Raw genomic sequence first — 57,671 nt, 5'->3', positions numbered from 1 at the left:
ATACGACAGGTAAATATAAAGTAACATTATCAGTTTCTAATTCAATAGGTAATGATACTAAAGAAATAGTAGATTATATTGAAGTTGGTCAGAAATCAACTTCGAATTTATCTGAAAGTTTCACAGGTACTTTTCCTCCAAGGGGATGGAGTATTACCAATCCTGATGATGGTCTAACTTGGGAAAAACGTAAGGACTTAGGAAATGGAGATTCAACTTGTATGATAATGAATAATGCCGACAATTCCGTTCTTGGGGCTATGGATTATATAAGGTTGCCGTTTTTTGATTTTTCATCAGGGACAAATAGTCAAATGTATTTTGATATTGCCTATACTAAATTTGATGATGCGAGTCCAGATGTACTTAAGATACAAGTATCGACAGATTGTGAAGCTACGTGGCAGGATGTATATTCTAAAACGCATACACAACTCCAAACTACAGAAGTGCCTACCGAATTAGCAAACGATTGGAAACCTACAAAGGCTGAAAATTGGAGAAAAGAGGTGGTAGATCTTAGCCAGTATGTAGGGCAATCGAATGTAGCTATCCGTTTTGCTAATAAATCAGGATACGGGACTAGAATTTGGGTAGATAATGTAAATGTAGTTGTCAATAACAGTTCAACTCCAGTTTCGGATTTTACATCTAATGTGAGAAAAACAAATTGTAATAGTTTGACAGTGCCATTTTTAGATACTTCTTTAGGGAACCCTACATCTTGGGCATGGACATTTACAGGAGGAACACCAGCAACATCTACAGTAAAGAACCCAGTAGTTACTTATAATTCGCCAGGTGTTTATCCGGTAACTTTAGTGGCTTCAAATACGAATGGAACAGGAACTCCCGTAACCAAAAACGGTTTTATTACCGTAGCGAATCCGGAAACAACTTCATTTACAGAAGGATTTGAAGGTACTTTTCCTCCTGCAGGCTGGGAAATTACTAACACGGATTATAGCTTGACTTGGGAAAAACGTGCAGATGTGGGACATAATTCTGCTTCTTGTATGATTATGAATGACGCTGATAATAAAGCAGGGAAGATAGATGAAATTACTATGAGTCCTATGAATTTATCTAACGGGATAACAGATTTCTCTTTTGATATTGCGTATGCTAAATTTGATAGCAAAAGTCCGGATGTTTTGGAGGTGTTAATTTCTAAAGATTGTGGAGTTACTTGGGATAAACTATACTCTAAAACTCACACTCAGTTAGAAACAGCGACAAGTAATGATCCAAACAATTGGATTCCTACTTTAGATTCTCAATGGAGAACGGAGAGAATCTTATTAGGAAACTATAAAGGACTACCAAATGTATTAATTAAGTTTAAGAGCATTTCAGGGTTTGGTTCTAGAATTTGGATTGATAATGTTAAATTCACTTTTGATAGTAAAGAAAAACCTTATGCTGATTTCAATGCGAGCACTACAAGTACTAAATGTACTAGCACGAATATTGTATTTTCTGATTTCTCAACTGGAGAACCAACTTCTTGGAATTGGGCTTTTGAAGGAGCAACACCTGCAACTTCTACAGAAAAGAATCCGGTAGTAACATATAATACACCAGGATCTTTTAAAGTTAGCTTAACAGCAACGAATGTTAATGGTACAGGTATTGCAACAGAAAAAGCGGGATATATTACAGTTGTTAAGCCGGATGGAGTGTCTTTTACACAAGATTTTGAGGGTACTTTTCCTCCAGCTGGATGGGAAATTAGCAATCCAAAAGATAATTTAACTTGGGAGAAAAACACAAAAGTGGGTCATAATTCATCTTCATGTATGGTTATGAATGAAGCGGATAATGAAGCTACTGATGTAGATGAAATAATGTTACAACCGGTAGATTTATCCAAAGGTGTTACAGACTTTTCTTTCGACTTGGCCTATGCAAAATTCGATGATGTAAGTCCAGATATGTTAGAAGTTTTAATGTCTAAGGATTGCGGAGTTACATGGGAAAGTGTATATGAGAAAACGCACACAGTATTAGCAACTGCTGTTGCTGTTAACGATCCAGATACATGGATTAATGAAATAAATTTATGGACTCCAACAACTGATTCAGATTGGAGAACAGAAAGAATTTTGTTAACAAAATATAAAGGAGAGCCTAATGTGCTAATTAAGTTTAGAGCGACTTCTGGATATGGTTCTAGAATTTGGATTGATAATGTGAAATTTAATTTTGACAGTAAAGAAAAACCTGTTACGGATTTTGTTGTAAAAGGGAAAAGTTCTTGTAGTGATTTACCAATTGAATTTAATGATGTTTCTACAGGAGAGCCTACCTCTTGGTCTTGGACATTTCCTGGAGGAACGCCAGCTACATCAACGAGTCAAAATCCGAAGGTAACCTATAAAAATCCAGGTAGTTATGGTGTTACTTTGGTGGCTACAAGTGCTTTAGGTACGGGTAATAAAGCGATTAAAAAAGATTTTATTATTGTTAAACCGAAGAATGAGCTTCCTTTTACGGAAAATTTTGCAAGCGATTTTCCTATTCAAGATTGGGAGGTACTTAATGTAGATAGTGACCCAATTACTTGGGAAAAAAGTATTAAAACAGGAAGAGGTGATTCAAATTGTTTGGTAATAAACAATGCTGATGCTGAAGCAGGTAAGATTGATGAATTGATTTTAAAATCAATGGATTTTTCATCTATTGAAACACCGTATTTACATTTTGACTTAGGATATACAAAATATTTGAGTGTTAATGATCCAACACCTGCACCAGATAAAATTGATATTTGGGTTTCTTCAGATTGTGGCGCTAATTGGACAAATGTGTATTCTAAAGATCATGATGAATTACAGACCGTTTCTCCTCCTATACAAGATAATCCAGCTACAACTGGACAAAATGAGACTAATGATTGGGTACCAACTCATGATTCAGATTGGAGAAATGAGCTAGTAGATTTAAGCGTTGTTAAAAATCAACCGAACGTTCTTATCAAGATCATAAATACTTCAGGATATGGAACTAGAATTTGGTTTGATAATTTTAATATAAATGATTCTCCAGAAGCTGACCCTATTGGAGCTACAATTTCTCAAACTCCGGTAACTTGTAATAGTGGTGCTGATGGTAATGATGGAATGGCCAGTGTAATTGCGGCTGGAGGTACAGGTGCCCTAACTTATTTATGGTCACCTTCTGGTGGGACAGCGGCTACGGCTACAGGACTTACCAAAGGAGAGTATACCTGTACAATAAAAGATGCTAGCATGAGAACACTTGTAAAAACAATCAAAGTAGGAGCGGCAGTTGATACTTTTCTTACGATGACATCAGGTATTATAACGGTTAATCAGCCTGGAGCAACTTATCAATGGTTTAAATGCTCTGGAACTAGTACGAGTATTGATGGTGCAGTAAATCAATCTTTTGAGCCTGTAGAAAATGGAGACTATAAAGTTGAAGTTAGTTACGATGGGTGTACAGCTACATCAAGTTGTATTACTTTTACATCATTAAGTGTTTCAGACTTTGAGGCAAGAAAAGAATTTGTTGTTTATCCTAACCCAAGTTCTGGTATTGTGAATTTTAAATCTGATTTTGATGGGGAATTCCGTCTTCTTAATCAATTAGGTCAAACCATTAAAACTTTTAAAGTGAAATCGGATAGTGATAATGCAGTAAATTTAGAGCAACTTAACGATGGAGTTTATTTCATTCATGGTAAGAGAGGAACTAAAGTGGTAACTAGAAAATTGATTATTAAGAAGTAATTATTATACCATATTTTTATGAGATAAATATTTAGTAAAGACTTGCAAAGTTATATTGACTTTGCAAGTATCAATAAAATAATTTTGAAGACAAGTCTAATTTTGAAGACTGTTTTTCTTAATTTGTTTTAATAGTTTTATTGCCAATTTTGTCTGCCTGATTAAAGACGTTTTTTGTTACTTAAAAGTAAAAAAAGACATTTTTTCAGGCAGAAAATTGTTTTTATATAAGCCAAGTAATTTTTTTAAACATTTGAAGAGTGTTTAATTTTAACGAGTAAGTTTAATTTTAATAAATAATAATGAAGAAGACGTTTTTAATCATTTACCTTTTTACGCAAGCAATTTTTGCTCAAAATTCTATCAATATTGATAGGCTGGATTGGTTGCCAAATTCGCATTTATTTTGGGTAAATGAGCAGGATAATATCATAGTCTATGATGCTAATGAACTTACAGGTAAGAAAGTAGTTTTAAGTAAAGAACAATTAAGAGAAGCTGGGTTTCAAGGAAAGATTGAAAAATTAGTATGGAATAAAACTCAGGATAAAGTATTGATTTTTACAAACTCTAAAAAAGTTTGGCGCGCCAATACAAAAGGTGATTATTGGTTTTTTGATCTTGCTACGGGAAAAGGAAAACAAATGGGGAAAAATTTTGATCCTTCATCGCTAATGTTTGCTAAGTTTTCAAATGATAGTAAAAATATAGCTTATGTATACAAGCATAATATCTACTTGGAAAATATCAGTACAGGGGATATCAAACAACTTACGCAGGATGGAACCGCTAAAATAATAAACGGAACGTTTGACTGGGTATATGAGGAAGAGCTTAATGCAAGAGATGGTTTTAGATGGAGCCCAGATGGTAATAGTATTGCTTTTTGGCGCGTAGATGCCAGAGAGACAAAGTTTCAATTGATGATGAATAATACAGATTCGTTATATTCATATAATGTTCCTGTAGAATACCCAAAGGCAGGAGAGAAACCTTCAGCAGTAAAATTGGGGATTATAAATATCGCTTCTGATAAAACCAATTGGTTGGATATTCCCGGAGAAGCAGATAATAACTACTTACCTAGAATGGAATGGACAGGTAATAATGAATTAATGGTGATACAATTGAATCGTCGTCAAAATGAGGTGAATGTGTACAAGTGCGATGCAATTTCAGGGAAGGCAAACTCAATATATCAAGAAAAAAACACTTCTTGGATTGATATTTATGATACTTCCTCTGGAGTCTATGATGGTTTTCCATGCACTATAGTAGACAATGGAAAAGCATTCTTATGGAGTTCTGACGCAGATGGATGGATGCATGTTTATAAAATAGCTATGAATGGTAAGAGTAAGGAGTTAATCACAAAAGAAAAATTCGACACCTATTTTTTAGCTTACAATCAGGCAACAAAGACTATTTATACAGCTGCCAGCCCAACCGATGCAACACAAAGGTATTTGTATGAGACTAATTTAGATACCAAAGTCACAAAGCGTAGTACACCAGATCAATTTGATGGTACCAATGTTTATAGATTTTCTCCAGATGCCGCTTTTGCAAGACATGGTAATTCTAATATAAATCATAATTGGAATTCAAGATTAATTTCTTTGCAAAAGAATAAGAAAGTTTATCCAAATGAAGCTGATTCGTTTACAGTTCCTAAAAGAGATTATACTTTAGAAAAAATAAAAGTCAAAACGATAGATGGAATTGACATGGATGGTATAATGGCAAAACCACTGGATTTTGACCCTTCAAAAAAGTATCCATTGTTCTTTTTTGTTTATGGTGAGCCAATGTCAGCAGTTGCCAATGATGTACCATACTTTAATTATTTTATTTCAAAATTAATCCCAAAAGGATATATCGGAATAGCATTGGATAACAGAGGAACACCAGTATTTAAAGGAACAGAATGGCGTAAATGTATTTATAAAAACATTGGAATTATAAATACACGTGACCAAGCTATGGCAGCCAAAGAAATATTGAAATGGCCTTTTATTGATAGAGACCGAGTTGCAGTGCATGGCTGGAGCGGAGGAGGAGCAGTGACTTTAAACTTAATGTTCCAATACCCAGAAGTTTATAAAACAGGAATTGCAATTGCAGCTGTAACAGATCAGCATTTTTATGACAACATATATACAGAACGTTATATGGGATTGCCTACAGAAAATGAAGCGGCGTATATTCAGGCATCACCTATCACTTATGCTAAAAAGCTAAAAGGAAATTTACTATATATTCACGGTACGGGAGATGATAATGTACATTATAAAAACGCTGAAGTTTTGATGAATGAATTGATAAAATATGACAAAATGTTTGATTTAATGTTATATCCTAATCGTACACATAGTATTAATGAGGGAGAAGGAACAAGTTTACATTTAGCACATACATTCGAAAAATTTATAGATGAACATTGTCCAGCCGGAGCAAAATAATTTAATATAAATCAATTTTTCATATAGTATTAAAAGCCAATTAAACGAAGTAGTTTAATTGGCTTTTTTTTGAGGATAGTGCTTCTTAGGTTTAGTCATAAGCTTTTATTGCTTTTCTAGCATATTGAAAAGAATAATTGTTGTAAGCAAATTTAAAATCAATCATTTGCAACTACCTGTTATAGGTTTTATTAATTTATTCGTATAAAAGGATTTTAGATAGTGTTACAGATTAGGAGCTTTTATAAAATAGGGAATGAATTAAATGAGAAAAAATATAAATTGAAAATTGTAGAAACTATAGAAGCTGCCCTAAAAGGCAGCTTTTTTATTTTAACATTGTGTGTCGTCCAGAAATGAGTTGGCACAAAAGTTGATTTATAAAAAACAGTTGTTTTGTCGTCTTTATCTAATTTAATTGATTAAGATGAGAAGTGGATACCTTGATTATAAGCATAGTATTAATGTAAGAGAAAAAATAAGTTTGTATTTAGTTCATAATATTCGAAAAATTTATAAATGAACATTGCTCTACCGTAGCAAAATGATTATATATTATCATTTTCTTCATATAGTGTTGAAAACCAATTAAGCGACTTTTTTTTAATTGGTTTTTTAGGAATTGTCTTAATGTTTTTTTTGGAAAATAATTAGTGTATTTTATTCTCAATCACAAAATCAAAGATAAGTTTTGTTAAAAAATGAAATTGTATCAAAAAATAATAATATAGTATCATTTAATAATAATATAACATTAACGTAATACTTAGGTTAAGGTTAGATTTGAAAAGTTGATTTAGAAATTGTATCTGAGAAAGTAATATAAATCCTGAATTATAAAATCTCAACTATTTAGTTACTAAATAATTACCAAGAATTACCAAGAAATACCAAAATTAACCAAAAACAATTATTCATGAAAAAACAATTACTTTTGCTAGTATTGTGCTGCCTTTGGAGTCTCCAAGGAATTAGAGCGCAAGACTTAATTGAGCCTTCACACAGTTGTCGGACAAGAGAGGTCAATGAATTGCTATTAAAGAATAACCCAAATTCTTTAAAAGAGAATAAAGCGTTTAATCTTTTCAGTAAGGAATATGCCAAAAAACTGAGAACCCAAAAAACTGCTGTAAATACTACTTATATTATACCTGTTGTTTTTCACGTTTATGGGACATCGTTTAATGGTAAAACGGTTACTTTAGAGAAAATACAAGCAGCGTTAATGCATCTTAATGAGGATTTTAAAGGTTTGAATGATGACTTCAATACTGTAGAACCTTTTTTTCAAGCAAGAAGAGGAACTTTAGATATTGAGTTCAGACTGGCTCAAATCGATCCTAATGGAAAATGTACCACTGGAGTAATTTTTGAAAAGAAAAAAGATGGGTATGGTAATCCAGGTGGTTATGATAGTCAAATTCAAGCAGATGCATGGGACAATTACAAGTATATGAATATATATATTCAAAACGAATTATATGCAGATGGGGTAACTAATAATTCAGGAGTTTGTTGGTATCCAGATTCAGGAATGTCTGATAATAATTTGGCAAGATGTGTATATAATGGAGCTTATTTAGGAGAAAATACCAATAAGGAATTTGCATCAGTACTTACACATGAGTTTGGACATTTTTTGAACTTGATTCACACTTTTGATGGTGGTTGTACAGGGACAGATGAGGTAGATGATACTCCAATTGAAGATGGAAAACATTCTTTAGGCTGTACACCAGGAACTAATTGTAACGGTGACAAGGTAAATATAGAAAACTATATGGGATACAATGCTGCACAAGGATGCAGTAAAATGTTTACACAAGGGCAAGTGGCAAGAATGGTTGCTGCTTTGCAACACCCAGCCAGAAGAACACTATGGGCTGCACAAAATTTAATTGACACTGGTGTTAATTCAGCAGGAAGTAATGTAACCGCAGATGTTACAAGTTTTAAAGAAGACGTTGCTAATAACGGAACCATATCAGGTAGCTCTGTAATTACTTTAAATGGAGCGACCTTTACTAACTCATCAGGAACATTAACTCCAGGGGTTGATTTTAGTGCTAATTTACCAGCAGGTTTAAGTGCTACCATTGTAGTTAACAGTAGTACTCAAGCTACAGTTACTATAAACGGAGCAGCAACAAACCATGGTGTAAGTAATAATACCAGTGGAGGAATTACCTTATTAGCTCCAGCAATAAATGGAGGAGTGAGCGGTATGCTTTGTGATGGTTTGAGCTGGAATTTTAAATTCAGAGACCCTTATGGAATTTTCTTCGTTGATATTGCTGACCCAGCGGTTACTCCAACTTCTACTTGGAAATATTTTACAATTGAAAAAGGAGATGATGCAAAATATGGTGTATGGCAATATGCAGCCAATCATTTAAAGGTAGAAACTTACGGAAAAAGATTAGTTACCAATGCAGGAACAAATAATATTACTCCTCTTGGTTATAATACAGCAATTAATGCAAGCAGTAACTTTACTGCGCCAGGTGCATATCCAAATCAATTAGATATCAGAACTCCGTCTTATACTACTTGGGATGGCAAAACAGATTATTTTGGTTTTGAATATACAATTGATGGAGAAAAATGTTACGGTTGGTTCAAAGCGGTTGTCGCTGCGAATGGTTCAGGATATAGTATTGTAGAATATGCTTATAATACACAACCGGGTGCTACAATCTATACAGGAATGACAGATAAAGTTGCCTTAAGCGTTTCTCCAACAACACTTCCAGAAGTATCAGCTAATGATGGAAGCATTACTCAGGTATCTTCTTTTAAATTAACAACGAATAATGGGACTTATACGAAGAGTTCAGGAGAATTAACTCTTGGAGTAGATTATAACATAACAGGAGTTCCAGCAGGATTGACTGCTAAATTAAATGTAATCAGTAATTCAGAGGTACAATTGGCATTTACAGGAAATGCAACAGCTCATTCAAAAGGGAATAGTACTTCAGTAGTTGTTACATTTTTAGATCCAGCAGTTACAGGAGGAATAGCAGGATTATCTAGTTCTGGAGCTACAATAAAAGTAAACTTCAAAGATCCTTATGCAATTGTGCATGTAAAAGATTTGACAAATTTAGACCATGTTACGGTAGATGCTACAACCACATGGGGTTTTTTCCGAATTACAGCTGATGCAGACCAACAAGATTATGGTATTTTTGTGGATAAAGGAGATCTTAAATTTGAAACATATACTAAATCTATAGTTTGTGAGGGTAGTTCTCTAAATATCACTTTGATTGGTGCAAACCAACTTATTGATGGCAGCAGTAATTTTGTTGTAGGAGGTAGTTATCCTAATTTGCATAATCTAAGAGATGCAAATTATAAATCCTGGGATGGAAAAACTGGATATATTGGTTTTAAATTTACAATAGGAGGTGAACCTTGTTATGGATGGTTTAAAGTGAAAGTAAATGCCAAAGGAACAAGTTACACTTTATTAGAATATGCTTATAATACCGAGCCTAATGCAGGAATAAATACAGAAGATATTCCGGTAGATCTTTCAGTTCATTTGGCTAATACACCAGATGTGATCAATGAAGATCTTTTAAGCAATGACGGAAGTTTTAGTACAAAAATTGATGTTCAGCTAACTACAAACGGAGGGACTTTTACAAAAAGTTCTGGTAATTTAGTTCAAGGAACAGATTTTACAGTAACAGGATTACCAGCAGGTTTAGTAGTAAATATTGCTATAATAAACAATACAACTGCTGAGCTAAGTTATACAGGTAAAGCAACAGCTAATGAGATGGCTAATACAACCACTGCAACGATTACTTTTTTGGATCCTGCAATTACTGGTGGAGCTACTACACTAGATGCAAACTATTTTACCACTAAGTTTGTTTTCAGAAATGCTTACAAAATTGTTTATGTTGATTTTCCAACTCCTTTAACAGTATCTACTACAGGTTCTACATGGAACCCATTCAATATTACAGCTGATGCAGATCATACAAGTTATGGATTGTATGTTGCTGGTAGTGATTTAAAATTAGAAAACTATGATAAGGATTTAGTTTGCGAACCAGGAATTAATAATATTTCACACCTTGGATATAATGTTACAATTGATGCATCAAGCAATTGGATTGGAACAAGAGTTCCTACTTTAAGAAGTAGTTCTTATACTGTATGGGATGGTAAGACAGGTTATATAGGGTTTAAATACACAAAAGACGGATACTCTCATTATGGTTATTTTGAAGCAATTGTAAGTGCAGATGGTCAAAGTTATTCAATAACAAAATATGCTTATAATACAGCACCGGAAGCTTCTATTACAACACCAGCTTTATTTGCCCATGTTTCTAATACACCAACTAGCATTTCAGAAGATGTGTCAAGTAATGATGGAACTTTCAGTACTAAAGTACAATTGACTGTTAATAGTGGAACTTTTACAAAAAGCTCAGGGAACTTAGTTGAAGGAACAGATTTTACAGTAACAGGATTGCCTACAGGTTTAACTGCTAGTATCAATATATTAAGCAGCACAACTGCTGAAGTAACATATTCAGGTAAAGCAACAGCTAACGAAGCTGCTAATGCAAGTACAGCTACAGTTACTTTCTTAGATCCAGCTATTACAGGCGGAGTAGTTAGACTAGATGTTGATCATTTTACTACTGATTTTACTTTTATAGATGCATACAAAATTGTTTATGTTGATTTACCAACTCCTTTAACAGTATCTACTACTGGTACTACATGGAATTTCTTCAGAATTACTGCAGATGCTGATAATACTGATTACGGATTGTTTGTTTCTGGTAGTGATTTGAAATTAGAAAACTATAATAAGGAATTAGTTTGTGAATCTGGAATTAATAACATTTCATATCTAGGTTATAATGTTACAATTGATGGAACAAATAATTGGGATGGAACAAGAGTCCCTAATTTGAGAAGCAGTTCTTATACAGTTTGGGATGGTAAAACTGGTTTTATAGGTTTTAAATATATTAAAAACGGAGTTCCTCATTATGGTTATTTTGAGGCGACAGTAAGTGCAGATGGTCAAAGTTATACAATTGCCAGATACGCTTACAACACAGCTCCTAACGCTCCTATAAAAACTCCTGTTCAATTAGCTTCAGTTAAGATGACGAATACGCCAGCTGTAATTGCTGAAGACGAGCCAACTAATGATGGTAGATTTATTACAACTATTGCTGTGCAATTGACAACAAACGGAGGAACTTTTACAAAAAGCTCAGGTAATTTAATTGAAGGAACAGATTTTACAGTAACAGGTTTGCCAGCTGGATTAACAGCTAATATCAGCATAGTAAATAATACTACAGCTCAAGTAACTTATGTAGGTAAAGCAACAGCAAATGAAGCAGCCAATGCAACTACTGCTACAATAACCTTTTTAGATGCAGCTATCACAGGAGGAGTTGCCGTTTTAGAGAATAAATCGTTTACTACAGGATTTACTTTTATAGATAAAAAGTTAGTTCATATGACGAATACACCAGCTGTAATTGCTGAGGACGAGCCAACTAACGATGGTAGATTTATCACGACTATTGCTGTACAGTTAACAACAAATGGTGGAACTTTTACAAAAAGTTCAGGAAATTTAGTTGAAGGAACAGATTTTACAGTAACAGGTTTACCAGCAGGTTTAACGGCTAGTATCAGTATGCTAAATAACACTACAGCTCAAGTGACTTATGTAGGTAAAGCAACAGCAAATGAAGCTGCCGATGCAACTACTGCAACAATAACCTTTTTGGATGCAGCAATCACAGGGGGAGTCTCAATTTTAGAGAATAAATCGTTTACTACAGGATTTACTTTTATTAATAGAAGTACTGCAGGATTAGTTCATATGACTAATACACCAGCAGCAATTACTGAAGATAAGCCAACTAATAATGGTACTTTTAGTACTACTATTGCAGTACAATTGACGACAAATGGTGGAACTTTTACAAAAAGTTCAGGAAATTTAGTTGAAGGAACAGATTTTACAGTAACAGGTTTACCAGCAGAATTAACAGCTAGCATTAGCATAGTAAATAATACTACTGCACAAGTAAGTTATGTTGGTAAAGCAACAGCAAATGAAGTGGCAAATGCAACTACAGCAACAGTTACCTTTCTGGATGCTGCGATTACTGGTGGAGTTGCTGTTTTAGAGAATAAATCGTTTACTACTGATTTTAATTTTATAAATGTTTATAATGTAGTTTATGTAGATTTGCCAAACCCGGTTATAGTATCGGCTTCAAATCCTTCGGGCTCATTTAGAATTACTGCGGATGTAGATGGAAATGATACAGAGTTTACTTTGTTTTATGGTGCAGATGGTTTGAAATTCTTAACTAATAAAGGATTAGTTAGTGAGATAGGAGCAAGTACAATTAGTTACATTGGAACTAGTCAAACGGTTGGAGTAGCCAATAACTGGGATCCATCAGGAAATGCAATTATTAGTAATTCTGCTTATAGCAATTGGAACGGAAAAACTGGATTCATTGGATTTAGATTCGCTAAAAATGGCGCTATATATTATGGTTATTTTGAGGCAGCAGTAAGTTCTGATGGAAAAAGTTTTGCAGTAATACGATATGCGTATAATGAAGAACCAGAAGTTCCAATTACAACACCAAGTACTGTTGAAGCTTTTACTTTCCCTACTTTGGGCACACCAGATTTTGGAACAACAGTAACTTATGCGAGTTATCCAAATCCGTTCAATGAAGTAATAAATATTAGCTCTAGCTCATTTTCAGGAAAAAAAGTAGAGGTTTTAATTTATAACAATTTAGGGCAAAATATGTTTTCTAAATCATATGATATGGATAGTGACACTATATCTATTGATGGTAGTACTTTAGCAACAGGTTTCTACTTCTTAAAAGTGACTGTAGATTCTAAAGTTCAAGCTGTTAAGAAGATAGTTAAAAATTAAAGTTTAAATAGTTAATTATTTCCCTGGGAGGCTGTCAGAAATGACAGCCTCTTTTTTGTTTTTGTTCTATAATTGTGCTCATAAACAATGATTGATAAAGAAATATTTTTGTGGAAGAAATTATTTTTCCAGCCTTTTTTTTAATTATAATAAGAAATAGTGTTAAAAATGAATAAAAAAAATAAGAAAAAAGTGTAAGTTGACAATATAGTATCATTTAGTAAGAACATAATATTAATGTTATATTTAGGTTAAGGCTATTTTTGAGAACTGAATTTAGAAATTGAGAATATATAAATAATGTTACACCGAAACATGAAATCTCATTTTTTAGTTTCTGAAAAATACCTAAAAACAAATAGAATTAATCATGAAGAAATTTTTACATTCACTAGCGCTGTGTTTTCTTTTGAGTATCCAAGGGATTCATGCACAAGAGTTAAATGATGCTTTTCACAGTTGTAATACTAAAGAAGCTAATGACTTGCTATTAAAGAATAATCCGAATTCTCTAAAAGAGCATAATGCTTTTAATCTTTTTAGTAAGGAATATGCAAAAAAACTAAAAACAAAAAAGGTAGCAGCTAATACCCATTATATTATACCTGTTGTTTTTCATGTGTATGGGACATCATTTAATGGTAAAACAGTTACTTTAGAAAAGATAAAAGATGCTTTATTACGTCTTAATGAAGATTTTAAGGGTTTAAATGATGATTTCAATACAGTTGAACCTTTTTTTCAAGCAAGAAGAGGAACTTTAGATATTGAGTTTAGACTGGCTCAAATTGACCCTAATGGGAAGTGTACTACTGGAGTTGTTTTTGAAAAGAAAAAAGACGGATACGGTAACCCGTCTGGTTACAATGATCAAATTCAAGCTGATGCATGGGATAATTATAAGTATATGAACGTATATATTCAGAATGAGTTATACGCAGATGGGAGAATGAATGAATCTGGGGTTTGTTGGTATCCTGATTCTGGGATGTCTGATAACGGTTTGGCAAGATGTGTTTATAATGGAGCTTATTTAGGAGCAAACACTGATAAGGAATTTGCATCTGTACTTACACATGAATTTGGACATTTTTTGAATTTAATTCACACTTTTGATGGTGGTTGTACAGGGACAGATGAGGTAGATGATACTCCTATTGAAGACGGATTAAATAAGTTGGGTTGTACTCCAGGGACTAACTGTAGTGGTGACAAGGTAAATATAGAAAACTATATGGGATACAATGCTGCAGCTGGATGTAGCAAAATGTTTACACAAGGACAAGTGGCAAGAATGGAAGCTGCTTTACAACATCCAGCAAGAAGAACACTATGGGCTGCACAAAATTTAATTGATACTGGTGTTACAAGCGCAGGAAGTAGTTTAACCGCAGACGTAACAAGTTTTAAAGAAGATGTTACTAATAATGGCGCTTTTTCTAGCTCTTCTAAAATTACCCTAAATGGTACCACCTTTACTAAATCTACAGGAACATTAACTTCAGGTGTAGATTTTACTGCCAATTTACCTGCTGGTTTAACCGCTATCATTACAATTAATACAACGACACAAGCTACACTTACTATTAGTGGTACAGCAACGAATCATAGTGTAAGTAATAATACTTCTGGGGGAATTACTTTTTTGAATCCAGCAATTACTGGTGGTGTGAGTAGTATGCTTTGTGATGATTTAAGTTGGAGTTTTAAGTTTAGAAATCCTTATGGAATTTATTTTGTTGATATTAATGATCCAACTGTTTCTACAGGATCTATTGGTTGGACGCCATTTTCTATAGAAAAAGGAGATTTTCCAAAGTTTGGTGCGTGGATTTATGATGGTAAGTATTTGAAAGTAGAAACTTATGGAAAAAAATTGGTTACCGATGTCGGCACAAAAAATATTACTCCGCTTGGTTTTAACACTGCAATTAATGCAAGTAGTAATTTTACAGCACCGGGTTCAACCCCAGGTCAATTAGATATTAGAACTCCTACTTACACTGTGTGGGATGGTAAAACTAATTATATTGGTTTTGAATATTCGATTGATGGAGAAACATGTTATGGATGGTTCAAAGCTGTAGTTTCAGCAGATGGTTCAGAATATAGTATTTTAGAATACGCATATAACACACAACCTGGAGGTACAATTTATACTGGAACGACAGATAAGATTGGTTTAAATGCTTCTACTAATACCTTTTTAGAAGCACTTAGTAATGATGGAAGTATTACTCAGGTTTGCTCTTTTAAACTAACTACCAATAATGGGACTTTCGTTAAGAATTCAGGTGAATTAACGCCAAATACTGATTATACCATTACAGGAGTTCCAGCAGGTCTTACTGCAAAATTAAATGTTATTAGCAATAACGAAGTGCAGTTGGCTTTTATAGGTAATGCAACAAACCATTTAAAAGCAAATAATACTTCGGTAACGGTTACATTTTTAGATCCCGCTATTACTGGAGGGGTTGGAGTATTATCTAGTACTGGTGCCACGATTGCTATTAAATTCAGAGATCCTTACATCACAAAACATGAAATTGTAAATGAAAAGGTAGATCCCACACATACTTGGACTAAATTCAGTATTACGGCAAATACTGACGATCCTTGGTATGGTATTTTTATAGACAAAGGAAATTTGAAATTTGAAACCTATACTAAGTCTCTCGTTTGTGAGGGCAGTTCTTTAAATATTACTTTTATTGATGAGAATCAGACTATAGGCGGAAATAGTAATTTTGTCGCAGGGAAAGCATATCCTAATTTACATAATCTAAGAGATGTAAATTATAAATCTTGGGATGGAAGAACTGGATATATTGGTTTTAAATTCATTATGGATGGTGAGCCTTGTTATGGATGGTTTAAAGTAAAAGTGAATGCTAAAGGAACCGAATACACTTTATTGGAATATTTTTATAATACAAAACCTTATGAAAGTGTAACTACTGACCCACTTCCTGTAAATCCTTTAGTACATTTGTACAATAAACAGGATGTAATTGTAGAAGATGTTTTAATCAACGACGGAAGCTTTAGTACAAAAATTGATATTTCGTTACTTAGAAATGGAGGAGCATTTACAAAAAGTTCAGGAAATTTAGTAGAAGGAACAGATTTTACAGTAGCAGGTTTGCCTGCTGGTTTAACAGCTAGTATTAAAATAACAAGTAGTTCAACAGCTGAGCTAAGTTATACAGGAAAGGCTACAGCTAATGAACAGATTAATGGAACTACGGCAACAGTTACGTTCTTAAATCCAGCAATTTCTGGAGGAGTAGCCGTACTGGACTCTAATTATTTTACAACTAAGTTTGTATTTTATAATGCCTACAAAATTATTGAAGTTGATTTGCCAACCCCTTTAACGGCTTCTGCGGCTAAAACATGGACTAAATTCAGCATTACGGCTGATGCTGATAATTCTGAGTATGGTGTTTTTGTACAGAATGGAAATTTGAAATTAGAAACATATACAAAATCTATTGTTTGTGAAGGTAATTCTTTAAACATTACATTGATTGGGCCAAATCAACGTATTGATGGCAGCAATAATTTTGTAGTAGGAGGTAACTATCTTAATTTGCATAATCTAAGAGATACAAATTATAAAGCTTGGGATGGAAAAACAGGGTATATAGGTTTTAGATATGCCAAAGACGGATTTTATCATTATGGATATTTTGTAGCTACAGTAAGTGCAGACGGACTAAGTTATTCTATAACAAAATATGCATACAATACGGCTCCTACTGCTCCTATCACAACTCCTCAGTCCGGGGCAGTTAAGATGACCAATACACCAGCTGCAATTACGGAAGATAAACTAACTAATGATGGGATTTTTAGTACTACTATTGCTGTACAATTGACAACAAGTGGTGGGACTTTTACAAAAAGCTCAGGAAATTTAGTTGAAGGAACAGATTTTACAGTAGCAGGTTTACCAGCAGGTTTAACGGCTAGTATAAGTATCGTAAATAATACTACAGCTGAGGTGCGATATATAGGTAAAGCAACAGCACATGAAGTGGCTAATGCATCTACAGCAACAATTACCTTTTTAAACCCTGCTATTACTGGAGGTGTAGCAGTTCTAGAGAGCAAATCGTTTACTACTGGATTTACTTTTATAAATGCATATAATGTAGTTAAAGTAGATTTACCAAATCCTATTATAGTATCTGCCACTAATGCTTCGGGTTCATTTAAAATTACAGCAGATGTAGATGCAAATGATAATGAGTTTGCTTTGTTTTATGCTGCGGATGGTTTGAAATTTTTAACCAACAAAGGATTAGTAAGTGAATTAGGAACAAGTAAAATAAGTTATGTGGGAACAAGCCGTGAGATTGGTGGAACTAATAACTGGAATCCATCAGGAACGGCAGTAATTAGTAATCCTGGTTATAACAGTTGGAATGGAAAAGCTGGATTCATTGGGTTTAGATTTGCTAAAAATGGCTTGACATATTATGGTTATTTTGAAGCAGCAGTAAGTGCAGATGGTCAAAGTTTTGCAGTAATACGATATGCTTATAATACAGAAGCAGAAGTTCCAATTACAACACCTAGTACTGTTGATGCATTTAATTTCCCTTTGCCTACTTTGAATACAATTGATTTTGGAACAAAAGTAACTTATACGAATTATCCAAATCCGTTTAATGAAGTAATAAATATTAGTTCTGGTTTATTCTTAGGAAAAAAAGTAGACATTTTGATTTATAACAATTTAGGACAAACTGTGTTTGCTAAATCATATGATAAGGCTGATGATACCATATCTATTGATGGTAGTAATTTTGTAACTGGTTTTTATTTCTTGAAAGTGACCGTAGATTCAAAAGATGAGGTTGTTAAAAAGATAATTAAAAATTAAAGTTCAAATAGTTAATTATTTATCAGAGGCTGTCCGAAATGACAGCCTCTTTTGTTTGTTTTTCATCTTGAATAAAAATAAAAGATCTACCATAGAAAGCCTTATAATAAAAAATGGGATGCCATAATTGGTATCCCATTTTCATTTGGTTTGGTATTCTTTTAGGTATTGGTTGAAAACTTTGTATTCAGCTTAACTTGTTAATTCAGTTAGTGAAATAGAGTCGACTATTAAGTGAACTGATTATTTCTGAATTTTTACTTCATTCAAAATAATGTCTAAAAACTGAACCATTTCATCTGCATTTTGTTTGTTGAAAGGGATTGGAGGTTTTATTTTTAGCACATTATGTAATGGACCATCAGTACTTAATAAATAGCCGTACTCTTTCATTTTTTCGACAACAATATCAATTTCAGGAATAGCAGGCTCCATCGTAATTCTGTCTTTTACCATTTCGGCACCAATGAATAAACCATGTCCTCTAACATCACTGATGATAGGGTATTTTTGCATTAGCTCTCTTAATCCGTTCATTAAGTGATTACCAACTTCTTTAGCGTGTTCTTGCATTCCTTCTTCCTGTATTACATCTAAAACTGCTAAGCCAGTAGCCATAGAAACCGGATTGCCTCCAAAGGTGTTGAAATATTCCATTCCATTATTAAAAGCATCGGCAATTTCATTGGTTACAACTACAGCAGCTAATGGATGCCCGTTACCAATTGGTTTTCCTAATACAACTATGTCTGGAACTGCATCTTGAAGTTCAAATCCCCAAAAAGCATCGCCAACTCTACCAAAGCCAACTTGTACTTCATCGGCAATACAAACACCACCGGCTTTTTTGACATGGCTGTAAACTGTTTTTAAATAATTTTTTGGTAACGGAATTTGTCCTCCAACTCCCAACAATGTTTCGCAGATAAAAACAGCAGGGGCTTTATCTTCTTTTTTTAATTCATCAATAATACGTTGCACATCAGCTGCATATTTCTCGCCCGAATTTTCATCCCCATATTTATAAGGGCCTCTGTACATATCTGGATTGATAGCTTTGTGAATCCAAGGCATTTTTCCAAAACCGCCTTTACTGTCAAATTTATACGGACTCATTTCCATGGCCACAGTCGAGGTTCCGTGGTAGGCATGGTCTAAAACAATGATGTCTTTTTGTTTTGTATAATGACGACTCATTCGTATGGCTAAATCATTGGCTTCACTTCCGGAATTTACAAAATAGCAAACACTTAATGAAGGAGGCAAAGTAGCAGTAAGCTTTTCGGCATATTCTATCAGGGTATCGCTTAAATATCTTGTATTGGTGTTAAGAGTTGCGATTTGCTTTTGCATTTTGCGAACTACTACAGGATGACAATGACCAACATGCGAAGGATTGTTTACACAGTCTACATAAGTTCTTCCTTTATCATCGTATAAATATTGAAGTGCTCCTTTTGTGATTTTTAAATTTTCTTTATAACCAATGCTTAGGTTCCTTCCGATGTTTTTTTGACGTTTCCCTAGTAAATCCGAATAATTGTCTTTATTGATTACTCCTTCAAAACCACACTCTTTTCTAAATACATCTTGAGCTTTGATAGGATTGATTTTAATGAGTTGGTGTAATAAATCCCAAGCTGGTTTTTCTGTAACAAAGTGGTGTTCATTATTACTGTCTAAAGAAGCATTATAAGCGGATTGAGTTACACTAATACAAAGTCTTGCGGCTATTAAATAATACAATACATCCAACTCCTGTTCAGTAAGGGCATATGAATTATGATATCCCTTAACGATTAATGACGCAGCTGTTAGAGGATCTTCATGGTTAAGCATAGCATAGGTACAAGCTATGGCAAGGTTATTAATCAGAGCGGTATAAACCATATCGCCAAAATCAATCAAACCAGTCACATTTTCTCCTCCTACTAATATATTATAATCATTGGCATCGTTATGAACATATGCGTGACGTAGTGTGTGTATTTGTGGGAGTACTTCGGTATCAAACTGCAAAAGGAAATATCCAGCTATTCTTCTTCTTTCAGGGTCTTTTATATATTTTAATTTATCAATGGCGTCGCTCGTATTGCTGATATCCCAAGTATAACGACGGTGCATTGCCGTATGTGAAAAATCTTGAAGAGATTTATCCATAGTTCCTAAAAAGTTCCCTAACTGCTGGTATAAACCAATTGATTTGTCCTTTTTTTCAAACCAGAAAGTACCATCAAGAAAACTAAGAATACGTAGATAATACGTTTTTCCATCTTCTAAAATTGCAGTCAATTCATCTCCTTGGGTATTAATGCAAAACTGTTGAAAGTTTTCTGCTAGAGGGCTATTTGATAAATGCTTAATGATTTTAACCTGTGCATCTAAGAAAGGATAAGGCTGATTCTCATCGGATACCTTTAGTATGAATTTTTTATTATTTGTATCAGTTAAAAGAAAATTTAATTCATCATATCCATTTAACATTTTAACTGTAGCAGATAATCCGTAGTGTTCTTTTGCTAGTTGATGAATGTGTGTTTCAGTAAATTTCATTATTTCTTTTGTATTAAAAGATTTAGTATTGACCTTATTTAATCTTTAATTTTATTTGGATTTTTATTTCCAAACTACGGCTTGAGCAGGCTGCAAAGGATTTTGTCCTACCAAAATTTGACTTCCCTGAGGAATTGGCAAGTTTATAGACTCATTGGTATAATTAACCGCCACATAAAACCCATCTCTCCACTCTATAGTTACTCCTTTTGGTAAATCCTCAATAGCAACCTTGGCTTTTTCATAGATTGAGCGAACAATTTGTCGCTCTAATTTCCCGTCTTTGCTTTCTACTCCAATGTAAGTAATGGTTCCTTTGCCTAATCTCCTTGTGGTCACTGCGGCTTTATCTTTGTAAAATTGATCGGAGTAAGTGGCCAAAACTTCGGTTCCCTGTTTCGGATTTAAGATGTCAGCCCAAGTATTCCACTCATAATCATTGTTACCAGCTTTTATGGTTCCGTTTACATCGGCTGCCAACATATCAAAAAACTCAACATCGGCTCCTATTAACGGAACAATCGGAGCGCTCCAATTGGCTTCAAAAAAATGACCATTTTTATCTTTTTGTCCAGTACGGCACGTTAAGATTAGGTTTCCCCCATTCTCAACATATTTAGTCCATTTGTCTACCAGTTTTTGATCAATAAGCTGATAGGCTGGTGCTAAAATAAAAGGATAGGCAGAGAAATCATCTTCTTCTGTAATGAAATCCATTGGAGCTCCAGTAGATTTTACTGCAGTTGTATAGGTGTTACGATGTCTCCAAGTGCTCCATGCTTCAGTTTGTTTCTGATTCTCTAAATCCCAAAGATTTTCGTGACTCCACAAAAAACCTGTCTTTCTTTGTGCAATTTCTTTTGGCATTACCGCTTTTGGATTGTACTCTTTTCGAAGTAATTTCATGTCTTGAATAGATTGTACAAATTCTTTTCCTCCTCTGGAAAGTGTTAATCCATCGGTTCCAACAATTCCGTCATGATACATCTCACTACTTCCCAGCGGATGTCTGTATCGATAAGTACAGGCAAATGAGCAACCGCCTCCAAAGGCATTTGTTAGCCACATATGTACTGTTCCGGGTAATAACTGAGGGTTAATTGATGCCCAGTTTACTTGTCCGGGTTGCATTTCCATAACTCCAGTTACACCATTTATGGATCTATAATAGTCATTGGCTTCGGATATTTTAGTGGGAGATCCCATTCTAAAGCTGTTTCCGCCTAGAGGGTTTTTACCACTAACTGGATACATGGTATAAGTAACAAAATCCATCTTGTCTGTTCTTCTAGGATCGGCTCCATAAACGACATTGGTATAATTGGTGGTAATCCATTGTTTAGGATCAATGTACTTTCTTAATATTTCTGCCTGAATGTTTAAATATTCTGCTTGAGAATCAGCAGTAAATCGTTTAAAGTCTAAGACAGCATGTGGGCTTAATTTATCTTCGGTATAAATCTCGGCATTTGGAATTGTAATTTGTTCAAAGTTATTGTATCGGATACTCCAGAAATTGGCAACCCATTCTTTATTCAGGTTCTCGATAGTTCCATATTTGGCTTTAAGCCAATTTCTGAATCCTTTTTGCGCTGATGGACTAAAATCATCAGGAGCTCCTGGTTCGTTGTCGACCTGCCAACCCATAATATTTTTGTTTTTTCCGTATCTTTTTGCCAGTTCGGTGACAATTTTCGACACAAATTCCCGGTACTTCTCGTTAGAAACTGATTGATTTGCTCTATTGCCATGTTCTCTCCTACGCCCTGTAACATCTACCAAGTATATTTCTGGATATTTTTCACCCATCCATGCTGGAGGAGTTGGAGTAGGAGTACAAAGAATTACTTTTAGACCCGCTTTCTCGGCAAGAGCCAATGATTCGTCAAGCCATTTGAAATCATATTTTCCCTCTTCAGGTTCCATAAAACTCCAAGCAAACTCTGCAAAATGGGTAAATTCAAATCCTAATTTTTTGATGTTATTTAAATCTCGCTCCCATTGTTCCTTAGGCCATTGTTCGGGATAATAATACACACCGATTTGCATTAAATCAGGTTTTGAAAAAAAGCGTTGTGCTTTTTTTTCTTGTGCAAATACAAGGGATAAATTACAGGTTAGTAAAAGTACGAATAGAAGTTTGGCAATGGAGGGAATTGGCTTGTTCATGTTCAGTTTGTTGAATAAATGGTTTCAATTTAAATCACATTCGGGCTATTTGATTATTTTTAAAAGGTTAAAATACATTTATTTAACAGAATAAAAAAACTTTCTTAGTTAGCAAGCTTAGAATAAGAGTTTGCAATTTAATTTTTCAAAAGAAGCATCAAATAATGAGCTGCTGACCAACCAAAGTTATAGGATTCTAAACCTTTACCTGTGATAGGTTGGTAATTTTCTCGAATAGCACCTCCTTTTTCCAAAACTCCTTCGGCATTGTGAATGAGTTTATGTGCCAATTGATTTGCTTCGTTAGTATAACCATATTTCTCTAATCCGTTTATGGCAAAATAGCTTTGGTCTAGCCAAATCGGACCTCTCCAATAACCTCCTTCAGGTTTGAACTTCGGGTGATTGGCTGCCAATGTTGGTAATGGAATCAAAGTATTAAAAGTGGCAGGATTAAGCATATTATCTTTTATTACTTTTGCTTGTTCAGTAGTTGCTACTTCTGCCCAAAGCGGTAAGTATCCTTCACATCCCATTTCTTTTACAAAAGATTTTCCATCAATAGAAGTGTCATAAAACCAGCCTGTTGAGGCATCCCAAAATTGATTTTGAATTTTTGTTTTTAATGCTACACTTTCGTTTTGCCATTTTTTAGATTCTTCATCTAGTTTCAAAACTTGTGCCATTTGTTTTAAATAACCTTTTTCGGCATATAAATAAGAATTTAAGTCAACACTTTCCTGGTCTATAGAAAAAGCTTTATCTGCATTTTTTAAGATCTGACTGTTGTCAAAACGAACGGCATTATCCATACCGCTTTCCCATTTTCCAGCGATCAAAGTACCATCTGTAGAACCAAATTCGCATAATCCGTCTTGATCATGATCTCGTTCTTTATACCACCAGTTGTGATAGGATTTTAGTTTTGGATAAAACTCTTTCAAGAAATTGGAGTCTTTCGTTTTTTCATAAATTTTCCAGATAGCCCAAGCCGCAAGAGGAGACTTTGTGTTTCTGTAATTATTAGGCTCAATTAATGTGTCTCTATAAACACAATCAGGAATGAATCCATTTGGTTTCTGGTAATCAAATAAGGCACGCATTTGGTTTTTGGCCAATTCGGGATTGTAATTTACTGCGGCAACAGCATGTTTCCAGCTGTCCCATGCCCAAAAACCATTAAACCATTCGTAGTTGTAACTAGGGAAAATACCTTCATGTTTCAATCCTTCAGCGGCAATCCTGGAATTGGTTTGTAGCGTGAGCACTGTTTTAGCAATAAGATTTGAATAAACAGGATCTTTATAGACGGCTTTTTTATGAGCTATTAATTGAGTTAACTGATTTTCTTTTTCTTTTTGAACAGTGTTAAGAACGGTATTGAAATTTTCTTTTGATAAATTTTGCTGTTCTTTTTGCCAAGAGTATTCTGGAAAAATGAAAGTTTGAGAAACCAGTATTGCTGCAGTTTCATTCGGTTTTAGAGTTAGCTTTTCAATTTGGGCACTGTATCCATTTTTCGTGATTTCAATTGTGGCTTTAGTATTCAAAAACTGAGTATACCCAATAGCCTTGCTTTTTGAGGAAACAATTTTTAATATTTGACCTTCACTGGAAAGTTTTACATTATCTAAAAATAGTTTTGAATCAAATGAAGGATATAATGTTATTGTCTCTTTTGATCGATTCGTAATACTCGTTTTTTGGATTGCTGAATGTCCAGAGGAAAATACTAACAGTTGTTTTACATCTAATTTATCATTCTTAAATTCCTGTTCTAAATGGCTGTTGTAGCTATTTTGGGCTACTAAAGCTGTTTTCCAGTTAACTTGTTCCTGTTTATTTTTATCGTTAAGATGTAGTGAAAGAAACGAAGGACTTATCCAAACACCATTTTGTTCAGTTAATAAATAAGGCCCCGAAAAACCACTTTGGGTTTCGGATGGCTCTAAAAAGCCAAATCCAAACCAAGCTCCTTTATCTGAAAAAGCCAAAGATTTTCTGTCGGTTGCACTTGTTGGGTTTCCTTTGTAGTTTAGGCTGTTTTTACTGGCTTCTAAGTTTGGAAATGTATTTTGAGCAATAATAGTGTTGGCAAAAAGCGCTAATAAAAGTGAAATTGTTGTGATCTGTTTCATAAGGAAAGAATGCTTTTATATTAGACTTGAGCGATAAAAACCGGTAAATAGAGTATCGCCATTATTCAGTAATCTTTATTTCATCTATTTTTTCTGAATTCGATGATACTTTGTGATTACTAAATAATGGCGATTTTATGTTTATCTCAGAATAAATCCGTTTTTCATTGGGTCATTTGGATCAATGATAAAAGTATTCATTCCTGTTATATGAGCTGTTCCTTCTACTTGAGGAATTACTGCTTTAAAAGGGCCAAAGTCTTTTTCTGCAAATAAAGAGCAATTAAAAACGCTTCCCGTGATACTTTCTATAGCTAATTTACTATTGAAATCTATAGCGTTTCGTGATCTTTCGATCGCTATTCTACCAGAAACGCCAGACCCAGTTGGAGAACGGTCTACTTCACCTTCAGCAAAAACGCATACATTTCTAGTATGGTTTTCTTTTTCTTGAGCACTATCTATAAATATAGTACCGTACAGAAAACTCAAATCATTTTCAAACGGATGCAATATTTCTTTATCCTGTTCCATAACCGCATGTTTTATATCCATACCAGTTTGAATGATGGTACGATAATCAGAATCGGTTAATCCAAATTTCAAAAGATTATTTTTTCTTAAATCTACATAAGCGTAGAATGCTCCTCCGTATGATAAATCATAAATAATTTTACCAAGTCCCGGTACTTCTACCTCACGATCCAAACCAACTACAAAACTTGGTACACAATGAAAACGAACACCGGTCACTTCACCTGATTTTATAGAGACATAAGAAGTTATTCGACCACAAGGAGCATCAATTTCTAGTTTATTTTCACCTTCTTTAACATCAATCCAATTCATGTTTGCCGCTAATGTACTGATCGCAATAATTGCATGTCCGCACATAGTACTGTATCCTTCATTGTGCATAAATAGGATACCAAAATCGGCTGTATCATCATTTGGAGGAAGCAAAACACAACCATACATATCTGCATGACCACGAGGTTCAAACATAAGTGCGGTGCGTAAATAATCGTAATTTTCTTTGATGTCTCTGCGATATTCCAATACCGATTTTCCTTTTAGTTCAGGAAACCCAGAAACGATAACACGCAATGGCTCTCCGCCAGTGTGCATATCTATAGTTTTAATTTGTGTCCAATGTGTTGGGACTATATAACTTGTTTTTGATAGAATGTTTTGATAAGTACTTGACATGATTATATTATTTGTTGGAAATAAATTCATTATAAAAATAAGAGGCAGCAACCAGGTCTTCTAATGCATGACCTACTGATTTAAAATAAGTAATTTCATTTTCAGAAGTTCTTCCTTTTTTGGCACTATTGCATAATTCGAATAGATCAGCTTTGATATCCTCTGCCTTTAAAGTACCATTATTTAAAGGGATTACAATATCACCACTCTCTTTTAAGCCACCTTGGTAAGTATCTAAAAACACAGATGATTTAATAATAGCATCATCATCTGCCTCTCTCATGTCTTTTTTATAGGCACCAACTAAGTCAAGATGTTGTCCCTCTTTTAGCCATTTTCCAAAAACCAATGGGGTAGGCGATAAAGTAGCACAGGAGATAATATCTACCTCGGAGATTTTTTCTTCTATAGAGCTAATAGCTGTGCAGGTATATGGTTCGTTAGCGAGAGAATCGCAAACGGCTTGTGCTTTTTCTATGGTTCTTCCCCAAACATACACTTTTGTAATAGGCCTAACACTAGTATGGGCATGTATTAAGTTTTTTGCCAAAGCACCAGTTCCTATCATTAATAAAGATGAGGAATCTTCTCTAGAGAGAAAACTGCTGGCTAATGCTGAGGTTGAAGCAGTACGTTTTGTGGTTAATGATTTTGCGTCCAAAATAGCTTTGATATTTCCCTTATGGGCATCCAAATAAATGTAGGTTCCTTGAATGGCTGGAAGATTGTAGTTACCATTGTTAGGACTTACTGTTACAATTTTTACACCAGCATCTACGCCTGGATTAAAAGCAGGCATTAATAATAATGTAGACTCTTTGTCTTCTGGAGGATTAGGATAATCGTGGTGATGACGCATCGGTACTTGTATGGATGGCGTTGCAAAACCCACTTTTAGGCTTTCGATAAGTTGTTTGAAATTACAATTGTTTTCTATAAACGAATCGGGAATAAGTTGAATAGTTTTCATTTTTGGAATAGATTTTTATAAAAATAAACTATTTTTTTTTTCTATCCGTATTTTTACGCAAAAGTCGATAAAATACGACAGTTTAGGGGTAATATAGTATTGTTTTTTAAAAAGAGCTGATTGTAATTTTAAAAAATAATTTAACCTGCATTAAATGATGAAAAAGAGATACTGTCTTTTAGTTTTATTTACTTTGTTTTTATATTCCTATTCGAGTTTTTCTCAATCGGTTTTAAAAGCAAAATTGATAGAATTATTTCCCAATGCAAACATTGCAGAAATCAGTAATTTAACAGGTTATAAAGAATCTTATAGGTTAATTTTAGACGAACCTTTAGATCATAATCATCCAGAATATGGAACCTTTAAGCATTATGTTTATTTGTCTCATATAGATTTTAATAAACCAATGGTAATTGAAACTCACGGATATAATACAGGAAATATAAAAAGTGAAGTGAGTAAATTGCTTAACGCTAATCAAGTGGCGGTAGAATATCGTTTTTACGGAAATTCAAGACCTAACCCAATTCCATGGCAGTATTTAACCAGTGATCAAGCCGTTGCAGATTATCATAATATTACGGTAAAGCTAAAGGAATTGTATAAAGGGAAATGGATTTCTACAGGAATAAGTAAAGGAGGGGAATCGGCTTTAATTTATAAAGCAAAATATCCAAATGATGTAAATATTTCTGTACCCTATGTAGCACCTATCATAAATACACAAGAAGATCCAAGAACAACTGATCGTATAAATAGTAATGGAACTCCAGATTGTAGATCAAAAATTGTTGCTTTTCAGAGAAGTGTATTGACCAATAAAACAGCTGTTCTGGCTGAATTTGCTAAATATGCAACAAACTATGGAGTAAGCTATACGGAGGTTTCTATGGAAGAAGCATTAGAGTATGCAACATTAGAATTTCCTTTTTCTTTCTGGCAGTGGTATGGGAACTGTGCTTCAATCCCAAGTAGTAACGCTTCTGCCGCAACCTTATTTGATTATTTGAATCAAGTAGTAGGTGTAGATTTTTATGGAGATGGGAAATATGACGAATACTTACCTTCGTTTTATCAACATATGGTTGAGTTGGGATATTATGGCTTTAATTTAACTCCTGTTCAAGATTTATTAACCATAGTAAAATCGCCTACTAACATGCGATTTGCTCCAAAAAATACTCCAGCTTACAATCCTGATTATATTAAAGAAGTTAGGAAATATTTAGAGACAAAAGGAGAGAAGATAATGTATATATATGGAGAAAATGATCCATGGGGTGCATGTTTTGTTACTCCAGACCCCAAATTAGATTATAAAATGATGGTTTTGCCAGGAGGAAGTCATAGCACAAGGATTGCTAGTTTTTCTACCCAAGATCAAAATATGATTACCAGTACATTAAATAGATGGTTGGCCGAACCGTCATTACAAGTTGAGCAAAATAAAATTAATTCAAGTGGTATAGTTGTATACAACTATGTCTCTAAAGGGGTGTATAAAGTAGATATTCCAACTTCAAGCGGAGATTATAAAATAAATGTATACAATGTATTAGGGCAAGTAATTATGCATAAAACGATATCAGGATCAGATACTGCCACAAAAATAATTGACTTGACTGATAAGGAAAATGGAGTGTACATTCTTAAAATTGAATCATCAGGAAATTCGGTATTCACCCGGAAATTAATAAAGCAATGATTTGATTTTAAAATAAAAATTATGAGTTCAAGCAATTTTTGCTTTGAATTATTTTCAAAAATTACAGAGATGAATTTTCTCTGTATAAATTACAATCGAACACTATACTAACCAAAATTTTGACACAATGAAGAAGATTAAAAATGTCTTACTATTACTATTATTCGTTTTCAGCACTTATTCTAGTTTCGCACAAACTGAAACTGCTGTTCAAACGGATTTAAAGAAAAAATTAGTTGAACTGTTTCCTGGAGCGGAAATTTCTGAAATAAAAAATCTAGAGGGTTATACAGAATCGTATCAGTTAATTTTAAACGAGCCTTTGGATCACAAACATCCTGAAAAAGGTACTTTTAAACATTATATTTATCTATCACACCATGATTTTAATAGTCCAATGGTAATTGAAACGCATGGTTACAATGCAGGGAATATTAAGAGCGAAGTGAGTAAATTGTTAAAAGCAAATCAAGTAGCTGTTGAGTATAGATTTTATGGTAAATCTAGACCTAATCCAGTGCCATGGGAATACTTGACGAATGACCAAGCGATAGAAGATTATCACAACATCACAACAAAATTAAAAGAGTTATACAAAGGGAAGTGGATATCTACTGGAATTAGTAAAGGAGGAGAGACATCTTTAATTTATAAATCTAAATATCCAAATGATGTAGATGTAGCAATGCCTTATGTTGCACCTTTAATTAGTACACAAGAAGATCCTAGAACTGTTGAGCACGTAAAAATTGTTGGAACTCCAGAATGTAGAGCAAAAGTTACTCATTTCCAGAGAGCTTTATTGCAAAACAGAGAAGCCCTTTTGAAAGAAATTGTAGCATATGGTGAAAAAGAAAAAATGACTTTTACAGAGGTATCTATTGATGAAGCACTAGAATATGCTACACTTGAGTTTCCATTTTCATTTTGGCAATGGGGAGCAAAATGTGAAGACATACCAGCTGATGGAGCTAGTCCTAAAGAGTTGTTTGATTATTTGAATAAAGTAGTAGGAATTAGTTATTATAATGATAAGCAATATTTTGATTTATTGCCATCTTTTTACCAACATATGACAGAACTGGGGTATTATGGTTTTGATTTTGAACCGGTAAAAGATTTATTGAAAACGGTAAAAAGTACATCAAATTTAAGATTTGCTCCTAAAGGGGTTGATAATACTTATAATCCTGAGTACATAAAAAAAGTGCGTAAATATGTAGAAACGAAGGGCAATAAGATACTTTATATTTATGGAGGATATGATACATGGTTCTCATGTGCACCAACTCCTAGTCCTAAGTTAGATGCTTTAAAAATGGTTCTTCCAGGAGGTAGCCATTCTACAAGGGTAAAAAATTTCCCAAAGGAAGATCAGGAAAAAATTATGGCAACACTAGATCGTTGGTTGAAATAGAATTGTTACCATAGAATTTTGTTTGGAAATGCTGAAAAGCATTTCCGGCAAAATAAAAAAAAGAAGCTTAATATACTATTGCTTTATTACCGATAAAACTTCTCAAGAAATTGGGGAGTTTTTTTGCTTTTAGTGAAGTTTAAGTTCTTATTGAACAGTTTTAAACTTATTTATTCATAATTTGTAGATTATTGGTTTGTAAGTAACCTTTATTTTAAAATAAGCTTATAGATATATTTTTCAGCAAATTATTTTGTAGTATATTTATTATTACAATATGCTATGTATTTTCTTTAAATGAATTAATTTAAAACAAATTTATTATGTTTAGAAGGTTAGAATCAGGAAAAGCAAAAAAAAGAAACGCTTTTGATAAAGAGGATTTTTTAAAAAATAATATATGGGAAAGAAAAGGTACATTGGGTAAAATGCTAGATGCTAGATCAGGAAATAAACCTAATATAAAGTTTCCAAAAGGAGAAGGATATGAAAAAAAATATCCTAGATTAACAAAAATTCTAAAACAAATACATGATTACGTAAAAAATAATAATGATCTGTTATACTACATTTCATATTATTCTGGATATTCAAGTATGGAAGTTTTAGAGCAGTTGGAGTACGGAAAAGGAATTGAACTTCAAAGTTGGGTTTATGAAAAAAGAAAGAGGAAACTTTTTGGTTGGACACCAAATACAGGAAATTTTATTACAGTAAATTCTAGTTGGGTTAATGGATTAGAAATGGTTAAACAAGATGATAGTTTGCAAGCTACTTCCTTTGCTGTAATGGTAACGATACTTCATGAATTTATACATAGCAGTAGAGTAAAAAATAATTTGCCAGATTTTCCAGCTGAATATGGTGATTCTTTTGAAAAATACGCTTTTGGAGATTATTTACTTAAAAATAATGCTTATGAATTATATAAGGAAAATGGTTGGAATTTTAAAGATTAGAACTTTCATATTATTAATTATTGCTTTTAATATTTTTAGTGGATGTAAAAACAAAGAAGATAATTTTCCTCAAAAAATTATTGTAGATAATTTTTTGGGTATAGTTGATACATTTGCTTACAAATTTGGGACATTTAGGCCAATAGCACCAGACCCTCGTGCTAAACCAATTAGGATGAATTCATACTCTCAATTATCAATTTATCTAGATAAAAGAGTAGATAAAGATAAAGATATTGAAGGTATAATTATAAATTTCTTAAAGGATGAAAAATTAGACAATAAATTTAAAGAGCTCATTAATAATAAGTATTTAGATTTTACTTTTGATTCTAAATTTCCAAGAAAAATAGGAAAGTATTACATCACGTTTGATAGCATAAATTCTTCAAAATTTAAATATGCTGGTGAAGTAAGAATTTCAAATTTTAGAATTTCTGATAATTCAGGATATTTTGTAGTGCATTTATCAGACAGGAAGAAAAGCCATGTAGGGCTTATAGTTATTATTGAAAAAATAAATGATAAATGGATTATTATAAAAAGAAAAAAACTTTATATATCATAAAAGATAGTGTGTCAATAGTATGATTTTTGTTTTTTTGAAATTCGGAGACACATTCATAATAACATAAAATGTTGTTCTTCAAAAAATATATCTTGTATTAGAGGAATAATGTCTTGGAAATAAAATGAAATCCCTTTTTCATCTTATTTCCAAGGCATTATTTTTTTAATAAGCTAATTATGAAGAGTAAAATCCAAGCGCCAACAGCTGCAATTATAATTTGCCATAGCAACCCGCCACCGCCAATTCCTAAGTTACCAGCAAGCCAACCTCCAAAAATACCTCCCAGTATACCTACAATTATATTGCCTAATAAACCAAAACCACTACCTTTCCAGAGTTGTCCGCCTAGCCATCCTGATATGGCACCTATTAAAAGAAAATAAAAAAAATCCATAGGTTATTTTTTTAAAGTTAATTGATTAAAATTAATAAAAAAATAGCTTAAATATCAGTAAATTAAGTTTTTATAAAAATAAATTTATGTGGGTGAATTTTTTAGCTTGATAAAATACTACTGTAAATTAAGATATGGAAAGGGCTAAGCCATTGTTGTTTTCTTACTCCTTATTTTACGCTAATTTTTATAATGTTCTCATTTGTTTTTTTACAAAATTATGAGATTGTTGCTCTAATAATTCAATTGTATTTTTTCTTTGCAAATTGTATAAGTTTTTATCTTCAACAATATCGGCATAGATTTTATCATGCATCATTGCACTAGCTTTGATTAATAGGGTACGTTGGTATTTATCTTGTTCAATTGTCGCTTTTAAGGCTGTTTCTATGTCTTCTAATTTAAAATCATATTCACCTTTAGGAGATAATAATTTGGCAATAATTGGTGAAGTTTCAATTGCTAAGAAAAGTAGCATTATAAAAAAGGACGGAAGCCAAGGCAATTTGTTTAAGGCATTGATTCTCGCCATTAAGCCATCAAAACCATCAATGACAGGTTGGGTTGCGACAACTTTTTTGTCCAGATCGGTTTGCAATGTTTTAGAAGCTTTTTCTAATGCAGCAATTTTGGCTAAATTGTTTTTTCGGATGGTATCCAGTTCTTTTGAAGCTAGATTGTGTTTGGCTATTTTTTCTTTAAAGACAGGACCTTTACCCATCTTCTTTGTTCCAGCAGTTCCTTCGGCTTCTTTAATGTAGGTTTCATAAAGAGTGTTGACTTCTTTTTCTTTATTGGCAATTTCTGCTTTAAGACTCGTAATTTCGGCTTTATTTTTGTCTAAATCCGATTTGAAATAATTTGCCACTTCTTTTTTGTTATTTAAAGCCATGGCATTTTTTTCTTTCAATAAAACGGTATTAATTTCTTTTTCAAAAATTTTAATCTCCAAAGGTTTTGAAATTACGATTGCAATGATAATAGCTAAGAGAATTCGAGGAGTAGCCTGCATTATTTCACTACTAAAGCGATCTCTTTTTCGAATGGTAGAAACAATAAAACGGTCAAGATTAAAAATAAGTAAACTCCAAACAAGTCCAAAAAGCAGAGCAGGGTAAACACTGTCAAAAACAGTGAAAAGGGCATAAGCACTGGCAATAAAAGCCATAACTGCTGTAAAAAAAACTGTGGCACCAATACCAACAAATTTGGTTTGTTCGCCATCTGAACAACCTTCTAGGAGCTGTTTGTCTGCCCCTGAGCAGAGGATAAAGAATTGTTTTAACATGATTGATTGATTGATTGATTGATTGATTGATTGATTGATTGATTTTTGTCCCGATAATTATCTCGGAATTGATGATGCAAATTTAACGCCAAAAAATTAATATTGGTATAAAATGTTGATTTGTTTTTGGTTAGGTGTTGTAAAATGAATTTAGATATGTTCGTATAAACAAAAAAGAGCTGTTCGATTAGGAACAGCTCTTTTGGTTTTGAATTAATAGTAACTTAAGCAATCGGTGCGCCAGCCATTATTTCGGCATTGGCAAATTCTTCAAATTTCGCAAAATTAGCTTTAAATTTCTGAGCTAATTCAACAGCTTTTGTATCGTATAAATTTTGGTCTTCCCAAGTATTTCTTGGATTTAAGATTTCACTAGGAACATTTGGACATGATTGCGGAATTGCAATACCAAATGATTTATGATCTACATACTCAACATTATCTAATTCTCCTTTTAATGCAGCAGTAATCATAGCACGAGTGAATTTTAATTTCATTCGGCTTCCTGTACCGTAAGGACCTCCTGTCCAACCTGTATTAATAAGCCAAACTTTTACATTAGCATCTTTCATTTTTTTGCTAAGCATTTCAGCATATTTAGTTGGATGTAATGGCATAAATGGAGCACCAAAACAAGCTGAGAAATTAGGTTGAGGTTCTGTAACACCAGCTTCTGTTCCTGCAACTTTAGCGGTATAACCAGAAATAAAGTGGTAAGCTGCCTGACCTGGTGTCAATTTTGAGATAGGAGGCAAAATACCATAAGCATCGGCTGTTAAGAAAAATATATTTTTTGGATTTTTACCAATAGAACCAGGCTGAATATTATCAATATGGTCAATAGGATAACTTACCCTTGTGTTTTGAGTAATAGAAACATCATGAAAATCAACTTCATTTGTTCCAGCTTTGAAAACTACATTTTCTAGAATAGCTCCTTTTTTGATCGCTCTAAAAATGTCTGGTTCATTCTCCTCTGTTAGATTAATTACTTTGGCATAACAACCACCTTCAAAATTGAAAACAGTATTCTCGTTAGTCCATCCATGTTCATCATCACCAATTAGTTTTCTTTCTGGATCAGCAGATAAAGTTGTTTTTCCTGTTCCGGATAAACCAAAGAAGATAGCAGTATCACCTTCTTCTCCAACATTTGCACTACAGTGCATTGGTAAAGTGTTTTTGAAAACTGGTAAAACAAAATTCAAAGCAGAGAAAATTCCTTTTTTCATTTCTCCAGTATAACCAGTACCACCTATTAAGGCGATTTTTTTTGTAAAATCTAGAATAGCAAAATTACTTTGACGAGTTCCATCTACTGATGGATCTGCATGAAAACCAGGAGCGCAAATTACAGTCCATTCAGGAGTGAAACCTTTCAATTCTTCTGTTTCTGGTCTCAAGAACATATTGTAACAAAACAAATTAGACCAAGCAGTTTCTGTAACTACTCTTACATTCAATCTGTAATTTGGGTCGGCACAAACATAAGAGTCTCTAACAAAAACTTCTTTGTTTGATAAATAGGCCGTTACTTTTTTATAAAGAGCATCAAAAGCAGCAGGTTCAAACGGAATATTCACTTTTCCCCACCATACTTTGTCTTCAGTAATACTATCTTTGACAATAAATCTATCCTGAGGAGATCGTCCAGTAAACTCACCTGTATTTATAGCCAAAGCTCCAGAAGAATTTTCTACTCCCTGCCCAGATTGGATTGTAATATCATGTAACTCGTTAGGTGTTAGTTGATACTGAATTTTAGCATTCTCAATTCCCAGTTCATTTAACGAAATCGATTTCGCAGATAAGGCGTAGTTGTCCATAAAAAATTAATTTTTGTGAGTGTTGTTTATTTTACTGCAAAAGTATAATTTTTTTTAGAACCATATTATATTTTAGTTTTCTTTTTCATCGGGATTAAAATATCGAAGAATAACTTAAGCCAAGCTGAAATAAGTAATATGCCTCCAATAGGGGTTACAAACCCAAAAATTTTAAAATCTATTGTAGTAAGATTGTTTGTTGCCAATAAGTAAATAGAACCAGAAAAGAGTATGGTTCCAATTAAAGTTAAATTATAAATATTTTTTTTTGTTTTCTGATTAATGATATTTGTTGTGCCAATAAATAATAAAAATAATGCATGGTACATTTGATATCGTACACCTGTCTCAAAAGTAGAAAGTTGTTCTAAGGAGAGTACGTTTTTTAGTGCATGTGCACCAAAAGCTCCTAAAATTATTGCAATCATACCCAATAGGGCCCCAGTTGAGATTATTTTCTTTTCCATTGTCTTTATTAATTTTGAACAAAAGTATTTCTTTATTTTTAATCTAGAAGTATTTTGTAATACACTTCTTAAATTTTAGCGAAATTGATAAAATATCGCCTTTGCTATTTAGAAAGAAGTTTTTTTAACATTGCTTGATTTATTTTTACAAACCATTTGTTGTAAATTCAACAATATTATATATTTGTGTTATATTTATTGAATTATGAGAACTATTCTAATTATTGGGGCAGGAAGATCTGCTTCTTCTTTAATACAATACCTTTTGAACAAATCGGTATCAGAAGATTTGCATCTTGTTATTGGTGATTTATCTTTGGCTTTGGCTGAAAAAAAGACCAATAATCATCCTAATGCAACTCCTATTGCTTTAGATATATTTGATGAGAATCAAAGAAAAAGTGCAATTGAAAAAGCTGACATTGTTATTTCAATGTTGCCTGCACATCTTCATATAGAGGTAGCTAAAGATTGTATTGTATATAAAAAGCATCTGGTAACGGCATCTTATATTAGTGATGCAATGCAAGAATTGGATAAGTTAGCCAAAGAGAATAATCTAATTTTCATGAATGAAATTGGACTCGATCCAGGGATTGATCACATGAGTGCTATGAAAGTGATTGATGAAATTCGAGAAAAAGGAGGTGAAATGCTATTGTTTGAATCTTTTTGCGGAGGTTTAGTAGCGCCAGAATCGGATAATAATTTATGGAATTATAAGTTCACCTGGGCGCCAAGGAATGTAGTTCTTGCTGGTCAAGGTGGAGCTGCAAAGTTTATACAAGAAGGAACTTATAAATACATCCCGTATGTGAATTTGTTTCGTAGAACAGAATTTTTGGAAGTAGAAGGTTACGGTAAGTTTGAAGCATATTCTAACAGAGACTCTTTAAAATATAGAAGTGTTTATGGTTTGGATAATGTTCTTACCTTATATAGAGGAACAATCCGAAGAGTAGGATTCTCTAAAGCATGGAATATGTTTGTGCAATTGGGTATGACGGATGATAGTTATATCATGGAAAATTCTGAAAACATGAGCTACAGACAATTTGTGAATTCCTTCCTCCCATACCATCCAACTGATTCAGTTGAAATTAAAATGCGTTTGATTCTAAAAATTGACCAGGATGATATCATGTGGGATAAGCTTTTAGAATTGGATTTATTCAATCGTAATAAAAAAGTGGGATTGAAAGATGCTACTCCTGCACAAATTCTTGAAAAAATACTTAGCGAAAGTTGGGCTTTAGAGCCAGAAGATAAAGATATGATTGTTATGTATCACAAGTTTGGGTATAAACACGGAGGAGAAGAAAGACAAATAGATTCAAAAATGGTATGTATTGGTGAAGATCAAACCTATACCGCTATGGCAAAAACAGTAGGATTACCAGTTGCAATGGCAACTTTGTTAATCTTGAACGGTAAAATTACAACTCCAGGAGTACAGCTTCCTATACGTAAGGAAGTGTATCTGCCAATTTTGAAAGAGTTAGAAGAGTATGGTGTTGTTTTTAATGAACAAGCAATGCCTTATATAGGATACAATCCTGATAAAGTATTTAGTTAACGTTTTTTTTAGTTTTTTTTTAGATTTTTTTTTAGACACAGTCCGCCCAATAAGGCGGATTTGTTGTTTCTTGATGTTACTTTGAAGGTTCAACTTGAATAGGTGATTGGTATTTTATTTGTACAATATGTTCTTGCAGTTTTATATAGTTCTAAAAAATTAATGTCTTATGAAAACTAAATACCCTAGCCCTGATAGGAGTGGAAATCCTTATGAGCTGGTGTTCGGCTTATAAGATTACAACGGATAGCTGGAAACAGCTCCTAATTAAGATGATTTTATTTTGAACAAGGCCAAAAAAAATCCGCTCACTTGGAACGGATTTAGTTGTTTGGAATAGAATCTTATTTGCTCAATTCTACAAAATATTTGTAAAATAAAGGAATGGTTTCAATTCCTTTTAGGTAATTAAAAATCCCGAAATGTTCGTTTGGAGAATGAATAGCATCGCTGTCTAGACCAAAGCCCATCAATATCGTTTTGCTTTTTAGTTCTTTTTCAAACAAAGCTACAATAGGAATACTTCCTCCTGAACGTACAGGAATAGCTGGAACACCAAAGGTTTCAGTATACGCCATGTTGGCTGCTTTGTAACCAATGCTGTCTATTGGTGTAACATAACCTTGACCACCATGATGAGGTGTAACTTTTACAGTAACTCCAGATGGAGCTATATTGGTAAAATGTTTGGTGAACAAATCAGTTATGACTTCCCAATCTTGATTAGGGACTAAACGCATTGAGATTTTGGTAAAAGCCTTGCTCGCAATAACGGTTTTTGCACCTTCTCCTGTATAACCACCCCAAATTCCGTTGACATCCAATGTTGGTCTAATTGAGTTACGTTCATTGGTTACATATCCTTTTTCGCCATAAATGTCGTTTAGATCTAAAGCTTTCTTGTAGTTGTCGAGATTAAAAGGAGCTTTGGCCATTTCTGCTCTTTCTTCCAGAGATAGTTCCTCTACGTTGTCATAAAAACCAGGAATGGTAATATGATTGTTTTCGTCATGTAATGAGGCAATCATTTTTGCCAATACATTAATAGGGTTAGCAACTGCACCACCATATAAACCTGAGTGTAAGTCACGATTAGGTCCTGTAACCTCTACTTCTACATAACTTAAACCGCGAAGTCCAGTTGTGATTGAAGGTTGTTGATTGGAAATCATTCCTGTGTCCGAAATCAAGATCACATCGTTTTTTAGTTTTTCGGTATTGTTTTCAACAAAGGTTTTTAGGTTAACACTACCAACTTCTTCCTCTCCTTCAATCATGAACTTCACATTGCAAGGTAAAGTGTTGCTTTGTATCATATATTCGAACGCTTTTACGTGCATGTACATTTGACCTTTGTCATCACAAGCTCCTCTGGCAAAAATAGCGCCTTCTGGATGAAGATCGGTTTTCTTAATAACAGGTTCGAAAGGAGGAGAAGTCCATAATTCTAATGGATCTGCTGGCTGAACATCATAATGTCCATAAACTAAAATAGTAGGTAATTTTGGGTCGATTGTTTTCTCGCCGTAAACAATAGGGTAGCCTGCAGTTTCACAAATTTCGACAAAATCGCATCCTGCTTTCTCTAAACTTGTCTTAACAGCCTCGGCTGTGTCAAGAACATCTTGAGAATATGCAGTGTCTGCACTAACAGACGGAATTTTTAAGAGGTCTATTAACTCGTTGATAAGATGGTCTTTGTGTGTTGTAACGTATGATTTTATGTCTTCCATAGGGTCGTTATTTTTTTGAAGAATCAAAAATACAAAAAATAGTATGAATATTTTTTTAAAAAATGTTTTGAAATATGGAAGTTATGATTATCTTTGCACCCACAATTACGCGGATATGGTGAAATTGGTAGACATGCCAGACTTAGGATCTGGTGCCGCAAGGCGTGTAGGTTCGAGTCCTATTATCCGCACAGAAAGCCCAAACATTAGTTTGGGCTTTTTTTGTGGAAAAAAATGAAGGTTATCCTGTGTTATCTTGAAACTTCTGTTGTTTTTGCTGAAAGCTTCTTGATTTGGGAGTTTTTTATTTAAATTCTTTTCTTAGTTGATTCCTTATGTGTTTTTATATTTTGAGTGAATCAATTCATTGTAATTATTGCTACCTATATATAATGGTGTAATTTCACTAGTCAAAGCAATTCGTTTCGATTAGTTTAGCTAATTAGTAGCTTCATCCCGCTCTTCGTTCCAATCTTGATGTCCGAACACCGGCCAACAAGGATTTCCACTGCTATCGGGGCTAGGGCATAGGTCTTTCATAAGAGAGATTCTTCTATATATAAGGTGTCATATATAATAATAGGAGTATATAAAAACATATACCTTATATATAGGAGAGACTGTTTTGAGGTGGGAATCTGTATAAATAGGTGTTTTGGCTTAGCTGAATTGGTTGTATCTGTCTGCAATTTGAATGCCGATATCCCCAATCTGCCACTAAAAACGGTGCAAAACGTCAAAAACCACTCCAAAGTGAGAGCTAAACGGAAAGAAACGTAAAAAAGAAGAAATGTAAATAGCGCAAAACCAAAGTGTTGAAAAAAACTTTATTATAAAGTTAAAAAAAGGTTAGAAAAAGTATTGTTTAAGCGAATAAAAGGTCTACTTTTGCACCCGCAACAACGCAGACGTTCATAGAGAGACTGGCAGGAAAGAGAAATTAAGTTTGAAAAAAAAATCAAAAAAGATTTCAAAAAGCTTGCGAGAATTAAAAATGATGTTTACTTTTGCACCCCGCAAAATGCGCAACGTTCCTTGAGAGACTGGATAGAGAAAGAGAAGAAAAGAGATAAAAAATTTCTAAAAAAAACTTCAAATTTTTCTTGCCGGTTAAAAAAAGAATTGCTAGTTTTGCACCCGCTTTGAGAAACAACGAAAAGCGCGAAACACGGACTCACACTGAGTTGTGAATCTTAGAAAGAATTAAGATACGTTCCTAGACATATTGAATTGACAGCCGTCTCGATTAATCGAGACAAAAGAAATAAGAGTAATAGAATCGAAAGATTTGAATAAAACCACTAGACCTTCAGTCAAATAAATAAAGAGATTTAAATCTCAAACAATATACGATGAAGAGTTTGATCCTGGCTCAGGATGAACGCTAGCGGCAGGCTTAACACATGCAAGTCGAGGGGTATTGGTTTTCGGACCAAGAGACCGGCGCACGGGTGCGTAACGCGTATGCAATCTACCTTTCACAGAGGGATAGCCCAGAGAAATTTGGATTAATACCTCATAGTATTAAAGATCGGCATCGATTTTTAATTAAAGTCACAACGGTGAAAGATGAGCATGCGTCCCATTAGCTAGTTGGTAAGGTAACGGCTTACCAAGGCTACGATGGGTAGGGGTCCTGAGAGGGAGATCCCCCACACTGGTACTGAGACACGGACCAGACTCCTACGGGAGGCAGCAGTGAGGAATATTGGACAATGGGCGCAAGCCTGATCCAGCCATGCCGCGTGCAGGATGACGGTCCTATGGATTGTAAACTGCTTTTGTACAGGAAGAAACACTCCTACGTGTAGGAGCTTGACGGTACTGTAAGAATAAGGATCGGCTAACTCCGTGCCAGCAGCCGCGGTAATACGGAGGATCCAAGCGTTATCCGGAATCATTGGGTTTAAAGGGTCCGTAGGCGGTTTAGTAAGTCAGTGGTGAAAGCCCATCGCTCAACGGTGGAACGGCCATTGATACTGCTAGACTTGAATTATTAGGAAGTAACTAGAATATGTAGTGTAGCGGTGAAATGCTTAGAGATTACATGGAATACCAATTGCGAAGGCAGGTTACTACTAATGGATTGACGCTGATGGACGAAAGCGTGGGTAGCGAACAGGATTAGATACCCTGGTAGTCCACGCCGTAAACGATGGATACTAGCTGTTGGGCGCAAGTTCAGTGGCTAAGCGAAAGTGATAAGTATCCCACCTGGGGAGTACGTTCGCAAGAATGAAACTCAAAGGAATTGACGGGGGCCCGCACAAGCGGTGGAGCATGTGGTTTAATTCGATGATACGCGAGGAACCTTACCAAGGCTTAAATGTAGATTGACCGATTTGGAAACAGATCTTTCGCAAGACAATTTACAAGGTGCTGCATGGTTGTCGTCAGCTCGTGCCGTGAGGTGTCAGGTTAAGTCCTATAACGAGCGCAACCCCTGTTGTTAGTTGCCAGCGAGTCATGTCGGGAACTCTAACGAGACTGCCAGTGCAAACTGTGAGGAAGGTGGGGATGACGTCAAATCATCACGGCCCTTACGCCTTGGGCTACACACGTGCTACAATGGCCGGTACAGAGAGCAGCCACCTCGCGAGGGGGAGCGAATCTATAAAACCGGTCACAGTTCGGATCGGAGTCTGCAACTCGACTCCGTGAAGCTGGAATCGCTAGTAATCGGATATCAGCCATGATCCGGTGAATACGTTCCCGGGCCTTGTACACACCGCCCGTCAAGCCATGGAAGCTGGGGGTGCCTGAAGTCGGTGACCGCAAGGAGCTGCCTAGGGTAAAACTGGTAACTAGGGCTAAGTCGTAACAAGGTAGCCGTACCGGAAGGTGCGGCTGGAACACCTCCTTTCTAGAGCTTCAGTGTTAGCGCAAGCACGCTGGAGAAAGAAGACGAAAAGGACTATTTGGGAACGAATGTGGACGTTTTATTACTCTTGCTGTTAATTTAAAAAAAAAGAATAAGAATTAAGTAAAAACAGAGTCTCGTAGCTCAGCTGGTTAGAGTACTACACTGATAATGTAGGGGTCGGCAGTTCGAGTCTGCCCGGGACTACAAAATTTGAGATTTTAGATTTAAGAATGAAGATTTTAGATTTAAGATTTAAAAAAAAAACTGAAAAATACTTAATAAAAGGAAATTCTAGGGTTGAGACCTTATGAGCTGTGATTCATAACTCATAACTAATAACTCATAACTAAAATTGGGGGATTAGCTCAGCTGGCTAGAGCGCCTGCCTTGCACGCAGGAGGTCAACGGTTCGACTCCGTTATTCTCCACAAGAGCGAAAGCTTATGGCTAAAAGCCAATAAAGTTCATTGACATATTGAGATAAGAAATAATAAAAAGTAGAAAGCAGTTTTACTTGATTTATTTAAGTAAAACGAAACAAAACGGTCATAATTGATTTTATGATTGGTACAATAAGCAAAATAAGGGCGTATGGGGGATGCCTAGGCTCTCAGAGGCGATGAAGGGCGTGATAAGCTGCGAAAAGCTACGGGGATCGGCACACACGATTCGATCCGTAGATACCCGAATGGGGCAACCCACTATGTTGAAGACATAGTACACCGATAGGTGGGCAAACCCGCTGAACTGAAACATCTAAGTAGGCGGAGGAGAAGAAAACAAAAGTGATTCCGTAAGTAGTGGCGAGCGAACGCGGATTAGCCCAAACCAATGTTGTTACGGCAATGTTGGGGTTGTAGGACCACGATATTTCTTGCACAAAGAACCGGAATCTACTGGAAAGTAGAACCAAAGAGGGTGATAGTCCCGTATGGGTAATGAGTGTAAAGGATAGTGGTATCCTGAGTAGGGCGGGGCACGTGAAACCCTGTCTGAATTTGGCGGGACCATCCGCTAAGGCTAAATACTCCTGAGAGACCGATAGTGAACCAGTACCGTGAGGGAAAGGTGAAAAGAACCGTGAATAACGGAGTGAAATAGATCCTGAAACCATACGCTTACAAGCGGTCGGAGCCCATTCGTTGGGTGACGGCGTGCCTTTTGCATAATGAGCCTACGAGTTAACGTTGCTGGCAAGGATAAGTGGTTAAGCCATGGATCCGTAGCGAAAGCGAGTCTGAATAGGGCGCTTTAGTCAGTAGTGTTAGACGCGAAACCGTGTGATCTACCCATGGGCAGGTTGAAGCTGTGGTAACACACAGTGGAGGACCGAACCGGTTGACGTTGAAAAGTCTTCGGATGACCTGTGGGTAGGGGTGAAAGGCCAATCAAACTCGGAAATAGCTCGTACTCCCCGAAATGCATTTAGGTGCAGCGCACGGCGTAAAGTTATATAGAGGTAGAGCTACTGATTGGATGCGGGGGCTTCACCGCCTACCAATTCCTGACAAACTCCGAATGCTATATAATGTTTCCGTGCAGTGAGGGCTTGGGTGCTAAGGTCCAAGTCCGAGAGGGAAAGAACCCAGACCATCAGCTAAGGTCCCCAAATATATGTTAAGTTGAAAGAACGAGGTTTGTCTGCCCAGACAGCTAGGATGTTGGCTTGGAAGCAGCCATTCATTTAAAGAGTGCGTAACAGCTCACTAGTCGAGCGGACGAGCATGGATAATAATCGGGCATAAACATATTACCGAAGCTATGGATTTACAGTTTACTGTAAGTGGTAGGGGAGCATTCTAACAGGGTTGAAGGTGTATCGTAAGGTATGCTGGACTGGTTAGAAAAGAAAATGTAGGCATAAGTAACGATAATGCGGGCGAGAAACCCGCACACCGAAAGACTAAGGTTTCCACAGCTATGCTAATCAGCTGTGGGTTAGTCGGGACCTAAGGCGAACCCGAAAGGGACAGTCGATGGCCAACGGGTTAATATTCCCGTACTAGTTATTACTGTGATGGGGTGACGGAGTGATGAAAGCGCCGCGAACTGACGGAATAGTTCGTTGAAGTACCTACCTATAAGCTGCGCAGGCAAATCCACGCGGCTTGGGGAAATACGATAGTACTCGGAGTCTTCGGACAAAGAGATAGTGCGCCTAAGGGCTTCCAAGAAAAACCTCTAAACTTCAGGTAATAAGTACCCGTACCGTAAACCGACACAGGTAGTCGAGGAGAGAATCCTAAGGTGCTCGAGAGATTCATGGCTAAGGAATTAGGCAAAATAGACCCGTAACTTCGGGAGAAGGGTCGCCCCGAGTAATCGGGGCCGCAGTGAAGAGGTCCAGGCGACTGTTTATCAAAAACACAGGGCTCTGCAAAATCGTAAGATGAAGTATAGGGCCTGACACCTGCCCGGTGCTGGAAGGTTAAGAGGAGATGTTATCTTCGGAGAAGCATTGAATTGAAGCCCCAGTAAACGGCGGCCGTAACTATAACGGTCCTAAGGTAGCGAAATTCCTTGTCGGGTAAGTTCCGACCTGCACGAATGGTGTAACGATCTGGACACTGTCTCAGCCATGAGCTCGGTGAAATTGTAGTAACGGTGAAGATGCCGTTTACCCGCAGTGGGACGAAAAGACCCTGTGCACCTTTACTATAGCTTAGTATTGACCTTGGATAAATGATGTGTAGGATAGGTTGGAGACTTTGAAGTGGCGTCGCCAGGCGTTGTGGAGTCATTGTTGAAATACAACCCTTTGTTTATCTGAGGCCTAACCCCATATTGTGGGGGACATTGCTTGGTGGGTAGTTTGACTGGGGTGGTCGCCTCCAAAAGAGTAACGGAGGCTTCTAAAGGTTCCCTCAGTACGCTTGGTAACCGTGCGTAGAGTGCAATGGCATAAGGGAGCTTGACTGAGAGACATACAGGTCGATCAGGTACGAAAGTAGAGCATAGTGATCCGGTGGTTCCGCATGGAAGGGCCATCGCTCAAAGGATAAAAGGTACGCCGGGGATAACAGGCTGATCTCCCCCAAGAGCTCATATCGACGGGGGGGTTTGGCACCTCGATGTCGGCTCGTCACATCCTGGGGCTGGAGAAGGTCCCAAGGGTTGGGCTGTTCGCCCATTAAAGTGGCACGCGAGCTGGGTTCAGAACGTCGTGAGACAGTTCGGTCTCTATCTACTGTGGGCGTTAGAAATTTGAGTGGATCTGATTCTAGTACGAGAGGACCGAATTGGACAAACCTCTAGTGTATCTGTTGTCCCGCCAGGGGCACCGCAGAGTAGCTACGTTTGGAAGGGATAAGCGCTGAAAGCATATAAGCGCGAAACCCACCACAAGATGAGATTTCTTTTAAGGGTCGTGGAAGATGACCACGTTGATAGGCTATAGATGTAAAGGCAGTAATGTCATAGTCGAGTAGTACTAATAACCCGTAAGCTTATGTACATCCTTTTCCCGAGTCTCAGGACTCGGGAGAGAACTTTCTAATATGCTTTTTATGTTCTTTATCTCAGTATGTTAAGATATTGTGTAATGTTGTTCCGAAAAAGTCGGAATACCCATTGCAAAACGACCTTAAGGTGGTTATTGCGGCGGGGCTCACCTCTTCCCATCCCGAACAGAGTAGTTAAGCCCGCCTGCGCAGATGGTACTGCAGTTATGTGGGAGAGTATGTCGTCGCCTTTCTTTTGAAAAATCCTCATCATTTAATTGTTGAGGATTTTTTTATAAAACTTTCCTTTTTTAAGGTAAGTAATAGGTACCTTAGCTCAGATGGTAGAGCAATGGACTGAAAATCCATGTGTCCCTGGTTCGATCCCTGGAGGTACCACTATAATGCTCGGATGGTGAAATTGGTAGACACGCTGGACTTAAAATCCAGTGAACAGCAATGTTCGTGCGGGTTCAAGTCCCGCTCTGAGTACAAGAAACTTCATTTAGCAAATGCTAAGTGGAGTTTTTTTATTTATCCCTATTACTAAATGATCTTAATGCTTTGATGAAGATCAATACAAAGACTTGTAGTTAATCAAAAGATAGTAATCTGAGTTATTTCCCCATTATGTCTTTAAAGCCTTGATTTTGGGTTTAAAAAATCTTTTTTTGTGTTTTCTTATGAAGATATATTTCAGGAGTGAAAATAATTGTGATGTTGTCTTTGAGAAAAAGCATGTAGAATAACAGACAGGAATCTTTTGTATAGAGCCTAAATTCTGAAATAATAGTCTCATTATAGGTTGCCTATAAATTCGTGTATGAACTGACTGCTCTGAAGTGTTTTTATCAGATAAAACAGAAAATCTCATTCCGTTATAGTGAAATGAGATTTATTTTTGCTAAGCTTTGTATTTTGTTTTGTTACAGTACGATTAGTTGTTATCCATGATATACTCTTGAAGCTATAATTTTATTTTCTTTTATATCGAGAACTTCAGCCACAAGCATATCTTCGTCACCATCAACTGTTCGTACATATTCCATAAAAACACGATCTGAATTCGCGGTAAGGGAGGTTACTTTGTAATGCAATGAAGGCAAGCGATCAAACGCATCTTGCCACCAATCTCGCAATGCTTGCTTTCCTTTAACTAATCCTTGAGTTTCGGGTTTTCTAATTTTTAATTTTGGACTAAAATGTTCGGCATCATCATCATAAAGAGATAATAGCTGTTCTAAATTATGATTATTGAATGCATCAAACCATTTAAAGGCAATTGATTGTAATTTTTCTGGTGTCATTCCTACTTGTTTTTAAATAGTATTAAATTAAAAATCCCTTTACGTTTTGAAGTAAAAGGGATTTAATGAGTTTTTCCGAAAGGATATTATACGTTCTTCAGATTGATAATTTCTTGTTCTGTTAAGATTCTCCAATTTCCTCTTGGCAAATTCTTTTTGGTCAAACCTGCAAAAGCTACACGGTCAATTCTTAAAACATCATAATTAAAATGTTCAAAAATAGAACGTACCACTTTTACGTTAGCAGATTTTAATCGAATTCCTATTTCGCTTTTAGCTTCACCATCAATATAACTTACATCATCAACATGAACACGGTGACCATCAAGGACAAGGCCTTTGTTTATTTTTTCTAAATCTTCAAATTTTAAATTTTTATCTAAAGATACTTGGTAAATTTTTGATGATTTTTGATTCGGTAATGTAAACTTACGGATCATATCAGTATCATTGGTAAACAACAATAATCCGGTTGTATTCTTATCCATTCTTCCTATAGGTCCAATTTTAGAATTAGTAGAACCTTTTACCAACTCTAATACATTACGATATTCTTGACCTTCATCAAGAGCTGTAGTAAAATTTTTAGGCTTATTTAATAAGATATATACTTTTTTCTCTGGAGTCAAAACTACCCCGTCAAAATTAACAACATCTCCTGGTTTTACCATGTACCCCATTTCTGTAACAGGAATCCCGTTTACTTTTACATTTCCAGATTGAATGTAAATATCAGCATCACGTCTTGAACACGTTCCTGAGTTTGAGATATATTTATTCAAGCGAATTTCATCTTTCGCTTTAGGTCTTTTTGGTGCTTGGTTTGGTTTTTTCTCTACTTTATCAGTAGTATCGGCAACTTTAACAATGGTTTTTACTTTTTTTGGACCTTGAGCCCTTTTTGGCATCGCAGGTTTTGGCTTATTGGAACTTGGTCTAGAGCTTGTTGTTCTAGAACTACTTCTTTTGTTATTGCCTTCCTTATTGTTCATAATATTCTATAATTTGTGCAAAGATACTATTTATATCATTGAGAAACGATTTTTAGCAATTAGAAAAAGCTAACTAGTTCGTTAAATGGATTTTAATTTAATATTTAAATTGAATAAATTATGAAATAAATTTTTAATAAATAGAAATCTAAATTGTCATTAATATTTTTTTACCATTCCATAAAACACTTGGATTGATTAGCACAATGCAAAATACACCTGAAACAATAAGGAATTTCAAAACGTTATGCAGTAATATGTATTGCTCCTTTGTATTCCATTTCCAGAGATAAAGTAAAAAGAAAATGAGAACAATAAAGCAACTGTAAAAATAAATGTCCATATAACCAACGTCATAAACATTTATTAAAAAATAGACGGGTACAATAGTCATAAGCGTCAATCCTGTAATTATTTTTTTAGATATTTCTTCTCCATAAATAATTGGAATGGTTTTGTAATCATTTGCCAAATCTCCTTTTAAGTTTTCTAAATCTTTTATCATTTCCCGAATCAATATTAATAGGAAAAGGAAAGATGCATGGGAAAGAATTACAGAAAGTTTAGCGCTATTGTTTTCGATTTCATACAATGGCATTTTTAAGTAAAAATAGAGCAGAATTCCAAAAAAGGGGAGGACCGCTAAAAAAGCCGCCATTAAATTCCCTACCAAAGTGTACTTCTTGATTTTATGTGAATAAAACCATATAAGAAAAATATAAACTGAAAAGAATAAAACAGCCCTAAAAGAAACAAAAAACGCGATTAAGGCCACAAAAAAGTTAAGACTAAAATATACTTGAAGTTTTGTTTTTTGGCTTACCAATCGATCTAATTGCGATTTATTGGGACGATTGATTAAGTCTTTTTTACTGTCGTAAAAACTATTGATTATGTAGCCTGAAGCAATCGTTAAACTAGAAGCCAATACAATAATAAACAGCTGAAAGTCAAGAATTATTGATAGGGCCCTTTTTTCTGGCGCTAGTATAAATATGGCTGATAGATATTGAGCTAAAGCTATAATAGGGATATTATACCCTCTAACCACAGAAAATAAACTGATAATTTTTAATACAAATAGTTTATTCTGCCTGCTTAACATGGAGTAGGTTTAGAGTTTGTAAATGCTATGCTTTAAGTGGTTTAGTATTAAAATTGATAAACTACTTCTAACTTAAAATCTTTCAATGATGCTTTTGCACGTTCTAAATCTTCGGTAAATCCTAGGATATAGCCACCGCCACCTGAGCCACATAATTTTAAGTAGTAATCATTTGAATCTATTCCTGCTTGCCAAATACTATGAAATTGTTCCGGAATCATTGGTTTGAAATTATTCAAAACTACTTTAGATAGTTTTTTGGTGTTTTCAAATAATGACTTCATATCGCCGCCCAAGAAATTTTCTACACAAGCGTCTGTGTATTTAACAAATTGGTTTTTTAACATCGTACGAAACCCTTTGTCTTTCAGGTTTTCCATAAAAATATTAACCATAGGAGCCGTTTCTCCAACAATTCCTGAGTCTAATAAAAATACTGCTCCTTTACCATTAAAACTTTGGGTAGGAATTCCGGTAGCTTCAATGTTATCTTTGGAGTTGATCAAAATTGGAATACTCAAATAACTGTTTAGAGGGTCTAATCCTGAACTTTTTCCGTGGAAGAAACTTTCCATTTGCGAAAAAATAGCTTTTAGAGTCAATAATTTTTCACGTGTTAAATTCTCTAAAACGGTAATTTTATTGTTTGCATACTTGTCATAAATAGCAGCTACCAAAGCACCACTACTACCCACACCATATCCTTGAGGAATACTTGAGTCAAAATACATTCCTGTTTGGACATCATTACTTAAAGTATCTAAATCAAAAGTTACCAAATCAGGTTGCTCCTTTTGTAATTGCTCTAAATAAGTTACAAAACGTTTTAAATGTGCGTTGGATTGCAAAGCTTCTTCTGAAGGATTTGCGTCTTTCTTTAAAGCACCATTATAGAAGTTATAAGGAATTGATAAACCTTTTGAGTCACGGATAATTCCGTATTCTCCAAAGAGTAATATTTTTGAGTAAAATAAAGGTCCTTTCATTTTTATTTTAAATTATCAATTTGTAGTTGGTAATTATTTAATATGTTTTTAAAAATCGACAACATCTCCACGATTTTCATTTTGTATTGCTATGTTTATTTCTTCTTGCTGTTCGGGTGTTAATTCTTCCCAAATCTCATTTTCTTTCTCTTCAAAAATTGCTTTTATTTTTTCCAGAAGGTCAATATCATTGGTCTCTAATATCCTTTTAATCAGTTCTAGTTTTTTTGAATTTAATTCCATGACCGTAGCAATTAAAAGTTAAAGATAGAAAAAAATCCTTTACCCCGTTGCAGCACCATTGCCTATTTCATCGCAAAGATACTGCCCATTTTGACAATAGTCAACTAATTCGGATACAATAAATTGTAACACTTTTTCTTTAGCAGTATTTGGATACAAAACATGCACATTTGCTCCAGCATCTAAGGTAAAACAAACAGGTATTTTTGTTTCATTTCTAAATTTCCAAATGGCATTAATGATTTGCAAAGTATTGGGTTTCATTAGAATAAAATAGGGCATAGAAGTCATCATCATAGCATGTAAGGTCAAAGCTTCACTTTCTACAATTTTGATGAATTCTTCAAGATTCCCATTTTCAAAAACAGGAATTAGTTTATCTAAATTTTCATGCGCTTGGGCAAATCGCCTTTCGGCAAAAGGATGGTTGTGCATTAAATCATGGCCTAAAGTGCTCGAAACTTGTTTTTCGCCTTTATCAACCAACAAAATTGTGTCTTGAAAATTTTTGAAAATATCATTGATTGCATACGGATATTCAACTCCGTACAAATCCGAACTTCCTTTTATATTGGCTTGATTGCCCCAAACTACCACTTGGCCTTTTACACTTCTGCAGGCGCTTCCTGATCCTAGTCGTGCCAGAAAAGAAGCTTTGTTGTAGAAATAATCTTCGGACATTGCTGGATTTAAAGCTTTTTCTAAACTCATAAAATTCATCGCCAAAGCTGCCATTCCAGATGCCGAAGATGCAATTCCTGAACTGTGTGGAAATGTATTTTGAGTGTCAATCGTAAAATGATAGTCTTTCAGAAAAGGCAAGTATATTGCAACTCGCTCTAAGAATTTCTGAATTTTTGGTTTGAAATCTTCTTTGGGTTTTCCTTCAAATAGCAAATCGAAAGAAAAATTACCGTCGTTTTGTCTTTTGGCGAAAGCCAGAGTTGTTATCGTTTTGCAATTATTCAAAGTAAAACTAACCGATGGATTCGCGGGAATTTGATTCTCTTTTTTGCCCCAATATTTTACTAAAGCTATATTACTGGGTGCGCTCCAAGAAAAACTACCTTGGTCTATTGTGTGATTGTATTTTGATGGAATGAAATCGTTGGCTTCAAACATGGATTGTATTATTTTTTTGCAAAGATACTTTTTTTGTCCAACCCGTTTATTGGTTTATTTAGTTAATCGTTAGAATTTTTAAGTATTTTTGGGGCCTCTAAAAAAAGTGAAATGAATAAGATTACTCGAATATTATCTATAGTTGTTACCTGTCTTACGGTGGGTTATTTTTCAGGAATTATTACCCGTTCTGCAATTACAACTTGGTATCCTACATTGATTAAGCCTAGTTTTAATCCTCCTAACTGGATCTTTGCTCCTGTTTGGAGTATGCTTTATATCATGATGGGACTTGCAGCTGGATTGGTTTGGGACAGAATAGATTTTGAAAAAGAAATCGTTAAAAAAGCATTATTGTTTTTTGCTATTCAACTTGCTTTAAATGCATTGTGGTCGTATTTGTTTTTTGGACTAAAAAATCCAATGCTAGCTGGTTTAGAAATAGTTATTCTATGGTTGATGATTTATGAAACCTATATTCAATTTGCCAAAATCAATAAAATTTCAGGGTATTTATTTATCCCTTATTTACTTTGGGTGAGTTTTGCCACGATTTTGAATGGCAGTATTTGGTGGTTGAATAGGTAATTTGCAGTCGATAGTTTGCAGCAATCAGTTTGCACTGTAGTTCATAAATTATTTTAAAGTTTCAGTTTTTTGAACTCTCTATTTTTTATGGTCAAAAAATCCATCATGCTAAGCACATTATTATCCTTAACTACTTTTTTGGATTTAGGATCTGCATCACAAAATTGAAGAAAAAGATCAATTTCGTCTGGTTTTAATTTTAAAGTTTCTAGATAAAATTTTTGATCACAGATGTTTTTTGCTAGTACTGCAAATTCAATTTCAGGAGTAGTTTCTTTTTGAGGTTCTTTTTCTTTTGAGAATAAGTCTATAAACTTTTTGCCAAGTGTAATAAAATTTAATCCGTTAACAAACGTGCCCTCTCTCATAGCTTGAAATCCTTCGTTATTATCAAACTTTTCTGTGGTATACTGATCTAGTTTACTTTGCTCGTATTTTTTGTCTTTACTTAATTTTAAATTTTGTTTTTTTTCAACTAATACTTCCTCTAATAGCTCGGCCTTTTTAAGCATTTCAACTTGCAGATTGTTTTGGTCTATCAGCTTTTGAGATACTTTTAGTTTTTTTAAATTAAAATCTTTTATATAAAAGAAGAGGCTATCATTAGGTTTAACGGCAATTATAAATTCTCCATTTTCATTTGTTGTGGTGCTTTTTTGTGAAGTTTTATTGATCACATCTACGTTATACAGTAAAAAATTCTCCGAAGATACAACTCCAGTAAGAAACTTTTTCGTTTGTGAAAAACTGAATTGACATGTAAATAAGAATAATACTAAAAGTAATTTTACGTTCATTTGTAAGTATTTATTGAAAGTAAAAGTATCCTAATAGTCCCTAAGAAAAACTTAGAATTGATGTAATTTTTTGTTAATTAATTCTTTAATTAAATTGAATTCGCCACAATAAACCCACTTGTCCAGGCATTCTGGAAGTTGAATCCACCTGTAATGGCGTCAATATTTACAATTTCTCCAGCAAAATAAAGATTTTCATGGAGTTTGCTTTCCATTGTTTTGAAGTTGATTTCTTTTAAATCGATTCCGCCTGCAGTTACAAATTCTTCTTTAAAGGTGCTTTTTCCATTTACTTGAAAAGTACCATTTGTTAATTGATTGGATAAATTTTGTAATTGTACTTTGGATAAATCAGCCCATTTGGTTTCGGCTTCAATATTCGATGCTAAAACTAAACTCTCCCATAAACGATTTGGAAATTCGAAAGGAGATTTCTTCGAAACAGCTTTTTTAGCGTGTTCTTGTTTTAAAGTTTTTAAAAGTTTTTCGGCGTCTTCGGTATCAACATCGTTGAGCCAATTGACAAATATGGTAAACTGGTAGTTTTTATCAAACAAAGTTCTTGCTCCCCAAGCCGATAATTTCAAGATTGCCGGACCACTCATTCCCCAATGTGTGATTAATAATGGACCTGTTGAAGTCAATTTGGTATCTTTTACCTTTACGGTAACTTGTGCCGCCACGCCTGGTAATTCTTTGATACGTGGGTCTTTTATATTAAATGTAAATAATGAAGGAACTGGACTTACTATTGCATGACCTTGTTGTTGAAGCATTTCCCAAATTTTAGGATTACTTCCTGTGGCAAGAACCAATTTTTCTGCAATATAATTTTCGTTTTGCGTTTCGACTTTCCAAAAATTATCTTTTTTGAATATCGACTGAACGCTTTGACCAGTGAGTACTTTAATCCCAAGCTTTTGAGTTGTTTTTACAAAACAATCGATAATGGTTTGGGAAGAATTAGAAACTGGAAACATGCGTCCATCTTCTTCAATTTTGAGTTCGACTCCATGTTTTTCAAACCATTCTATTGTATCTCCAGAACAAAATTGATGAAAAGGACCTCGTAATTCTTTTTCACCACGAGGATAAAACTTTACCAATTCGTTTGGTTCAAAACAGGCATGGGTTACATTGCAGCGTCCTCCACCAGAAATACGAACTTTTCCCAGTACTTCTGATCCTCTTTCTAGAATGGCAACTTTAGTTTTTGGATTTTTCTCTACAATATTGATAGCTGTAAAAAACCCTGCGGCACCTCCGCCAACTATTAGTATGTCAAAATTTTGATTCATGATTGAGTATGGAAATTGAAACTGTGTTCTATTGATTTACTATTTGTTGTTTTATAAAGATAAAAGCATCAAATAATTTTGAATGCAAAGGTAAGCATTCGTTTTCTAATGACTATTGAGTCTAAACTTTTTAAATACGGTCAAGGAAATCTGTGATTATTCCATCTACTTTGAATGATTTCATTTCTTGGATAGCCTCTTTCTTATTTACTGTCCATGGAAAAACAAGAATCCCTTTCTCTTGTATTTTGGTAGTATAGTCATTGGTTAATAATTGAAAGTCGGGATGCAAGGCTTCGGCTTTTAGAAATCGGGCAAAAGAAATAGCCAAATCCAAATCGGTTTCTGTTAAAACTCCAATTCGGATATCGTCGTTTAAAAGTCTAACTTGTTGCAAGGCATTCCAATCAAAACTTGACACTAGAAAATGAGTATGATTCCAATTTTTGTCTGAGATATAACGCTCAATCAATTGAACTACTTGCTCAGCGGTATCTTGATTTTTTAATTCAACATTGATAAAACAACGTTTATTAACCAAATCGAAAACTTCTTCTAATGTTGGAATCTCATATTGATCATTGATGCGAAACGATTTGAGTTCCTGCAAGGAGAGTTGGTTTACAATGCCTTTCCCGTTAGTTGTTCTGTCTATGGTTTCATCATGAATAACGACCAAATGACCATCTGAACTTAAATGCACATCCAGTTCAATACCATCTGCCCCCATTTCTATTGCTTTCTGAAAAGAGATCAATGTATTTTCGGGTTCATATCCTTTGGCTCCGCGATGTCCTATTTTGAGAATTTTATTCATATCAAGATGTTGTTTGTTTTTTAATGGAAAATGATTTTGCCATTCCTATTTATCTTTAGGAATCATGGTGATTTCATAACGCTAGTAAAATGTAAACATAAAAAAACGCCTTCATTTCTAAAGGCGTTTTGATGAATATTATTCGATATTATTTTTTTATTTCTAATAATACAATATCAAACTCACTGTCAATCATAACTTTTTTATTTAAAACAGTTGCTAATTTACCGGAATAAGCATCTCTAAGTTTTGCACCTTCTTTAAATGCTGATCCTACCGGAATTTCTTTTTTCCCTTTAACCAAATCCAATCCGATTACAACTGAATCTGTATAGTTTCCTTTAGCAAAAGTTCTGGAACACACATAAGGTTTTGTTGAAATCTCTGCATTTACACCAGCTCCTACCGATGGGTGATTGGCTCTGAATTGACCTAATTTTCGCCAATGTGTAAGTACCTGTTGCGTTGTTTTATTAGTTATTATGACATCCCAATTCATAAACGAACGCAATGTTGCATCTCCTTGAGTTCCTTCGACGACTAATGATCGTGCCGATTCATCTCCATAATAGATTTGGGAAATACCTGGTGTTAGCAATAATTTCGTTCCGCTTTCGATGCTTTTTGTTCGATTGGGATCAAAAGGAGAACTATCATCGTGCGAAGACAAATAGTTCAGGACTGAATATCCTTTCAATTGATTATTGAGCAAATCTGAATATTTTTTGAATATAAAAGAATATTCTTTTTGAGCATCGCTTTTAAATTCAAAATTAATCATAGCAGAAAAACCATTTTCGTAATAATTTACTTTTCGGTCGCCAAAATCAAATAGTTGTCCACTACTGATGTTGTAATTATAGACTTCCGCAATAGTGTAAAATGGATTATTGTCCAATACTTTGGTTGGATTATTTTTTTTCCACTCGGAAAAAGAATTATCACATTGTGTTTTGAAATCTGCCCAAACACCTTCGTTGGTATGTTTTACGGTATCAGCTCTATAACCATCAATTCCAAACTCAGTAATATAATCTGTAAGCCATTTTATGATATAATATTTTGGAGTTCTTGGGTAGCCTGTTCTTTTAAAAAAGGCATCCAATGAAGCCACTTCCTTTTCGTATCTTCCTTCGGCTTTCCATTTTTCGATTAAAAAAGGAGGGAGGCTTACAGCAGTAGTGCTTTCCGTTTTTACATCGGGTAAATTGGCCACTAATGTACAAGCGGTTGTGTTTTCAAAATTACTGTATTGACATTTAGGCTCTGTTCTAACCCAACCTTCCGGCCAAACAGTATCTACATCGGTAACTGGACCAGTATGATTAATTACACCATCAAGCATAATACGGATTCCTTTGTTATGGGCTTTTTTTACCAATTCGGCTAAGTCTTTCTTGGTTCCGAAGTTTGGATCTAAAGCTGTCCAATCTCTAGCCCAATATCCATGAAATCCATAACTAAAGCCTGTTCCTTCATCTACTCCATCGTGAATTTGTTCGACAATAGGAGTAAACCAAATTACATTGACACCTAGTTTTGTAAAATAACCCTCGTCTAGTTTTTGAATAATTCCTTTGATATCGCCACCTTCGAAACCACGGAGTTTACCGGTTTTTTTGTTTCTATTGAAATTGACATCATTTGATTTATCTGCGTTATAAAAACGATCTGTCATCAAAAAGTACAAATTGGCGCCTTCCCAAACAAAGGGCGTTTTTTCGGTTTTTGATTTTACATTTCTTTCTTTTTTTGCTTGTGCAAAAGCTATTGAAGTAATCAATAATAGCAAAAAAGACAGTGTTGTGATTTTTTTTGTCATTTTATAATTGAATTTTAATTTCTTTATCCATTCCTTTTTCAATTGCTACAGGAATTTCCAAAGTGTTAGTATTGGTTTTGAAATCAACATTCATTCCGTTTACAGTAATTTTAATTGGCTTATTTACATTATGAACAACTAAATTAATTTTCTTATCGATACTGGTAAACGATTTTCCAACAATGGTATTTACTTTGATAGTAATTAATTTAGCAGTTGTATTGTTAGCAAAATTGATTATTTCGTAAGCTCCTTTTTCATAAGCATTTGATGTCAATCCATCATCATTATATACTTTACCAAAACTATTTGTTGCTTTCTCATCATAATAAAAATGCAAATCAAAATTAGCCAATGAATATTTGCTTGTGTTTTGAATCGTTTTTATCATGGGTATAAAAGCGCCTCCACGTACAAAAACCGGAATGTTATCGGCAGAAACAGAAACCGTTTCAGTAGCGCCCGCTTCATGTTTTTTGTCAGTATAAAAATCAAACCAATTGTTGCTTTTTGGAAAATAAATTGAGGTACTTGTAACAGCGGCTTTAGTAATTGGGGTCACCAAAAAATCATTTCCCCACAAATAAGAATCACAAGAATTTAATAGTTTTTCGTTTTGAGGTTCTTCGAAAAATAGGGGACGCATCAATGGCAAACCTTTGTTGTTGTTTTCGAAAGCTAGTGTGTAGTTATAAAGCAGCATTTGGTAACGCAACTCGATTTGTTTTTTGGCTTTGGCCTTAGTCACGATATCTTTATAGACTGGTTCGGAAGCTACATCTTCTTGGGCATGTGGACGATATACAGGTTGGAAAACTCCGTATTGTAACCAACGGATGTACAATTCATTGTCAAAATAGTCTCCTGCAAATCCTCCTAAATCGGAGTGCATATACGCCATTCCCTGCATTCCCATTTGTAATGCGATTTCGGGTTGTGATTGTAGTCCTTCCCAAGAACGGCTTACGTCTCCGGACCAAGGAATCATTCCGTAATTTTGAGAGCCTGAATATCCAGCTCGCATTAAAATAAAAGGGCGCACAGTTGGGAAATCTGTTGCATACCCATCACGAATCATTTTTGCCCAAGTGTGGCCATAAATATTATGCACTTCATCGGCAGAACCTTGAGTGGTAAAAGCTGCTGAAGGGAAAACTTCTGGCTCTCCTAAATCGCCCCACCAACCACCAATTCCTTGATTGATTAAGTTTTTGTAGATATTCCAAAACCAAGTT

Annotated in this window: 31 protein-coding genes, 5 tRNA genes and 3 rRNA genes (2 of these 39 running past the window's edge); 18 read left to right on the top strand and 21 right to left on the bottom strand. The window is 34.7% G+C overall.

From position 1 onward, the window contains the following. From OZP08_RS01760 to OZP08_RS01745, 4 genes are all read left to right on the top strand, one after another. Positions 1-3,755 carry the 3' portion of a PKD domain-containing protein gene (locus tag OZP08_RS01760; RefSeq protein WP_281322852.1) on the top strand. 1,150 nt of this gene lie to the left of the window's left edge, so only the last 3,755 of its 4,905 coding nucleotides appear in the window; the start codon falls outside the window, past its left edge; it ends in the stop codon at positions 3,753-3,755. Between the two features lie 302 nt (positions 3,756-4,057). Further along, positions 4,058-6,217 carry a S9 family peptidase gene (locus OZP08_RS01755; RefSeq protein WP_281322851.1) on the top strand — a complete coding sequence of 720 codons (2,160 nt, stop codon included), beginning with the start codon at positions 4,058-4,060 and terminating at the stop codon, positions 6,215-6,217. Between the two features lie 916 nt (positions 6,218-7,133). Continuing rightward, entirely contained in the window at positions 7,134-13,184 is a 6,051-nt protein-coding gene (locus OZP08_RS01750) for a M43 family zinc metalloprotease (RefSeq protein ID WP_281322850.1), read from the top strand. A gap of 370 nt (positions 13,185-13,554) precedes the next feature. Then, entirely contained in the window at positions 13,555-18,078 is a 4,524-nt protein-coding gene (locus OZP08_RS01745) for a zinc-dependent metalloprotease (protein ID WP_281322849.1), read from the top strand. Between the two features lie 243 nt (positions 18,079-18,321). On the opposite strand, the gene OZP08_RS01740 is transcribed toward OZP08_RS01745, so the two are convergent. From OZP08_RS01740 to lhpI, 5 genes are all read right to left on the bottom strand, one after another. Then, a complete protein-coding gene (locus OZP08_RS01740) occupies positions 18,322-20,631 on the bottom strand; it encodes an aminotransferase class III-fold pyridoxal phosphate-dependent enzyme (protein WP_281322848.1) in 2,310 nt (769 codons plus the stop codon). A gap of 63 nt (positions 20,632-20,694) precedes the next feature. Continuing rightward, on the bottom strand, positions 20,695-22,800 hold the full coding sequence (locus OZP08_RS01735) for a beta-galactosidase (RefSeq protein ID WP_281322847.1): 2,106 nt from the start codon (positions 22,798-22,800) through the stop codon (positions 20,695-20,697). 137 nt (positions 22,801-22,937) lie between these two features. Further along, the gene (locus OZP08_RS01730; protein ID WP_281322846.1) at positions 22,938-24,938 is read right to left on the bottom strand and encodes an MGH1-like glycoside hydrolase domain-containing protein; all 2,001 of its coding nucleotides are present in this window, start codon (positions 24,936-24,938) and stop codon (positions 22,938-22,940) included. A 141-nt stretch (positions 24,939-25,079) separates the two neighbouring features. Then, positions 25,080-26,147 carry a proline racemase family protein gene (locus tag OZP08_RS01725; protein ID WP_281322845.1) on the bottom strand — a complete coding sequence of 356 codons (1,068 nt, stop codon included), beginning with the start codon at positions 26,145-26,147 and terminating at the stop codon, positions 25,080-25,082. Between the two features lie 7 nt (positions 26,148-26,154). Then, positions 26,155-27,117, bottom strand: a complete 963-nt coding sequence (gene lhpI, locus OZP08_RS01720) for a bifunctional Delta(1)-pyrroline-2-carboxylate/Delta(1)-piperideine-2-carboxylate reductase (RefSeq protein ID WP_268848025.1) — start codon at positions 27,115-27,117, stop codon at positions 26,155-26,157. Between the two features lie 154 nt (positions 27,118-27,271). Between lhpI and OZP08_RS01715 the strand changes: the two genes are divergently transcribed. The 4 genes from OZP08_RS01715 to OZP08_RS01700 all read left to right on the top strand — a co-directional run bounded on the left by OZP08_RS01715 (position 27,272) and on the right by OZP08_RS01700 (position 31,769). Beyond that, positions 27,272-28,825 (top strand): S28 family serine protease, encoded by a 1,554-nt coding sequence (locus OZP08_RS01715; protein WP_281322844.1) that lies wholly within the window; start codon positions 27,272-27,274, stop codon positions 28,823-28,825. 127 nt (positions 28,826-28,952) lie between these two features. After that, positions 28,953-30,242: a S28 family serine protease gene (locus OZP08_RS01710; RefSeq protein WP_268848023.1), complete on the top strand. Its 1,290-nt coding sequence runs from the start codon at positions 28,953-28,955 to the stop codon at positions 30,240-30,242. Positions 30,243-30,565: 323 nt separating this feature from the next. Next, the gene (locus OZP08_RS01705) at positions 30,566-31,201 is read left to right on the top strand and encodes a hypothetical protein (protein WP_281322843.1); all 636 of its coding nucleotides are present in this window, start codon (positions 30,566-30,568) and stop codon (positions 31,199-31,201) included. After that, the gene (locus OZP08_RS01700) at positions 31,161-31,769 is read left to right on the top strand and encodes a hypothetical protein (RefSeq protein ID WP_281322842.1); all 609 of its coding nucleotides are present in this window, start codon (positions 31,161-31,163) and stop codon (positions 31,767-31,769) included. The genes OZP08_RS01705 and OZP08_RS01700 overlap by 41 nt, the downstream gene beginning before the upstream one ends. Before the next feature lie 157 nt (positions 31,770-31,926). Here OZP08_RS01700 and OZP08_RS01695 read toward each other — a convergent pair whose 3' ends face one another. From OZP08_RS01695 to OZP08_RS01680, 4 genes are all read right to left on the bottom strand, one after another. After that, positions 31,927-32,166 carry a GlsB/YeaQ/YmgE family stress response membrane protein gene (locus OZP08_RS01695; protein WP_281322841.1) on the bottom strand — a complete coding sequence of 80 codons (240 nt, stop codon included), beginning with the start codon at positions 32,164-32,166 and terminating at the stop codon, positions 31,927-31,929. Positions 32,167-32,353: 187 nt separating this feature from the next. After that, positions 32,354-33,454 carry a DUF4407 domain-containing protein gene (locus OZP08_RS01690; RefSeq protein WP_281322840.1) on the bottom strand — a complete coding sequence of 367 codons (1,101 nt, stop codon included), beginning with the start codon at positions 33,452-33,454 and terminating at the stop codon, positions 32,354-32,356. 224 nt (positions 33,455-33,678) lie between these two features. After that, complete coding sequence (gene pckA / locus OZP08_RS01685) at positions 33,679-35,280, bottom strand: phosphoenolpyruvate carboxykinase (ATP) (RefSeq protein ID WP_281322839.1); 1,602 nt, start codon at positions 35,278-35,280, stop codon at positions 33,679-33,681. A 65-nt stretch (positions 35,281-35,345) separates the two neighbouring features. Then, positions 35,346-35,747 carry a DUF423 domain-containing protein gene (locus OZP08_RS01680; RefSeq protein WP_281322838.1) on the bottom strand — a complete coding sequence of 134 codons (402 nt, stop codon included), beginning with the start codon at positions 35,745-35,747 and terminating at the stop codon, positions 35,346-35,348. A 205-nt stretch (positions 35,748-35,952) separates the two neighbouring features. On the opposite strand from OZP08_RS01680, the gene OZP08_RS01675 reads away from it, so the two are divergent. Next, on the top strand, positions 35,953-37,323 hold the full coding sequence (locus OZP08_RS01675; RefSeq protein WP_268848018.1) for a saccharopine dehydrogenase family protein: 1,371 nt from the start codon (positions 35,953-35,955) through the stop codon (positions 37,321-37,323). A 344-nt stretch (positions 37,324-37,667) separates the two neighbouring features. On the opposite strand, the gene OZP08_RS01670 is transcribed toward OZP08_RS01675, so the two are convergent. Next, positions 37,668-39,056: a dipeptidase gene (locus OZP08_RS01670; RefSeq protein WP_268848017.1), complete on the bottom strand. Its 1,389-nt coding sequence runs from the start codon at positions 39,054-39,056 to the stop codon at positions 37,668-37,670. Positions 39,057-39,165: 109 nt separating this feature from the next. On the opposite strand from OZP08_RS01670, the gene OZP08_RS01665 reads away from it, so the two are divergent. The 8 genes from OZP08_RS01665 (at position 39,166) to OZP08_RS01630 (ending at position 45,851) form a co-directional block, all read left to right on the top strand. Next, positions 39,166-39,247, top strand: a tRNA-Leu gene (locus OZP08_RS01665). Between the two features lie 1,158 nt (positions 39,248-40,405). Further along, a 16S ribosomal RNA gene (locus tag OZP08_RS01660) occupies positions 40,406-41,919 on the top strand. A gap of 130 nt (positions 41,920-42,049) precedes the next feature. Further along, a tRNA-Ile gene (locus OZP08_RS01655) sits at positions 42,050-42,123 on the top strand. A gap of 150 nt (positions 42,124-42,273) precedes the next feature. Further along, positions 42,274-42,347: transfer RNA gene (locus tag OZP08_RS01650), tRNA-Ala, on the top strand. A 142-nt stretch (positions 42,348-42,489) separates the two neighbouring features. Further along, positions 42,490-45,373, top strand: a 23S ribosomal RNA gene (locus OZP08_RS01645). 130 nt (positions 45,374-45,503) lie between these two features. Continuing rightward, positions 45,504-45,613 (top strand): 5S ribosomal RNA (gene rrf / locus OZP08_RS01640). Together the 16S, 23S and 5S rRNA genes with 4 tRNA genes alongside form the textbook arrangement of a ribosomal RNA operon. Before the next feature lie 72 nt (positions 45,614-45,685). After that, positions 45,686-45,758, top strand: a tRNA-Phe gene (locus OZP08_RS01635). 7 nt (positions 45,759-45,765) lie between these two features. Further along, positions 45,766-45,851 (top strand) — tRNA-Leu (locus OZP08_RS01630). Positions 45,852-46,303: 452 nt separating this feature from the next. Here the strand turns inward: OZP08_RS01630 and OZP08_RS01625 are convergent. From OZP08_RS01625 to OZP08_RS01600, 6 genes are all read right to left on the bottom strand, one after another. After that, positions 46,304-46,666 carry a nuclear transport factor 2 family protein gene (locus OZP08_RS01625; protein WP_268848016.1) on the bottom strand — a complete coding sequence of 121 codons (363 nt, stop codon included), beginning with the start codon at positions 46,664-46,666 and terminating at the stop codon, positions 46,304-46,306. Between the two features lie 86 nt (positions 46,667-46,752). Further along, on the bottom strand, positions 46,753-47,658 hold the full coding sequence (locus tag OZP08_RS01620; protein ID WP_281322837.1) for a pseudouridine synthase: 906 nt from the start codon (positions 47,656-47,658) through the stop codon (positions 46,753-46,755). 148 nt (positions 47,659-47,806) lie between these two features. Beyond that, a complete protein-coding gene (locus tag OZP08_RS01615; RefSeq protein ID WP_281322836.1) occupies positions 47,807-48,763 on the bottom strand; it encodes a geranylgeranylglycerol-phosphate geranylgeranyltransferase in 957 nt (318 codons plus the stop codon). Between the two features lie 47 nt (positions 48,764-48,810). Next, positions 48,811-49,749: a mevalonate kinase family protein gene (locus tag OZP08_RS01610; RefSeq protein ID WP_281322835.1), complete on the bottom strand. Its 939-nt coding sequence runs from the start codon at positions 49,747-49,749 to the stop codon at positions 48,811-48,813. 48 nt (positions 49,750-49,797) lie between these two features. Continuing rightward, complete coding sequence (locus OZP08_RS01605; RefSeq protein ID WP_268848015.1) at positions 49,798-49,992, bottom strand: hypothetical protein; 195 nt, start codon at positions 49,990-49,992, stop codon at positions 49,798-49,800. Between the two features lie 39 nt (positions 49,993-50,031). Beyond that, positions 50,032-51,114 carry a diphosphomevalonate decarboxylase gene (locus OZP08_RS01600; protein ID WP_268848014.1) on the bottom strand — a complete coding sequence of 361 codons (1,083 nt, stop codon included), beginning with the start codon at positions 51,112-51,114 and terminating at the stop codon, positions 50,032-50,034. 111 nt (positions 51,115-51,225) lie between these two features. Here OZP08_RS01600 and OZP08_RS01595 point away from each other — a divergent pair, with 111 nt between their 5' ends. Next, complete coding sequence (locus tag OZP08_RS01595) at positions 51,226-51,702, top strand: TspO/MBR family protein (RefSeq protein ID WP_268848013.1); 477 nt, start codon at positions 51,226-51,228, stop codon at positions 51,700-51,702. Between the two features lie 53 nt (positions 51,703-51,755). Here the strand turns inward: OZP08_RS01595 and OZP08_RS01590 are convergent, their stop codons facing one another. The 5 genes from OZP08_RS01590 to OZP08_RS01570 all read right to left on the bottom strand — a co-directional run. Beyond that, complete coding sequence (locus OZP08_RS01590; protein WP_268848012.1) at positions 51,756-52,499, bottom strand: hypothetical protein; 744 nt, start codon at positions 52,497-52,499, stop codon at positions 51,756-51,758. An 89-nt stretch (positions 52,500-52,588) separates the two neighbouring features. Further along, the gene (locus OZP08_RS01585) at positions 52,589-53,797 is read right to left on the bottom strand and encodes a BaiN/RdsA family NAD(P)/FAD-dependent oxidoreductase (protein WP_268848011.1); all 1,209 of its coding nucleotides are present in this window, start codon (positions 53,795-53,797) and stop codon (positions 52,589-52,591) included. A 130-nt stretch (positions 53,798-53,927) separates the two neighbouring features. Further along, complete coding sequence (locus OZP08_RS01580; RefSeq protein ID WP_268848010.1) at positions 53,928-54,614, bottom strand: glycerophosphodiester phosphodiesterase; 687 nt, start codon at positions 54,612-54,614, stop codon at positions 53,928-53,930. Between the two features lie 148 nt (positions 54,615-54,762). Then, positions 54,763-56,436 (bottom strand): alpha-amylase family glycosyl hydrolase, encoded by a 1,674-nt coding sequence (locus OZP08_RS01575; RefSeq protein ID WP_281322834.1) that lies wholly within the window; start codon positions 56,434-56,436, stop codon positions 54,763-54,765. Position 56,437: 1 nt separating this feature from the next. Then, positions 56,438-57,671: the 3' portion of a glycoside hydrolase family 31 protein gene (locus OZP08_RS01570; protein WP_281322833.1), read on the bottom strand. The gene runs 1,157 nt beyond the window's last position; only the last 1,234 of its 2,391 coding nucleotides appear in the window; the start codon falls outside the window, past its right edge — the gene reads right to left on this strand; the stop codon is at positions 56,438-56,440.

It is taken from the genome of Flavobacterium aestivum, from assembly GCF_026870175.2.
Taxonomy (GTDB): domain Bacteria; phylum Bacteroidota; class Bacteroidia; order Flavobacteriales; family Flavobacteriaceae; genus Flavobacterium; species Flavobacterium aestivum.
This window is presented reverse-complemented; position numbering and strand designations above follow the sequence as displayed.

What these genes read in the sequence shown, in the direction of transcription:
- OZP08_RS01755 (WP_281322851.1), top strand. Translation starts at nt 4,058, where the DNA reads ATGAAGAAGACGTTTTTAATCATTTACCTTTTTACGCAAGCAATTTTT.
- OZP08_RS01750 (WP_281322850.1), top strand. Translation starts at nt 7,134, where the DNA reads ATGAAAAAACAATTACTTTTGCTAGTATTGTGCTGCCTTTGGAGTCTC.
- OZP08_RS01745 (WP_281322849.1), top strand. Translation starts at nt 13,555, where the DNA reads ATGAAGAAATTTTTACATTCACTAGCGCTGTGTTTTCTTTTGAGTATC.
- OZP08_RS01740 (WP_281322848.1), bottom strand. Translation starts at nt 20,631, where the DNA reads ATGAAATTTACTGAAACACACATTCATCAACTAGCAAAAGAACACTAC.
- OZP08_RS01735 (WP_281322847.1), bottom strand. Translation starts at nt 22,800, where the DNA reads ATGAACAAGCCAATTCCCTCCATTGCCAAACTTCTATTCGTACTTTTA.
- OZP08_RS01730 (WP_281322846.1), bottom strand. Translation starts at nt 24,938, where the DNA reads ATGAAACAGATCACAACAATTTCACTTTTATTAGCGCTTTTTGCCAAC.
- OZP08_RS01725 (WP_281322845.1), bottom strand. Translation starts at nt 26,147, where the DNA reads ATGTCAAGTACTTATCAAAACATTCTATCAAAAACAAGTTATATAGTC.
- lhpI (WP_268848025.1), bottom strand. Translation starts at nt 27,117, where the DNA reads ATGAAAACTATTCAACTTATTCCCGATTCGTTTATAGAAAACAATTGT.
- OZP08_RS01715 (WP_281322844.1), top strand. Translation starts at nt 27,272, where the DNA reads ATGATGAAAAAGAGATACTGTCTTTTAGTTTTATTTACTTTGTTTTTA.
- OZP08_RS01710 (WP_268848023.1), top strand. Translation starts at nt 28,953, where the DNA reads ATGAAGAAGATTAAAAATGTCTTACTATTACTATTATTCGTTTTCAGC.
- OZP08_RS01705 (WP_281322843.1), top strand. Translation starts at nt 30,566, where the DNA reads ATGTTTAGAAGGTTAGAATCAGGAAAAGCAAAAAAAAGAAACGCTTTT.
- OZP08_RS01700 (WP_281322842.1), top strand. Translation starts at nt 31,161, where the DNA reads ATGAATTATATAAGGAAAATGGTTGGAATTTTAAAGATTAGAACTTTC.
- OZP08_RS01695 (WP_281322841.1), bottom strand. Translation starts at nt 32,166, where the DNA reads ATGGATTTTTTTTATTTTCTTTTAATAGGTGCCATATCAGGATGGCTA.
- OZP08_RS01690 (WP_281322840.1), bottom strand. Translation starts at nt 33,454, where the DNA reads ATGTTAAAACAATTCTTTATCCTCTGCTCAGGGGCAGACAAACAGCTC.
- pckA (WP_281322839.1), bottom strand. Translation starts at nt 35,280, where the DNA reads ATGGACAACTACGCCTTATCTGCGAAATCGATTTCGTTAAATGAACTG.
- OZP08_RS01680 (WP_281322838.1), bottom strand. Translation starts at nt 35,747, where the DNA reads ATGGAAAAGAAAATAATCTCAACTGGGGCCCTATTGGGTATGATTGCA.
- OZP08_RS01675 (WP_268848018.1), top strand. Translation starts at nt 35,953, where the DNA reads ATGAGAACTATTCTAATTATTGGGGCAGGAAGATCTGCTTCTTCTTTA.
- OZP08_RS01670 (WP_268848017.1), bottom strand. Translation starts at nt 39,056, where the DNA reads ATGGAAGACATAAAATCATACGTTACAACACACAAAGACCATCTTATC.
- OZP08_RS01625 (WP_268848016.1), bottom strand. Translation starts at nt 46,666, where the DNA reads ATGACACCAGAAAAATTACAATCAATTGCCTTTAAATGGTTTGATGCA.
- OZP08_RS01620 (WP_281322837.1), bottom strand. Translation starts at nt 47,658, where the DNA reads ATGAACAATAAGGAAGGCAATAACAAAAGAAGTAGTTCTAGAACAACA.
- OZP08_RS01615 (WP_281322836.1), bottom strand. Translation starts at nt 48,763, where the DNA reads ATGTTAAGCAGGCAGAATAAACTATTTGTATTAAAAATTATCAGTTTA.
- OZP08_RS01610 (WP_281322835.1), bottom strand. Translation starts at nt 49,749, where the DNA reads ATGAAAGGACCTTTATTTTACTCAAAAATATTACTCTTTGGAGAATAC.
- OZP08_RS01605 (WP_268848015.1), bottom strand. Translation starts at nt 49,992, where the DNA reads ATGGAATTAAATTCAAAAAAACTAGAACTGATTAAAAGGATATTAGAG.
- OZP08_RS01600 (WP_268848014.1), bottom strand. Translation starts at nt 51,114, where the DNA reads ATGTTTGAAGCCAACGATTTCATTCCATCAAAATACAATCACACAATA.
- OZP08_RS01595 (WP_268848013.1), top strand. Translation starts at nt 51,226, where the DNA reads ATGAATAAGATTACTCGAATATTATCTATAGTTGTTACCTGTCTTACG.
- OZP08_RS01590 (WP_268848012.1), bottom strand. Translation starts at nt 52,499, where the DNA reads ATGAACGTAAAATTACTTTTAGTATTATTCTTATTTACATGTCAATTC.
- OZP08_RS01585 (WP_268848011.1), bottom strand. Translation starts at nt 53,797, where the DNA reads ATGAATCAAAATTTTGACATACTAATAGTTGGCGGAGGTGCCGCAGGG.
- OZP08_RS01580 (WP_268848010.1), bottom strand. Translation starts at nt 54,614, where the DNA reads ATGAATAAAATTCTCAAAATAGGACATCGCGGAGCCAAAGGATATGAA.
- OZP08_RS01575 (WP_281322834.1), bottom strand. Translation starts at nt 56,436, where the DNA reads ATGACAAAAAAAATCACAACACTGTCTTTTTTGCTATTATTGATTACT.